The organism is Candidatus Hydrogenedentota bacterium (assembly GCA_019637335.1).
GTDB lineage: Bacteria > Hydrogenedentota > Hydrogenedentia > Hydrogenedentales > JAEUWI01 > JAEUWI01.
Genome location: JAHBVV010000003.1, coordinates 1 through 57,671 on the forward strand (window position 1 = coordinate 1; position 57,671 = coordinate 57,671).

42 protein-coding genes and 1 pseudogene are annotated in these 57,671 nt (G+C 64.7%); 12 read left to right on the plus strand and 31 right to left on the minus strand.

Annotated features, from left to right (window positions below):
• Positions 1-231 (plus strand): hypothetical protein (locus tag KF886_05265; protein ID MBX3176747.1); only part of this gene is annotated, 231 nt, incomplete at its 5' end.
• Positions 232-331: 100 nt separating this feature from the next.
• On the opposite strand, the gene KF886_05270 is transcribed toward KF886_05265, so the two are convergent.
• Together KF886_05270 and KF886_05275 are read right to left on the minus strand one after the other, a co-directional pair.
• Positions 332-1,801, minus strand: coding sequence for an alkaline phosphatase D family protein (locus KF886_05270; protein MBX3176748.1), 1,470 nt, complete (start codon positions 1,799-1,801; stop codon positions 332-334).
• 397 nt (positions 1,802-2,198) lie between these two features.
• The gene (locus KF886_05275) at positions 2,199-3,680 is read right to left on the minus strand and encodes an alkaline phosphatase D family protein (protein ID MBX3176749.1); all 1,482 of its coding nucleotides are present in this window, start codon (positions 3,678-3,680) and stop codon (positions 2,199-2,201) included.
• A gap of 310 nt (positions 3,681-3,990) precedes the next feature.
• On the opposite strand from KF886_05275, the gene KF886_05280 reads away from it, so the two are divergent.
• Entirely contained in the window at positions 3,991-5,694 is a 1,704-nt protein-coding gene (locus tag KF886_05280) for a serine hydrolase (GenBank protein ID MBX3176750.1), read from the plus strand.
• A gap of 214 nt (positions 5,695-5,908) precedes the next feature.
• On the opposite strand, the gene KF886_05285 is transcribed toward KF886_05280, so the two are convergent.
• The 9 genes from KF886_05285 to KF886_05325 form a co-directional block, all read right to left on the minus strand.
• Positions 5,909-7,009: an alkene reductase gene (locus tag KF886_05285; protein MBX3176751.1), complete on the minus strand. Its 1,101-nt coding sequence runs from the start codon at positions 7,007-7,009 to the stop codon at positions 5,909-5,911.
• Positions 7,010-8,019: 1,010 nt separating this feature from the next.
• On the minus strand, positions 8,020-8,745 hold the full coding sequence (gene fabG / locus KF886_05290) for a 3-oxoacyl-[acyl-carrier-protein] reductase (protein ID MBX3176752.1): 726 nt from the start codon (positions 8,743-8,745) through the stop codon (positions 8,020-8,022).
• Between the two features lie 111 nt (positions 8,746-8,856).
• Positions 8,857-9,759: an ACP S-malonyltransferase gene (gene fabD, locus KF886_05295; GenBank protein MBX3176753.1), complete on the minus strand. Its 903-nt coding sequence runs from the start codon at positions 9,757-9,759 to the stop codon at positions 8,857-8,859.
• Complete coding sequence (gene plsX / locus KF886_05300) at positions 9,756-10,802, minus strand: phosphate acyltransferase PlsX (GenBank protein MBX3176754.1); 1,047 nt, start codon at positions 10,800-10,802, stop codon at positions 9,756-9,758. The genes fabD and plsX overlap by 4 nt, the downstream gene beginning before the upstream one ends.
• A gap of 28 nt (positions 10,803-10,830) precedes the next feature.
• Positions 10,831-11,013, minus strand: a complete 183-nt coding sequence (rpmF, locus tag KF886_05305; protein MBX3176755.1) for a 50S ribosomal protein L32 — start codon at positions 11,011-11,013, stop codon at positions 10,831-10,833.
• Positions 11,014-11,026: 13 nt separating this feature from the next.
• Entirely contained in the window at positions 11,027-11,593 is a 567-nt protein-coding gene (locus tag KF886_05310) for a DUF177 domain-containing protein (GenBank protein MBX3176756.1), read from the minus strand.
• A gap of 79 nt (positions 11,594-11,672) precedes the next feature.
• Positions 11,673-12,971: a nickel-dependent lactate racemase gene (gene larA / locus KF886_05315; protein ID MBX3176757.1), complete on the minus strand. Its 1,299-nt coding sequence runs from the start codon at positions 12,969-12,971 to the stop codon at positions 11,673-11,675.
• Between the two features lie 90 nt (positions 12,972-13,061).
• A complete protein-coding gene (locus KF886_05320; GenBank protein ID MBX3176758.1) occupies positions 13,062-14,435 on the minus strand; it encodes a sigma-54-dependent Fis family transcriptional regulator in 1,374 nt (457 codons plus the stop codon).
• Positions 14,436-14,508: 73 nt separating this feature from the next.
• Positions 14,509-14,886, minus strand: coding sequence for a hypothetical protein (locus KF886_05325; protein ID MBX3176759.1), 378 nt, complete (start codon positions 14,884-14,886; stop codon positions 14,509-14,511).
• Between the two features lie 154 nt (positions 14,887-15,040).
• On the opposite strand from KF886_05325, the gene KF886_05330 reads away from it, so the two are divergent.
• Complete coding sequence (locus KF886_05330) at positions 15,041-15,304, plus strand: hypothetical protein (GenBank protein ID MBX3176760.1); 264 nt, start codon at positions 15,041-15,043, stop codon at positions 15,302-15,304.
• A 50-nt stretch (positions 15,305-15,354) separates the two neighbouring features.
• Here KF886_05330 and KF886_05335 read toward each other — a convergent pair whose 3' ends face one another.
• The 5 genes from KF886_05335 to KF886_05355 form a co-directional block, all read right to left on the minus strand.
• The gene (locus KF886_05335) at positions 15,355-15,825 is read right to left on the minus strand and encodes a hypothetical protein (GenBank protein MBX3176761.1); all 471 of its coding nucleotides are present in this window, start codon (positions 15,823-15,825) and stop codon (positions 15,355-15,357) included.
• Positions 15,826-17,064: a glycosyltransferase family 4 protein gene (locus KF886_05340; GenBank protein ID MBX3176762.1), complete on the minus strand. Its 1,239-nt coding sequence runs from the start codon at positions 17,062-17,064 to the stop codon at positions 15,826-15,828.
• Between the two features lie 37 nt (positions 17,065-17,101).
• Positions 17,102-19,453 carry a glycosyltransferase family 2 protein gene (locus KF886_05345; protein ID MBX3176763.1) on the minus strand — a complete coding sequence of 784 codons (2,352 nt, stop codon included), beginning with the start codon at positions 19,451-19,453 and terminating at the stop codon, positions 17,102-17,104.
• Positions 19,454-19,652: 199 nt separating this feature from the next.
• Positions 19,653-24,245 (minus strand): S8 family serine peptidase, encoded by a 4,593-nt coding sequence (locus KF886_05350; GenBank protein MBX3176764.1) that lies wholly within the window; start codon positions 24,243-24,245, stop codon positions 19,653-19,655.
• 215 nt (positions 24,246-24,460) lie between these two features.
• On the minus strand, positions 24,461-24,895 hold the full coding sequence (locus tag KF886_05355) for a prepilin-type N-terminal cleavage/methylation domain-containing protein (GenBank protein MBX3176765.1): 435 nt from the start codon (positions 24,893-24,895) through the stop codon (positions 24,461-24,463).
• Between the two features lie 401 nt (positions 24,896-25,296).
• Here KF886_05355 and KF886_05360 point away from each other — a divergent pair, with 401 nt between their 5' ends.
• Positions 25,297-28,311 carry a PQQ-dependent sugar dehydrogenase gene (locus KF886_05360; GenBank protein MBX3176766.1) on the plus strand — a complete coding sequence of 1,005 codons (3,015 nt, stop codon included), beginning with the start codon at positions 25,297-25,299 and terminating at the stop codon, positions 28,309-28,311.
• A gap of 371 nt (positions 28,312-28,682) precedes the next feature.
• Here the strand turns inward: KF886_05360 and KF886_05365 are convergent, their stop codons facing one another.
• The gene (locus KF886_05365) at positions 28,683-28,955 is read right to left on the minus strand and encodes a HigA family addiction module antidote protein (protein MBX3176767.1); all 273 of its coding nucleotides are present in this window, start codon (positions 28,953-28,955) and stop codon (positions 28,683-28,685) included.
• Positions 28,956-28,973: 18 nt separating this feature from the next.
• Positions 28,974-30,773, minus strand: a complete 1,800-nt coding sequence (locus KF886_05370) for a DNA mismatch repair protein MutS (GenBank protein ID MBX3176768.1) — start codon at positions 30,771-30,773, stop codon at positions 28,974-28,976.
• Between the two features lie 211 nt (positions 30,774-30,984).
• Here KF886_05370 and mgtE point away from each other — a divergent pair, with 211 nt between their 5' ends.
• Positions 30,985-32,358, plus strand: coding sequence for a magnesium transporter (mgtE, locus tag KF886_05375; protein ID MBX3176769.1), 1,374 nt, complete (start codon positions 30,985-30,987; stop codon positions 32,356-32,358).
• A 10-nt stretch (positions 32,359-32,368) separates the two neighbouring features.
• Here mgtE and KF886_05380 read toward each other — a convergent pair whose 3' ends face one another.
• Together KF886_05380 and KF886_05385 are read right to left on the minus strand one after the other, a co-directional pair.
• Positions 32,369-33,547, minus strand: coding sequence for a PD40 domain-containing protein (locus KF886_05380; protein ID MBX3176770.1), 1,179 nt, complete (start codon positions 33,545-33,547; stop codon positions 32,369-32,371).
• Between the two features lie 64 nt (positions 33,548-33,611).
• Positions 33,612-35,543 (minus strand): hypothetical protein, encoded by a 1,932-nt coding sequence (locus tag KF886_05385; protein ID MBX3176771.1) that lies wholly within the window; start codon positions 35,541-35,543, stop codon positions 33,612-33,614.
• On the opposite strand from KF886_05385, the pseudogene KF886_05390 reads away from it, so the two are divergent.
• Positions 35,467-35,847, plus strand: a pseudogene (locus KF886_05390) (hypothetical protein). The gene KF886_05385 and the pseudogene KF886_05390 sit on opposite strands and share 77 nt — an antisense overlap.
• Positions 35,848-35,910: 63 nt before the next feature.
• Here the strand turns inward: KF886_05390 and KF886_05395 are convergent.
• The 7 genes from KF886_05395 to KF886_05425 all read right to left on the minus strand — a co-directional run bounded on the left by KF886_05395 (position 35,911) and on the right by KF886_05425 (position 45,433).
• Positions 35,911-38,409: a hypothetical protein gene (locus KF886_05395; protein MBX3176772.1), complete on the minus strand. Its 2,499-nt coding sequence runs from the start codon at positions 38,407-38,409 to the stop codon at positions 35,911-35,913.
• Between the two features lie 91 nt (positions 38,410-38,500).
• A complete protein-coding gene (locus KF886_05400; protein ID MBX3176773.1) occupies positions 38,501-39,913 on the minus strand; it encodes a VCBS repeat-containing protein in 1,413 nt (470 codons plus the stop codon).
• A 120-nt stretch (positions 39,914-40,033) separates the two neighbouring features.
• Positions 40,034-40,477, minus strand: coding sequence for a hypothetical protein (locus KF886_05405; GenBank protein MBX3176774.1), 444 nt, complete (start codon positions 40,475-40,477; stop codon positions 40,034-40,036).
• A gap of 87 nt (positions 40,478-40,564) precedes the next feature.
• Complete coding sequence (locus KF886_05410; protein MBX3176775.1) at positions 40,565-43,021, minus strand: alpha-mannosidase; 2,457 nt, start codon at positions 43,019-43,021, stop codon at positions 40,565-40,567.
• 97 nt (positions 43,022-43,118) lie between these two features.
• A complete protein-coding gene (locus KF886_05415; GenBank protein ID MBX3176776.1) occupies positions 43,119-43,952 on the minus strand; it encodes an HAD family hydrolase in 834 nt (277 codons plus the stop codon).
• 83 nt (positions 43,953-44,035) lie between these two features.
• Positions 44,036-44,557, minus strand: a complete 522-nt coding sequence (locus KF886_05420; protein MBX3176777.1) for an adenine phosphoribosyltransferase — start codon at positions 44,555-44,557, stop codon at positions 44,036-44,038.
• Between the two features lie 45 nt (positions 44,558-44,602).
• A complete protein-coding gene (locus KF886_05425) occupies positions 44,603-45,433 on the minus strand; it encodes an RNA polymerase sigma factor RpoD/SigA (protein MBX3176778.1) in 831 nt (276 codons plus the stop codon).
• Between the two features lie 292 nt (positions 45,434-45,725).
• Here KF886_05425 and tadA point away from each other — a divergent pair, with 292 nt between their 5' ends.
• The 3 genes from tadA (at position 45,726) to KF886_05440 (ending at position 50,002) form a co-directional block, all read left to right on the plus strand.
• Positions 45,726-46,178: a tRNA adenosine(34) deaminase TadA gene (tadA, locus tag KF886_05430; protein MBX3176779.1), complete on the plus strand. Its 453-nt coding sequence runs from the start codon at positions 45,726-45,728 to the stop codon at positions 46,176-46,178.
• 431 nt (positions 46,179-46,609) lie between these two features.
• Positions 46,610-47,872, plus strand: a complete 1,263-nt coding sequence (locus tag KF886_05435) for a hypothetical protein (protein ID MBX3176780.1) — start codon at positions 46,610-46,612, stop codon at positions 47,870-47,872.
• A 417-nt stretch (positions 47,873-48,289) separates the two neighbouring features.
• A complete protein-coding gene (locus tag KF886_05440; GenBank protein ID MBX3176781.1) occupies positions 48,290-50,002 on the plus strand; it encodes a hypothetical protein in 1,713 nt (570 codons plus the stop codon).
• A gap of 521 nt (positions 50,003-50,523) precedes the next feature.
• Here KF886_05440 and KF886_05445 read toward each other — a convergent pair.
• The 3 genes from KF886_05445 to KF886_05455 all read right to left on the minus strand — a co-directional run bounded on the left by KF886_05445 (position 50,524) and on the right by KF886_05455 (position 52,990).
• A complete protein-coding gene (locus tag KF886_05445) occupies positions 50,524-51,543 on the minus strand; it encodes a hypothetical protein (GenBank protein MBX3176782.1) in 1,020 nt (339 codons plus the stop codon).
• The gene (locus KF886_05450) at positions 51,540-52,556 is read right to left on the minus strand and encodes a hypothetical protein (GenBank protein MBX3176783.1); all 1,017 of its coding nucleotides are present in this window, start codon (positions 52,554-52,556) and stop codon (positions 51,540-51,542) included. Before KF886_05450 ends, KF886_05445 begins: the two co-directional genes overlap by 4 nt.
• A gap of 68 nt (positions 52,557-52,624) precedes the next feature.
• On the minus strand, positions 52,625-52,990 hold the full coding sequence (locus KF886_05455) for a peptide chain release factor-like protein (protein MBX3176784.1): 366 nt from the start codon (positions 52,988-52,990) through the stop codon (positions 52,625-52,627).
• A 653-nt stretch (positions 52,991-53,643) separates the two neighbouring features.
• Here KF886_05455 and KF886_05460 point away from each other — a divergent pair.
• Complete coding sequence (locus KF886_05460; protein ID MBX3176785.1) at positions 53,644-54,684, plus strand: flippase-like domain-containing protein; 1,041 nt, start codon at positions 53,644-53,646, stop codon at positions 54,682-54,684.
• Between the two features lie 5 nt (positions 54,685-54,689).
• Positions 54,690-56,039, plus strand: coding sequence for a galactokinase (gene galK / locus KF886_05465; protein MBX3176786.1), 1,350 nt, complete (start codon positions 54,690-54,692; stop codon positions 56,037-56,039).
• A 247-nt stretch (positions 56,040-56,286) separates the two neighbouring features.
• Here the strand turns inward: galK and KF886_05470 are convergent, their stop codons facing one another.
• Positions 56,287-56,520 (minus strand): hypothetical protein, encoded by a 234-nt coding sequence (locus KF886_05470; GenBank protein ID MBX3176787.1) that lies wholly within the window; start codon positions 56,518-56,520, stop codon positions 56,287-56,289.
• A gap of 133 nt (positions 56,521-56,653) precedes the next feature.
• Between KF886_05470 and KF886_05475 the strand changes: the two genes are divergently transcribed.
• Entirely contained in the window at positions 56,654-57,082 is a 429-nt protein-coding gene (locus tag KF886_05475) for a helix-turn-helix transcriptional regulator (protein MBX3176788.1), read from the plus strand.
• Positions 57,083-57,671 lie beyond the last annotated feature (589 nt).

Genomic DNA, 57,671 nt, shown 5'->3' on the forward strand with positions numbered 1-57,671 from the left:
GAGGGTGAAGGTGAAGGCGAGGGGGAGGGTGAAGGCGAAGGCGAAGGCGAAGGTGAAGGCGAAGGCGAAGGCGAAGGCGAAGGCGAGGGCGAAGGCGAAGGCGAAGGCGAAGGCGAAGGCGAGGGTGAAGGCGAGGGTGAAGGCGAAGGCGAGGGCGAGGGTGAAGGCGAGGGCGAAGGCGAAGGCGAAGGCGAGGGCGAAGGCGAGGGCGAGGGCGAGATCATCGAATAACGTTGTTCACCGCGGATTGCGCGGTTCGGATCGAAAAAAGAGCGCCGGGAGCCCATCGGACTCCCGGCGCTTCGTCATTCAGTTGGTGCGCGGCGTGGGGTTATCGCGCGCTCAGGACGGTCTCGGGGGAGAGGGTGTCTTCGTTCACGACCTCGCCCGACACGTTGTGGTGGCGCAGTATCAACACCGGCTTCCCATCGTGGCGGGTGGACGTGCAGCTCAGGAAGCCGCCGATGATGTTGAGGTACTGGTGCATGGGCTCGCGCCGGTCCTGGCTGAAGCCGCCGGCGTGGGCGTCGGAGGTGGGGCCGCAGCTGTACTCGCGGAGGCCCGTTTCCGGGTCGGCGCTGACGTATTGCCAGTGTCGATCACCGCATATGACGATCATGTTCTTTTGCGCCGCCATGAATTCGCGCAGTTCATCGCCCTCGTGCTGGAACACGGCGTTCGCGTGGTTGTCGCTCTTGCTCTCCCGGTCGGGACCGACAACGGGCGTGGGGCTGATGAGTACGCGGAAGGTGGCGTCGGAATCCCGCACGGTTTGCTTGAACCAGGCTTTTTGTTCGGCGCCCCAGATGGTCTTTTCGGGACCATCGGGCATGTCGTTCGGGCTGCGGAAATCGCGCCCCTCGACGAGCCATATCTGGAGATCGCGTCCCCAGCGGACGGTGCGCCAGGGCCGGTCGCGGTCGGGGCCGGGGAATTGCTCGTAGAAGACATCCACGCCTTCGGCGTAGGTGAATTCGCCCATCTTCTTGTTTTGCATTGTGGGCCAGCAATCGTTCTGCCACGTGTCGTGGTCGTCGCGGAGGAAATAGGCCGCTACCTCGTTGTGGAAGGCGCGCTGGTAGGGCATGGCGAAGAGGCGGTTCCACTTGAAGCGCGCGATCGCCTTGTTGACCGCCCAGGGGCCGGGCTTGTCGTAGTATTCGATATCGCCCGTATGCGCGAAGAAGTCGGGCGCGAGGTTCAGCATGTGCTGGTAGATCTTGTGGCCGTTGAGCGGGTCGTCGCGCCGGGGGAAGTCCTGCCCCGTGACGACGGTGAAGGTGATGGGGGGGGAATCAGCGGGCGCGGGCGCGGTCTGAAAGTGGCCCTGAACGCGGTCGCTCGCTTCGGCGGCGCCGGGCGCGCGCGCCTCCACGATGCAGGCGTATCGCGTGCCGGGTTGCAGGCCGGTGAGGGTGAAATGATGGGTGAAGTCGCGCGCGGGGTCTACCGGCGCCCACTCCGTCGTCTGGGACATGTTGCTTGTGGACTCCGGCCAGTAGTTCAGGCGGACCTCTCCGGGCGCGCCGGGCATCGCCCAGGCCATCTCTTCCAGGGTATGCCCATCGGGCATCACCGGAGCGGGAAACACCCAGTCATCGCCCTCCCGTTGCGCGGCGACATCGGGCCAGGGAACGCCGTCCGCCGAGACGTCGGGGCGGCTCGTCAGGCGCGTCCAGACGACGGCGGAGCTCTGGTCGGGCTCGCCGGACTTGATGCCATTGCCGAGCCAGGGGCCCGCGGCCAGGGCGGCGGGTGGGATGAGGGCCGCAAACGCGGCCAGGGCGAGTCTTTGTATCATGGCGGATGATCTCCAGCGGGTTGGGCCGCCTTCCGGTTCCCGGAAAGGCTGGCGATTTGTTTCGGCGGACGTAGGACCTTAGCGGAATGAAGTTGGGCTGGTTCCCCTACGGCGAAATTTCGTGCTTTAATGAAATTGTGGACCAATGGGAGCGCGGGCGGCCCGCCCGCATCGCGCCGAAGGCGCGAATTCAGTTCGTGGCGCCAGCCTGGGCCCGATCTTCTTCCCGATCAAATGTGCCGAAATTGCAATCACTCCATGCACCTCCGGTGCATTGCAGGCGGGGACGCCTGCGCTCCCAGCCTTGCGCGCTCTCGCCGTAGTATTGCGGCAAGCTAACAGAAAGACTGGTTCAACTTCATACGGTTAGTGAATTACCAGCGGACAATAAATCGTATTACGGACGCCGCAGTATGGAGTCCGGCGTCAGCGCTTCTTCGTACACGATCTGGCCATTTACATCGAAGTGGCGCAGGACCAGCGCCGGCGCGCCGTCGCGGCGCTCAGCGGTGCACGAAAGAAATCCGCCGATGACCTTGAGGTACTGGTGCATGTCCGTGCGCTGGTCTTCGCTGAAGCCGCCGGCGTGCGCGTCGGAGCTGGGCCCGGAGCAGAACTCGCGGAGGCCGGTAACGGGATCGGTGCTGGCGTATTGCCAGTGGCGATCGCCGCAGATCACGAGCATATTCTCCTGCTCCGCCATGAACTGGCGCAATTCGGCGCCCTCGTGCGCAAAGGCCTTGTTGGCGTGGTTGTCGGCCTTCGTTTCGCGGTCGGGGCCGACCACGGGTGTGGGGCTGACGAGCACGCGGAAGGTGGCGTCGGATTCCGTCACGGTCTTCTTAAACCAGGCCTTTTGCTCGGTGCCCCAGATCGTCTTTTCCGGGCCGTCCGGGTCCGTGTTGGCGCTGCGGAAATCGCGCCCCTCGACGAGCCAGATCTGGAGGTCTTGCCCCCAGCGGACCGTGCGCCAGGGCTTCTCGCGATCGGGCCCGGGAACCTGCTCGAAGAAGATCTCCACGCCGTCGGCGTAGGTCAGGTCGCCCATCTTATTGTTTTGCAGCGTGGGCCAGGCGTCGTCCTGCCAGGTTTCGTGGTCGTCGCGCAGAAAGTAGCTGCTGGTGTGGTTGTGGAAATTGCGCTGGTAGGGGAGCGCGAACATGCGATGCCATTTGTGGCGCGCCTGCTCCGCGTTTACGGCCCAGGGGCGCTCGCGGTCGAAATAGACGATGTCGCCCGTGTGCACGAAGAAGTCCGGGGCCAGTCTCAGCATCTCCGCATAGATCTTGTGGCCATTTTTGTCGTCGTCGCGCAGCCAGAAGTCCTGGCCGGTGACGACGGTGAACGTGACCGGTACGTCGGCGTCTGGCGCGGGCGCGGTGCGGAATGTTCCCTGGACGGTCTGGGTGGTTTCGGCGCCGCCGGTGGCGCGGGCCTCCATGACGGCGCGGTATTGCGCGCCGGGTTGCAGGCCGGTCAGCGGAAAGTGGCGGGTGTAGTCCGCTTCCGGCGCGACGGGGACCCAGCCCGTGTCCGTCGCTTGATCCGGCGCCGATTCGGGCCAGTAACGCAGCCGCACGTCGCCCGGCGCACCCGGGAGGGTATAGGCCATGTCATTCAGGGTGTGGCCTTCGGGGATCTGTGGCCCGGGGAAGTGAAACGAGCCGCCTTCCTGTCTCTCTGGACGGACCATGGGCCATTCGACGCCCTCGGAAGAGATGTCGGGGCGTTCGGTCAGGCGCGTCCATAGGATGATACTGGTTTGCGTGGGCTCGCCGGACTTGATGCCGTTGCCGAGCCAGGGGCCGTTGGCGGATGCGGGTTGTCCAATCAACGTGGCGGCGACGAAGAGCGCCAGGTGCGTGGTGTTTCTCATCATGTGAATTGCCTCTCGCTTGGTTGTCCTTGCATCGGGGATGAGTCTACCACGTGCTCGAAGAGACTGCACACTGACCGGGTTCGAAGCGGAAAACAGTGACCCGCCCATCTATCCCGTTGGAACGCGCCGCGCCCGAACTGCGAGCCGCGGTCGATGAAGGCGTTTCCGGGCGCCGTACGAAGTTGTTGGGCGGCTTCAATCATGAATCGGGCGCGTTGCATGTCACCGCAGGCACAACGTACCATCGCTGATGGAGATGATTCTTTCAAGTCGATATAGGCCGCCGATGCGAATGACGAGGATTGGCATTATGCGATTGGCCGCATGTTGTGTTCTTGCCGCCGGGCTGGCTGCCGCCGCGCCCTTCGCAGGGGCGAATGCATTGCCCGAGGGCTATCCGGATAGGCAGACGCTGCTGGAATGGTTTCAGGACAGCGGGGTTGAGCCGGAAGACGGCAACTATATCCGACTTCCAAACGCTTTTCCGGTGATCGTCTGGAAGCGCCCCCTGGTTGTGCATGCGCTTTGGGGGCACGTGCCGATTGCGGCGCGCTGGTTTGATCGGGATCTGGAGGAAGTGGCCCGCCCCGACGGCCCCGGCCGCTATGATGCCTACATCGAGGCGCGGGCCGAGGATGGCCGCATTATCCGGAGGGGCCTCGTGATCTACTGTCTCGATCCCGATGACATCAGCCCCCTGGGACAGGATGGCGGGTTATCCGTGGCGTTGCCCGGTGTCGCGCCGGGCGTGCAGGATGCCTACAGGGACGTCGTGCAGGGCTATCTGAACCGCGTCGTGTTCCAGGGCCTGGGCAAGAATCAGGAAGGCGCAATGCTGCTTGCCGGCCTCACCGCGCTACGGCCGGAGGACCTGCCGCCGGGGCCGTTGGATGCGCCGCATGTCCGGCACATCGAACACCAGCTTGCCCTCAAGCGATCTGTCCAGGGCCCGAAGGATAGCTTTCCCCCGCTGGACCGGCCCAAACCGGACGCCGACGCCCCCGAACTCCGGCCTGGCCCGCCCGAAGCCGCAGGCATGAAAGCCGGGGTCGTGGAGGCACTGGACCAAATCTGTCGGGACTGGGTTGCATCTTCGGGCGGGGAACCGTTCACCGCTGTAGTCGCGCGCAAGGGCGTTGTGGTTTTCCATCGGGCCTACGGCGAGGAACGCGGTGATCCCGTAACACAGGACACTACGTACCCGCTGCATTCCATCACGAAGTCCGTCACCGGCGTTCTCCTGGCGTTGTTCCTCGATCAGGGGCTGCTAACATTGGACACGCCCCTCGGCGAGATTTTGCCCAGTCTGCCCAAGTCCGGGCCTCACGCCCTGACGATCCGCCACTGCATGACCCATACATCCGGCCTGGACGGCCACGGCGTCTGGGGCGGGTTGAACAATGTGTGGCTCGATAGCGTGGTGGCGGATGGTATTGAACGGCTGGAACCGGGCCGCGCGGTTCGGTACAACGGCGTGAGTTTCGACCTTGTGGGGCGCGTTCTCGAAGCGGTTACGGGCAAGTCCGCGCCGCGGATATTCCACGAATATCTCTTCGAGCCCCTGGGCGCGAAGGGCGCCCGCATTACCGACATGGGCTTGGGCGCCGATCTCCGCGCTATCGACCTGGCCCGCATCGGCCAGCTATTGCTTAACGAGGGCGCCTATGGCGAGCACCGCTTCTTCTCGGAGGACACCTTTGCGGCGCTCTTGCCGCGGCCCTATGCGGAAATGTTCCCCGCGCTGGACGAGGACGAAGGCAGCTACGGCATCGGTATTCGATGGGCGTCTCGCAAGCATCCCCAGGCCGGGGAAAACGGAATTCGCGAGGACGCCTTAACCCTGAGCGAGAGCACCATAGGCCACGGCGCGTTTTCCAGCACGGTATTTCGCGTCGATCTGGAGCGGGATCTGGTGATCGCCATCGGCCGCATGCGCAAGGGCGACAATCTCGATGAAAACCTGGACCGCTTCCTTGCCTCGCTCCATGCGCATCTTGACAACACCGGCCGTTAAGCCGCTGGCGAATTGATGCCGAATACGTGTGCGGAGGGGCGGCAGAACGCAATATTCATGAAATAGCCTCCACAGCTTTTCCATTTAAAGGAAGAGTGCAGCAAGTTCGAAAACTTGCTGCACGAACTACAGGGACGGCAGCGATCTCCGTGTTGCTGCCGTCGCTGTAGTCCCTGCCGTCCCTGAAGTCCCTGACCCCGTATTGCCTGGCCGTCTATGCGGCGCCGTAGCTCGGGTAGTCGGTGTAGCCCTCGGGGCCCGGGGCCGACCAGACCTTCGGGTCCGCATCCGGGGCCAGGGGCCAGCCGTTTGCGAAGCGATCCACCAGGTCGGGGTTGGTGATATAGGGCCGGCCATAGGCGACGAGGTCGGCATGGCCATCGCGGATGGCGGCTTCGCCCTGCTCTTGCGTGTATCCGCAGTTGCCCATAAGCGTACCGCTGAAGCAGGCGCGGAATTCCCGCAGCGTCATCGGCTCGCCGAGATCGTGGAACCCAAAAGCGAGGCCGTCCATGATGTGGAGGTAGGCGAGGCCATAGCTATCCAGTTGCGATGCGGCATAGGTGAAGGTCTCGCGGAAGTCCGGCGAGCCCATGTCGTTGAAGACGCCGTTGGGCGAGAGGCGAAGGCCCACGCGGTTGGCCGGAAAAACGGTGATCACCGCGTCCGTCGCTTCCTTGAGAAAGCGGTAGCGATTCTCCAGGCTGCCGCCGTAGGCATCCGTACGGTGGTTGGTTTTCGACTGGAGAAACTGGTCGATGAGGTAGCCGTTGGCGGCGTGGATCTCCACACCGTCAAAGCCCGCCGCTTGGGCCCGCTCCGCCGCGCGCCGGTAGTCTTCCACGATACCGGGGATTTCCGCAAGTTCGAGCGCGCGCGGTGTTTCATAAGGCAGTTTGCCTTGTGGCGTATGGATGTAGTCGCCGTTGATCTTGATGGCCGAAGGCGCCACCGCCGGGGCGCCTTCGTGGAAGGCGCTGTGCGAGGCGCGGCCCATGTGCCAGAGCTGCAAGAATACGCGGCTGCCGGCCTTGTGGATCGCCTCCACCACCGGCGCCCAGCCCGCCTGTTGTTCGCCGGTGTAGATGCCGGGGGAGTCCACCCAGCCATTGGCCTGGGGTGAAATGGTGGTCGCTTCGGTGATGATAAGGCCGGCGTTGCTCCGCTGGCGGTAGTATTGGGCCATGAGCGCATTGGGCACGCGCGTTTTTCCGGCGCGGGCGCGGGTCATGGGCGCCATGACGACGCGGTTGCGCAGGGGCATTCCGGCGAGGTCATAGGGGGCGAGCAGGGGGTGATCGGTGTTTTCGGGCATCGGAGTCTCCTTATCGGTGAATTGTTTACATGTAATGTACACGGCTATTGGAATTTTGTCAAGCGGCGGGGCGCGGGCCTGGAGGCGACCGTGGGGAGCGAAGTGTGCGGGGCAGCCTCTGGCCGAAACGAGAGAGCGTTGAACCGCGAAGGGCCCAGGGCAGCCATTGGCCGCTACCAGGAATTGAGACCACGGATTACGCAGGGCCGCCTCGGGCCGCAACCAAGGAAATGATCACCACGAAGGGCGCGAAGAGAAAGAGAGACGAAGCTTTGACCGCAGAGAACGCAGAGAGCGCATAGGGTGATTTCTGGTATGCAGATGGATTGGGTGGATGAATGAGGGTGCGTTTTTGACCACGGATTACACGGATGACACGGATAGAAAAGCGTTCCGGTTGTTGAGGCCAGGCGGTGGCGGCGCGGATCTTTGGAAAACTCCTTCGTTGCGGCGAAAGGCTAGTCTATGTACTCCGCGGCCAATCAGGTTTCTCGTTGCTTGGATGCCTGGCTTCGGGCCTGGGTAAAGGCCGGCTTCATGAACTGAATCTCGGTTTCTTATTCGTGTCGTAATTCTTTAGCGGAATGAAGCAGGCTTGATTCCTCGACGAAAAAATCCCGCGCCGCAACGGAAGTGCGGACGAATGGGAGCGCGGGCGGCCCGCCCGCAACGCGCCGGAGGCGCGAGTCTGCTAATCAGCGGTAGTCCGGCTCCAATTGTCTCGCCGATCAAGTGTGCCGATATTGCAAATACGCCATGCACCTCCGGTGCATTGCAGGCGGGGACGCCTGCGCTCCCAGCCTTGCGCGCTCTCGTCGTAGTATCGCGGCATGACAAGAATGGGCTGGCGCTACTTCATACGGCTAAAGTATTACTTCGTGTCTATTCGTGTCCATTCGTGGTTAAACTGCCATTCAACTTCAGACCGCCAAAGTGTTACCCATAAAGAAAACGGCCCACGGGCGTCGGGTGCGCCCGTGAGCCGTTGCGGTTTCGATTGGGGCCGGGGTTTACATCCCTATGCCGCCGTCGACGCTGAGGGTGGTTCCGGTGATGTAACCGGCCTCGGGGGCGGCGAGGAAGGCGACGGCGAAGGCGATGTCTTCGGGGGTTCCGACGCGCTTCATGGGGATCTGTTCGGTGATGGCGGCGGTGGCCTTCTCGCCGAGCTCGGCGGTCATATCGGTGGCGATGTAGCCGGGCGCGACGACGTTGACCGTGATGTTGCGGCTGGCGACTTCCTGGGCGTAGGCCTTGGTGAAGCCGATCATGCCGGCCTTGGCGGCGGCGTAGTTGGTCTGGCCGGCCTGGCCGCGCAGGCCGACGACGGAGCTGATATTGATGATGCGGCCGTAGCGGGCCTTAAGCATGGACTTCGCGGCGGCGCGGCAGGCGTAGAAGGCGCCGTTCAGGTTGGTCTGGATGACCTCGTTCCACTGGTCGTCCTTCATGCGCATGAGGAGGCCGTCGCGGGTGATGCCCGCGTTGTTCACGAGGACCTGGATCGTGCCGAGGTCCTCGGTGACGCGATCGACGAGGGCGTCGACGGATGCCGCCGAGGCAATGTCGCATGCGTAGCCCTTCACGTTCGGGCCAAGCTCCGCGGCGGCCTTGTCGGCGGCTTCCTGGCTGCGCCCGCAGATGGCGACGCGCGCGCCCAGCTCGGCGAATCGGGCGGCGCAGGCGCGGCCGATCCCGCGGGTGCCCCCGGTTACCAGTACAACAGCATCCTTCAGGTTGCTCATGCTTTTTGTGCTCCTCGCGCCGCCGCCGCATGCCGCGGGCGTGTCGATTTCGGGTTGGTTGACGATCGATTGTGTAAACTTGCCCCGAATGCGCGGCCGCCGCTATTCGCCGCCGGATTCGGCCAGCTTGTCGACGTCCGAGACCATGCCGGCGCAACGGACGGAGGGGGCGCCTTCCATGCGGCGCGCAAGCCCGCGGAGCACATTGCCCGGGCCGACCTCGATCGCGGGCCTCGGGCCGATTTCCGCCATGACTTCGGTCCAGCGCACGGGGGAGTAGAGCTGTTCGGCGAGCAGTGTGCGGATGGTTTCCGCTTCGGTCACCTGGCTGGCCGTTACGGACGAAATGAACGGAATTCGGGGGTTCTGGAACGGCGCATAGGCCAGGGCTTCGGCAAATTTATTGGCCGCGCTCTCCATCAGGTCCGAGTGGAACGGGCCGGAGACGGGCAGCGGGACCACCCGCTTGGCCCCGGCGTCGATCAGGGCGGGGCCCGCCGCTTCGACGCCGGCCTTTGTGCCGCTGATAATGGTCTGCCCGGGCCCGTTGAAATTGGCCACCTGAACGCCCTTGGGAAGGAATTCCTCGATCCGGTCGGCGTCCATGCCCATCACCGCGGCCATGGCTCCCTCGGGGACGTTCTCGCTCATCAGGCGCGCCCGCACGAGGGTAAGGCGGAAGGCCTCTTCGAAGTCCAGCGCCCCGGCGATGACCAGCGCGGGAATCTCGCCGAGCGAGTGGCCGGCGCAGCCTTCGGGCGCGTATCCCTTTTCCATGAGGTGGCGCGCAATGGCCACTTCCACGGCCAGCAGGCCCGGCTGGGCGATACGGGTGTGATTGATTTCTTCGGGCGCGCCGGTGAAGAGGATATGCAGCAGGTCGCCATCGGGGAAGAGCGCGTTCGCCTCGTCGAGCACCGATTTGGCCGTGGCGGATCGCTCGTAAAAATCCTGGCCCATGGCCTGCTTCTGGCTGCCCTGCCCCGGAAAAAGGAAAAAGCTCATGGGTTCGGAGTCTCCGCGAAGTCCATTTCGTCCTTCATTTCGCGCTCGACGCTCCGGAGTTCCTCGATGCCTTCGGCAATGTGGAAGTTCAGCTTGTTCTCGAAGGCGACCTGGGCCCCCCGGATCGCATTGGCCACACCCGTCGAATTGGAGGAGCCGTGAATGATGATGGCGATGCCGTTCACGCCGAGCAGCGGGGCGCCGGGCGATTCATTCGGGTCGACTTTCGCCTTGATGGCGAGCAACGACTTGCGGGCGATCATCGCGGCAATCTTGTTCATGGAGGAGCCTTCAAACTCCTCCCTGAGCAGGTTTCCGGTGAGGCGCGCGACCGCTTCGGCGGTTTTCAGCAGGAGGTTGCCGTTGAAGCCGTCGCAAACCACGACATCGGCGTCGCCGTTAAACATGGCCTTGGGCTCGATGTTCCCGATGAAGTTGATATGGGGCGCGGCGGTGAGATTGCGGTGCACCACCTTGGCGACATGGCTGCCCTTCGCGCTTTCCTCGCCGATATTCAGGAGGCCGACGCGGGGTTTCTCCACGCCGAGCGCGTATCGCGAATAGGCATAGCCCATTTCCGCGAACTCGCAGAGGTGCCGCTCGTTGCAGTCGACATTGGCCCCGATATCCAGCAGCAGCACGCGCCCGGTGGTCGTGGGGAAGGTGCCGCAAATCGCGGAACGCGAGACTCCGCGCATCGGTCCGAGGACCATGCGCGCGGCGACGTGCACCGCCCCGGTGTTGCCGGCGCTCACGATCGCGTCGGCGTCTCCGTTCTTGACCAGACGCATGCCGACCAGCAGGGAAGAGTCCCTTTTCTGGCGGATCGCCTGGCCCGGCGAATCGTGCATGGTGATCGCTTCGGATGCATGGACAATCGAGATGCTGCCGTGCTTGCCGTGTTCGGCGAGCTTCTCCCGGAGGATATTTTCGTCTCCCACGAGCACGATCTCGACATCGCTGTCCAGGCTTGCGGCTACGGCCCCCTCGATTTCGACATCGGGGGCGTTGTCGGAACCCATGGCATCTACAGCGATTCGCATGAAGCAGTCTCCGCGTGGATGCGTGCGATTAGTCTTCTTCGACGTTGACGACGAGGCGGTCCTTGTAATGCCCGCACTTCGGGCAGACCCGGTGCGTGGGAATGCGCTCGCCGCAGCTCGGGCACTCCACCAGGTTTACGGGTGTGAGCGCATGGTGGGAACGGCGCATGTTCTTCTTGGCTTTACCCGTTCGTCTCTTTGGTACTGGCACGGTCTCTACTCCTCTAGGCCCGATCCGGAAGGTCGGGGAAGATATCCTTCAATCCCGCGAAGCCGCTGTTGTTCGCGGGGCGTTCCTCGTCTGACTCCACTATACAGGCGCAGCGCTCCGCGTTACGGTTTACGCCGCACACCGGGCACAGGCCCAGGCAGTCCTCCCGGCAGAGGAACTTCACCGGAAGGGCCAGGGCGACCTCGTCCCACACGGGGCGGGCGAGATCGATGGTGAGCCCGTCAAATGTAAATACGCCATACGCCTCCTCCTCCGCCATTTCCGCGCCCTCCACGGCCGACTCCCGGGCGGGGCCTTCTTCAAAGGTCCAGACCACCGGCAGCGAAACGGGGAATTCGGCCATTTCGAGGCAGCGGTCGCAGGGATGGAAGAAAACGGCCTCGACCACGCCCTGAAACAGGTACTGCCCGACCATGGGGGTGAGGTCGCCGCGCACCACCACCGGGCCCAGCGGAATTGGGGCGATATCGGCGGGTTGCACGGCTTCCGCGGGGACTGTCACATCGACGTGAAGGCCCGACCCGGCTATCGCGGTTACTGGGATCTCAAGGGTTGCCACGAGCCGACCACCTTCCCTAAGGCGCAGAAAGGCCAAAGTTTAGCAAACGCCGCGCGGGACAGTCAATTCTTTGCGGCATTCATTTTTCGGGCGTCGCGCCGGCCTCGATTGGGACGGTGTAGCCCGCCGATGGCATCAGGATACAGGCGGGCGCCGTGACCCCGTTTGCGGCAAGCCTGCGCCGCGCTTCCGCCAGGGCGTCCTCCAGGCTTGCCGACTTACGCCCGCCGAGCATGTGGACGTCGGCGTCCGTCATCTCTGTGAGAAAAAGGGTGTTTTTCGCCTTTTCCACAGTCGAGAGGGCGGTCTGGCCGTTGATTTCAGCGCGCGCGCGGAGGGCCGCAATGATCCGGTCGCGGGTTCCCAGGGCGAGCCACTCGGCGAATCGGTTGCCGCCGAGCCCTTCCGGCGCCGGCGCCGCCAGGATGATCACGCCGCCGGGGTTGAGCGCCTGCCAGGCGTTGTAGAGGGCCTTGTGGCTCTGTACGAAGTTTTTTGCGCCGCCCGCCGACGCAATCACCAGGTCGGCCCGTTCCCGCAGCGGCGCGCCATACAGGCTGCGGGCAAGATCGCAGGCCGCCCCGTGCGCCGCCGCCAGATCGCCGGCGAAGAGTCCCGCAATCTGCCCGTTCCGGTTCAACACGGTATTGATCAGGAAAAGATCCCGCCGGAATTGCGATCCCTCCAGCATATCCTCCGCGACGGGATTTCCACGTGTGCGCCCAATCGCGACGTCCGGGTTCAGGCGATCGGCGATGGGGTCCAGGTTCAACGCGTGGTTGGCCGCGATCGTGGCTTTGCCCGCGATGCCGGGCAGGATCGACTTGCGCCCGCCGCCGAAGCCGCCGAAATAATGGAAGACCACCGTGCCCGTTACGATGACGGCGGCGGCCTCGCAGGCGCGCCGGTTGAGATAGACCGGGGTCCCGCGCGACGTCGTTCCCGTGTTTACGAGGCCCGCCGGATTTTGCGGATCATGGTCGTACACGCGATCCCGGAACCGGGCGTAGACGGATTCGCCCAGGATCGCGCGGCGCTCGCCGTCCGTCGGGGGGCGGTGTGTGCCGGTGGCGAATAGAAACGCGATCCGGTCACCGGTAACGCCGTGTTCCTCCAGGTAGCGGATCAGGGGGGGCAAAAAGCGATCCGCCCGCGTCTGCCGGAAGCTGTCCGAGACGAGAATGAGCACCTCGCCGCGATCGGGCAGGGTTTCGCGCAGGGGCGCATTCAGGCCCAGCGGGGCTTCGAGCGCGGCGTACAGCGCGGCGTCCACATCTTTCAGGGGCGGCGCCTCCGATATGTCGAGCGGCGGGAGGGGGCGACCCCACGAAAGGTCCGCTTCGAGCACGCGATCGAGATAGGGAAGGGCGATTCGCACAGGGGTTCCGGGCGATCCATCGGGATCGGTTGCAATGGGGCGCGAAGAGTAAATTGACAGTCCAGTAGTGCGGCGAACCCGGCCCGCGGGCTATTCCAGCCCGTATTTCTTGATCTTGTACTGGAGCGTGGTCCGCTTAAGGCCCAGGTGTTCGGCCGCCTTCGTCTTGTTCCAGCGGAACCGTTCCAGCGCGCCCTGGATCAGGTCGCTTTCCAGGCGGTCCGTCCGCTCGATGAGGGAACCTTCGTTGCGGGACGGCAGCGCGATCGGTATATCCGCGGGAACCGTCTCCAGGAGGTGCGGCGGCAACTCGTCGCGCGTGATGCTGTCGGACTCCGCCAGGACGACGGCGCGCTCGATCGTGTTCTCCAGCTCGCGGACGTTGCCGGGCCAGTCGTAATTCAACAGGATCCCCATGACTTCGTCGTCGACCTCCACCACTTCCTTGCCAAGCTCCAGCGAGAACTTCCGCAGAAAGTGATCCACCAGCAGCGGGATATCGTCGCGGCGGTCCTTCAGCGCGCTCACCTCAAGCGAGAAGACATTCAAGCGGTAGTAGAAATCCTCGCGGAATTTCCCTTCAGCAATCGCCTCGCGCAAATCCCGGTTCGTCGCCGCCACGATACGCACATCTATTTTCAGTGGTTCCGCGCCGCCCACGCGCTCCAGCTCGCCCTCCTGCAACACACGCAGGAGCTTCGTCTGGATTGCCGGGTCGATCTCCCCCACCTCGTCCAGAAAGAGCGTGCCCGTGTGCGCTTTCTCGAAGCGGCCCTCGCGCCGCTGCTCCGCGCCGGTGAAAGCGCCCTTCTCGTGGCCGAACAATTCGCTTTCGAGCACCCCCGGGGCGAGCGCCGCGCAGTTGAGGGCCACAAACGGGTTGTCCCGCCGCGAACTCGCCTCGTGAATCGCCCGCGCGACCAGTTCCTTGCCCACGCCGCTCGGTCCTGTGATTAAGACCGAACTGTTGCTGGGCGCGATCTTGATGATCAGCTTCATCAGCCGGCGGATCTGCGCGCTCGCGCCGATCATGTGCTGCACCGACGGATGAATCCAGGTCTGCGCGGAGGAAGCTGCCGAATTCGCCCGCCCGCGGATCAGCTTCTGCACCTTGCGCTCGATATCCGCCAGGCGGAACGGCTTGGTCACAAAGTCGTAGGCGCCCAGGCGCATCGCTTCCACCGCCGTGTCGATCGTCCCGTAGGCCGTCACGATGATTACGCCCGTATCCGGTGACACCGCCTTCGCCGCCCGCAGAACATCCAGCCCCGTGCCCTCGGGCATGTTCAAGTCGGAGATGATCACGTCGAAATGGGACGCGCCGAGGCGCGCGATCGCCTCATTCCCGTTGGAAGCCGTCTCCACCGTGAATCCGCTGTCCGCGAATGCGGCGTGGAGCATCTGGCGCATGTTGGGCTTGTCGTCGACGACAAGCAGCCGGTGTTTCGATAGATCACTATTCACAAATTTCTCGCTTTATCGCCACAGATTACCCCACACGAAGGGTACCACGTACCGGTCCGATTCGCAACACACATCAGTCGGAAAACAGGTCGTCAAACTTGCGCGACGGCTTCTCGGACGAAGACAGCCACGAATCCAGCGACTCGGCCTCGGGCGTGCCCTCCGGCGTCGTTTCGCCCAGCAGCCCGTCCAGCGCGGACCGATCGCCCGGGCGCGCGCCCAACTGCTCGCCATCGTCTCGAAATTCGAACTCGTCGCAGAAGTTGGCCCGCGACTTGTCGGCCACTTTCTCCGTGTCCGGGATGTAGCACTCGTTCGGATACCCCTTGCGGTGAAAGCGGCAGTTCCTGCAAGAATGGAGGTAGGCGTCGCAGCGCGCGCAGGTTTCCTTGACGGCGGGCTGCCGGAGCGAGCTCTCCCATGGCTGCTGGCAATTGAAACAGCGGTGCATGACGGCCTCCAGACCGCTATAGCGTACGGCCCGCATATGGGAAGAATCAACCATTTGTGAATGCGGCCCCGCCGGGTTGGGCAATACGGGCGCCCGTGGGGTACAATGCCGCCGGGCCGCGCGGGATGCGCGCAAAAACGGAGCCAAGGGATACATGGTCGACGAAGAATTGCTCAAGATACTGGTATGTCCGGAAAACAAGACTCCGGTGCATCTGGCGGATGCGGAACTGGTGGCCCGGGTGAACGCGGCGATCGAGGCCGGGACGTTGAAAAACCGCGCGGGCGAGAACGTGGACACGGCCATTGAGGGCGGCCTCGTGCGCGAGGACCGGGCCTACCTGTACCCCATCCGGGAAGACATCCCCGTCATGCTGATCGACGAGGGCATCCCACTCGCACAGATCAACGAAGCCTAATGAGGCGGGGCCGTGAATCCGCGCTCCGCCTCGGGTTCTGAGCCGCGCCGTTACCCTTCGGGCTTGCCGCGCCGGGCGGTTCCCAGGCGCGCGCGGAGATAGTCCCACTCGCCCCGGATCCGCTGCCCGAGGGGCGTCAAGAGGACCTGGGCCAGCGATCGCGACAGTCCGTAGAAGCGCCCGTCGACCGTGAAGCACCAGGCGCGGCCCGCGCCGCTGAGCCGCGCGAGCAGATTGAGCCGCGGGCTATCGAACATCACGACGATATGGCCGCAACGGGCCCGCCGCAGACGCCGGACCGTCACCAGCGCGCGCTTCATGGCGCCAAGGCCGGTTGCGGGCGGCAGGCGCAGGAACTCATCCGCGACGCCGGCAATGGCGCCGGGCGGAAAGCCGGCCGGGATGGCGGCGATGATCGTTTCGGAGGGATAGACCGCCCGGATGCGGCGCAGCATGCGCACGTAGTGCGGGCCGCTGCTGTAGAACGCGCAGATGCGCTCTGGATTGCGCCGCTTCGCCATCTACCCGCGCCTCCGCACCTGTTCGAACACCGGGTAGTACTTCCGCAGAATGATCTGCGACCACGTGTATTCCTCGTCGACCCGGTCCTGCGCGGCGATCCCCATCCGCAGGCGCAGCTCGGGATTGTCCAGCAGGATTTCCAGCTGCTTGGCGAGTTCGCCGGCATCGCCGGGTTCGAAGAGGAAGCCCGTCTGCATGTGGGACACGATCTCCCGCAGGCCGCCTGTCCGGCTCGCGCAGACGGGCCGGCCCGTGGCCATGGCCTCAATCGCCACCATGCCGAACGGCTCTTCCCAGACGCTGGGCACGGCGCAGATGTCCGCCTGCCGGTAGAGCGCCGGGAGCGCGCCGTGGGCATGCCACCCGACCGCGGAGACAAAGGCGGGAACAGGCGTTTCTTCGGGCAGCGTGACCTGAATCTGGAAATCCCGGCGGTGGGCCCAGAGGCGCTCCCCGGCCTCGGCGAGCACGGCGTAGCCCTTGACCGGATCCTCGGCCCGGCCCGTCATCAGGATGTGCTTCTTGTCCCGGGGGCTCTTGCGCGCGGGCGGCTCGAAGCGAAACTGCGACACGTCCACGCCCCCGGGGATGATATGGATGGTTTCGCAATACCAGCTCAGGAGGTCCCGCATGGTCTCGTTGTAGACAATGGCGGCGCGCAGTTTCTTGAGGTAATCGCGGCAGGCGGAGACGTAGTCCGGCGCGTAGGCCCGCGCCGCCAGATACTCCTGCGCCCAGGCGTGGGGGCGGCCCGAACGGATGTCCGGCTTCAGGTGGTCAAGCGCGCAGGCGCGGCAGGCGTCCCGGTCCTTCAGGAAATGCAGCGGGCAGGGGGCGCCGTCCTTGTAGTGCAGAATATCGCGCAGGCAGGCCATTTCGTAGGCGTAGTAGCGCGCCACCAGCGGGTAGTCCGCCAGCGCGAGGCCCACGTAGGGCTTCATGAGAAAGCCGTCGCCCAGGAACACCACGTCGGGGCGCCACAGGTCGACCGCCTCCCGGATCAGGCGCGGCAGCGTCTTGCGGGTAAAATCCCGGCGCGCCCCGGAGACGCCCAGCACGGGAAAGGGCAGGGCGCCGGTCTGGATGGACCCGCGTTCCCAGGAATGGGGATCGTTGACGAAGACCACCTGCACGTCGTGGCCGAGCCGGTGGAGGCCCGACGCCAGGTTGTAGAGGTCCACGTCGGCGCCGCCGTGCGGGGGCCAGGAAAAAAGCAGGTCTACGAGGGCGATACGCATGCCGCCATCCCGTATCCCGAGCACATTTCACAAGAATTCAACGCTGTTTCCCCGTGCCGTACCACTGGCTGCCGCCGTGGTCCAGGTGCAGCACGCCCAGACCCTCCAGGCGCGTCTCCGGCCCGTAGCGATCGACGATGGACTTGCTGAACAGCCAGTCGGATCCCTCGAAATGATCCAGTTCCGCGTAGCGGATCTCGTCAAAGACGCGCCGGCGGAAACTCTGGCAAAAACCCGGCGGGTAGCCTTCCGATTCGCGGCGCCGGTACTCGGGCGCCGCTTCCTGGAGCGTAGTATAGCGATCCTGGGGCGCAATGTCGCCCAGCAGCACGCCCGCGGTCGTCTCCGCGTCCAGCATGTAGCGGCCCTCGGGCGCGGCGAATACGGTGGCCCCGGGCAGCGCGTCCAGGCGCGTGAAGCAGTCCGGCGGCAGCAGAATGTCGGCGTCGAGCAGCGTGATCCATTCGCCGGTGGCGAGCGCGGCGCATTCGTTGATCATGAAGCCCTTCGCCCGGTCGCGATCGGCTGTAAAGGGAATGCGCCGGATGGCCAGCGCCGGGTAGCGCGCCTCCAGGCTGTCCAGCACGTCGTCCGTTGCGTCGATCCCCGGAACGTAGCCCACGATAACCTCCAGCGCGCCCGGCGCCAGGCCTTCCTGATGCGCCAGACAAAGCAGGGCGGCCTGAAGACGCCGCGCAAAACGGGTGCAGACGATCACCACCGAATGCCGGGCGGGCGGCGTTTCCGCCGCGGTCGCGCCTTCCCAGAGTTGCACGGTCTGCGTCACGATCTGCCCGTCCAGATTTACTATCGCCAGACGCGGCTCGGCCACGCTTCCAATGCGCTCGGGAACGCGATCCGTATCCCGAAATCCCGACGGCGCCACGGGGATGTCGTCCCGCAGCAGCACGTAGCGCCCCGCGCGGTCCACATGCAGCGCCAGGGTGTGGCCCGGCGCAATCATCGGGCACACGATCCGCGCGTGGCGTCCAAACGCGAAGCCAATGCGCGCGGCGATGCCGCCGCCGAAGGTCGCCGAGAGCGTAAACGGCGGCGAAACGCGCGCCAGCGGCGTGCTCACCAACTCCCCGGTGGAAAAGGAGAACCAGCGGACGGACGCCGGCATCCGGTCCGTGAAATGGTCTTCGATGGCGTAGCTTTCGGCCGGAATTTCGCGGTCGGGCGGCGTTTGGCGCAGGGTGCGCCGCGCGTCCTCCACAAGCGCCCGCCGGTGCGCCGGCAGCACGCGCCGCGCCGCATCCACGGCGTCGTACCACGCGGGAGCCTTCGCGCGAAACGCAAGCGGGCCGGTAATCGCGTCGCCCGGTATCGCCGATATCGCGGCGCCGGGAAAGGCCTGCTTGAAGACTTCCGACGGCCCGTCGCAAATGAGCCGCATGCGGCATGCGGCGCAGGCCGGCCCCAGCATGCGCGCCTGGGCCGCCCGGTATTCCGCCAGCCGCGCCTCGAGCGCGCTGGTGTCTTCCGGCAGGGGTTCGGGCCGCGGGCGCCGGATCCCGATCCAGCGCGTAAGCTTGTGCAGGAACCACACCCGGAACAGCGCGGCGTTCCGCTCCAGGATCCACGGCAGCACCGCGCGATCAATGGCGTTGTGAAACGACGCGCCTTCGGAAATCGCGATCTCGACCGTCTGGCCGGCGCGCCGGGGGGAAAGCGAAATCAGACGGCGCGCGAATTCCAGCGCGCCCGCGTGGTAGTGCTGGTGATGGGCGAGGCGCTGCGGCGTGTTCGATATGTACGGCCAGAGGTCCTCGGGGACACGGCAAAAGGGCACATCCGCCAGGTGCAGCTCCGGGCCACCGTGGGCAAGCGCACGCAAGAGCGCGATGGCGGCGTCAAGCACCTGAGACGCGACCGGCGGCCCCGCCGAAAGGCCCGGGGCGAAGCCACCGCCGAAGTATACGGTCAGCACGGACGCGTCTTGGAGAACGGACGGGAGTTCCGCGGCCCACGGCGCATCCAGCAGGCGTCCGGGAAGGTGCGCGCGAAAGGCGATCCCGTTCGCGGCGCACGCGTCGCGCCATCGCAACAACCCCGCCAGGTCCGGCGATTGCGGACACAACACGACGTCGAGCAGCCCCGCCGCCGCGAAGTCGCCGAGCGGGCCGGGATCGGCGGATGGATCGACGATGAGCGACAACTTGAGTCCCGCCAGCTTGGCCTCCTCCAGCAGCGGCAGGATCCGATCGGAAGCGGCGTCCGGCTCCCAGAGATCGGCCTTTTCCACGTGAAAGCGATCCGCGCTGTGACGCAGCCAGCGCCGCAGCGTGGTGAGGCCGATTACTGCGTCCCGGGCGCAGCGGGCGGAGACCAGGCCGCGAACCGGCGGCATGGCGGAGTAGGTAAGCTCGTCTTCAAGATCAGGCACGGCAGGTCTTGCGTTGCGATATTGGCCCTGGGGAACGCGGCCGCGGAATACCCCCGCGGCCCGGCGGGGGCATGATGCGTGGCGCGCGCGCCGGATTGCAACCCGGCAACCGGGCGCGCCACTTCGCGGGCGGCCTTACAAGCGCCCACACAAGTTAACCCCCGCGATTCCGGGACATCGTCAATCGCACGGAATGCAATCAGTTCCTCCGCCAGCCAAAGATCACCATAAGCGCCAGCCCGAGCAGGAACGCATCGCCCAGGAAACGCTTCCACGATTCGGCTTGTTTCCCGAACGCGCAACCCGAGGGCGCCGGTGGGTTCACCACCGCATCCAACTCCGCCGCGGTAAGCAGACCATCGCGATTGGTATCCCAACGCTGGAAAATCTGCTGTGTAAGCAACGGCTGCAACGCGCGGGCTTCTTCCAGACTCAGGAACCCGTCGCCATTCGTATCGGCGGCGGCAAACCCGGCCAACAACGCGCGGGCCATGTCCTCGGGATTCGTTTCACCTTCACCCTCACCCTCGCCTTCGCCTTCGCCTTCGCCTTCGCCTTCGCCTTCGCCTTCGCCTTCACCCTCACCCTCACCCTCGCCCTCGCCCTCGCCCTCGCCCTCGCCCTCGCCCTCGCCCTCGCCCTCGCCCTCGCCCTCGCCCTCGCCCTCGCCCTCGCCCTCGCCCTCACCCTCACCCTCACCCTCACCTTCACCTTCACCTTCACCTTCACCTTCACCTTCACCTTCGCCTTCGCCCTCGCCCTCGCCCTCACCCTCGCCTTCACCCTCGCCCTCGCCTTCACCTTCACCCTCGCCTTCACCCTCGCCCTCGCCCTCGCCCTCGCCCTCGCCCTCACCCTCGCCCTCGCCCTCGCCCTCGCCTTCGCCTTCGCCTTCGCCTTCGCCCTCGCCCTCGCCCTCGCCCTCGCCTTCACCTTCACCTTCACCTTCACCTTCACCTTCGCCTTCACCTTCACCTTCACCTTCACCTTCACCTTCACCTTCACCTTCACCTTCACCTTCACCTTCACCTTCACCTTCACCTTCGCCTTCACCTTCACCTTCACCTTCACCTTCACCTTCGCCCTCGCCTTCGGCGGCGGTATTTACGACCAACACGGCATCGCCGGGACCGGCGGCCGGCGCCGGGTTGCCCACGGCATCCACCGCCGTACCCGCGGCCACCGAAACCTGAAGCGTTCCGTTGCCGGATAACATCGAAAGGGTGATAACCGCGCCCGTTGTATCCAGCACGTCCACCTCGACCAATCCCGCCACGGCTGTGTCGGTCGCGTGTACGGTTACGCCGCCCGGGTCAAGCGTCACGAGGGCCGCATCGAAGTACGACACCGCGAAGTGGACGGGGCCCAGGTCGGTCTCCGCGACATCGGGCGCGCCGATTTCAACGCCCGGCCCGGTCAAATCGATGGTCAATTCTCCGGTAGTGGCGTCTACGGCGGAGTTCCCGAGGGGGTCCGTGGCCGTCGCCACAACGTCATATACGCCCTCGCCCAGCGGGTCCAGAAGCGAGCCGTCCAAGGTCCAGACGCCGGTCCCGCCATTCACGGCGGCCAATCCAGCCTGGCCGCCCACCGCGATTTCCACCACGGCGAGGGGATCGTCCACGGCGCCGCTCAGATCGGGCGTCGTGGCGTTGGTGAGCAAGGTGTCCACGGTGACGATCGGCGCGGCCGTGTCGATCTCAAGTTCGGCGACGCCCGTGTCGGTTCCCATGTTGCCGGCGGAATCCGTGGCGACCGCCACCACATCATAAACGCCGTCGGCGAGCGCGGTCAGCACATTGTCGGCCAGGGTCCACGTTCCATCGCCGCCGTTGGTCGCGGAAAGCCCGTTCTGGGCCCCCACGCTGATCGCCACGGTCGCGTCCGGATCGTCAATCGTTCCGGTGAGTGGCGGCGTGTTGTCACGCGTACTCAGGGCGTGTACCGACACGGCGGGCGGCGTGTTGTCAATTATCACGGCGGCGCTCGTCACGCTGGCCGCAAGCGGATTTCCCGCAGTGTCGGCGATATCGGAAAGCAGGCTCGCGGAAACCCGCGCCTCGCCATCGCCGCTGACGCCCGTAATCTCGAGGGTGTAGGTCTGCGGGCCGCCGCCGATAAGTACGCCGGTGCTGGCGGCGGTTCCCGACATCGTCAACGTGATGTCGCCGGCACTTTCAAAATTCGTAACGGGTTCGCTGAACACCACGGTGAACGCCAGAAGGGACGCATTCGTCGGGCTCGTGGTCACAGGCGTTATTTCCGTTACCTCGGGGGCGCTCCGGTCCACGGTGTAGCTCTCGTCGCCCGCTCGGCCCATCGCCAGCGCGTTCCCCGCCGCGTCAATGATCGTTGCCAGGTTCGCGTCCAGATCCACCGTCAGCGAGCCCGCGCCCGCCGCCGTGTTCACGGTCACCGTCCAGTTCTCGCCCGAACCGCCCACCGACGCGACCGTGGCTCCGGCTTGATCGTCCGTACCCGCGACGCTGAAGTTACTCGTCGCCACGCCGGTCACCGATTCCTCGAACGACACCGCAAACGTCACTTGCGTGGCATTCGTCAGTTCGCCCGCCGGGGTCAGCCGCGCGATCTCCGCCACTTCGGGCGCGATCCGATCCACCGTGTAGCTCTCGTCGCCCGCCCGGCCCATCGCCAGCGCGTTCCCCGCCGCGTCTTCGATCGACGACAGGTTCGCGTCCAGATCCACCGTCAGCGCGCCGGCGCCCGCCGCCGTGTTCAATGTCACGGTCCAATTCGCTCCCGAACCGCCCACCGACGCGACGGTCGCCCCCGATTGATCGTCGCTCCCGTCCACACTGAAGTTGTTCGTCGCCACCCCCGTCACCGACTCGTCGAATGCCACCGCAAACGTCACCTGTGTGGCGTTTGTCAGTTCGTCCGCCGGCGTCAGGCGCGTTATGCCCGTCACCGACGGCGCAACGACATCCACCTGCAGCGCCGCAACGGCGTCGAGCAGGCCGAACCCCGCGTTGCTGTCCGGGCTGCCGAATTGCGATGCCGTGCCGGTCAAAGCGGCATAAACATCGGCTGGTGTAAAGGACGGGTTCGCCTCCAGCACGAGCGCGCCGATGCCCGCCGCATAGGGACACGCCATGCTGGTGCCCGTTTTGATGTAATAATTCGCGGGCCCGCTCCCGTTCAGATTCAAACCGTCGTTGTCGATGATGAAGGCGTCCACGGCGGACAGTGATCCGACGGAATCCCGCGCGGAGATGGTGGCCGCGCCGGGCGCGACGATATCGGGTTTTATCACGCCGTCTACCCGCGGCCCGAGGCTGCTGAAGGGCGCCAGGGTATCCACCGTAAAGGTGCTGAACTGGAAGCCGCTGCCCTGGTAATTCGTCCAGGTCTTCCGCTGCGTCCACGCCCCCACGGCGATGGCGCTGTCGGCCAGGGCGGGGGTGGCGATGGTGTAGGCGGGGTCCGGGCTGTCAAAGGTCGCCTGGTTCAAGCCGGAGACCTGGAACAGGTGTACGAGCGGGACCGTTCCGCTGGCCGCGCTGTTTGTCAGGGCAAACGCGTAGGACTTGGAAGCCCCCGCCGCGACATTCGGCGTCAAAACGTAGCGCTGGCCCTCCGTGCCGCGCGCGCTGAAGCTGCTGAAGGCCAGCGTCAGGCTTTCGCCCGCGCCCAGGTTGGTGCAGCTCAGGGCGATGTTGCTGTCGCCGGGCGCGCCGTCGATCCAGATAACCCGCACGGAAATGGGGCTGTTCAAGGTCGACACCCCGGCGGTGTTGTCGACGGTAAAACCGAAGCTGCTGGTCGTGCTGCTGAGCGGCGCGGTCACCGAATCGTGCCAGCCCTTAGTCTGGTCGTTGCCCGCGGCGACAAAACAGGTCATCCCGGCGGCCACGGCCGCGTCGATCGCCTGGCTGGCCGCGTCGGAACCGTCCTGGAAGACGCCCACGCCGCCGTAGCTCATCGTGAAGATGTCGCAGCCCACCGCCAGCGCCCGGTCGATGGCCTCGATTTCGTCCGCTTCCGACGCGCCCGCCGTGGTGTCGTTGCCGATCTTGTAGAAATAGAGCTCCGCCGCGGGCGCGGATCCGACATACCGTCCCCCCGAAAGCGTCCCGCGCCCCAGCGCCGAACCGGTCACGTGCGTGCCATGATCCGAAACCGTATTGGAGACGTTTGTGCCCCAGTTCGATATCCCGACGCCGTCCGTGACATCGAACTGCTCCACCGGCGTTGGAAAGTCGGCGTGGGTCAGATCAATTCCGGAATCGGCGACGGCGATCTTGATGCCGGACCCCGTTCGCGCCGTCACGCCGGCGCCCGCGTGCACGTCGCCGACCCGCGTGAAGTCTCCCGCCAGATCGTTGAGCGGGTAGTGTTGGAATTCCACGCTTTCAAGCCGGACGATGCGCGTGCTCGAATCCACCCGCGGCAGACTGGCATACGGCACGGTTGCGAGGTAGTAACCGTGCGGGTGCTTGCCCGGCACGGGCGGCACATACACATCGTGCACCACGATCCCCGCCGCCGCAAGATCGGCTTTGGCGGCATCATCAAGCGGCGCATCCACGTAGAGCGCGCACTCTTCCGCGTCCAGCGCCTGCCCTTCCAGTCCCATCGCCCGGAGTATCCCGGCCTGGGCCGGCCCCGACATGGCCGCGGCTTCGGCCTTTTCGATTTGCCGCGCGCGGATTTCCCCGGAAATCTTCGGCATCCCGGGCGGCAATTCCTGCGCATGGAGATAACCGCTGGGCGGGATGGCTCCACACGATACGATCAGGACGGACAACAGAAACGCATGGAAACGGTTCATGGGCGCCTCGGAAATGGAATGCGGTGCTAATCGACCCAACGGCCTCCCCAATGCAGGCCGTGTACCGGATCAGAATAATTCAACGCCGCGAAAAAGGCAATGCCCCCGATTCCATGCCCCCGATACCATCCACCCTGGCCCGAAAAGAAAGGGCGCGCGCCGGACCCTGGGGCCCGGCGCGCGCCGCACGTAATCAGTTGGCTGGGTAGGTGGGGTTATTCGCCGATCGGGGCGTCCGCCGACGTGGCGTCCGCGCCGTTCGCGAAGCGGATTACGCCGCTCGCGTCGGTGAAGAAGCCTTTGCTGCCGGTCGTTCCGTAGGCCGCCGCGTTGGCGTTGGCGGTGAAGTTGTTGCCGTCTCCGCCGAGCACGAAGTTGTAGCCGCTCTTGGTGGTGCCGTCCCAGGTGCCGTCCAGGAACGGGGGGGTGGCGCCCGTCAGGTCGGCGAACTGGGCGGTATATACGTAGTTGGCGGCGTGATAGGCCACTTCCGAGCCGACGATGGTGCGCAGGTTGCCAATGGCGCTGGACTCATTCGACTGCATCCGGGAACGGAGCAGGTTGGGAATGGCGATGGCCGCGATAATCGCGATAATGGCGACCACGATCATCAATTCAATCAACGTAAACCCTTTGTTCGACTTTTTCATGTGCACGTCCTCCAGTTGGTGGTGATTGTTAAGATCTGTTTGCACGGGGGCGGCGCCGACGCCGCCCGCACGCTGTTTTCAACTGTTGAGTAGCGTAGGGCAAGGGCCGTGCCAACTCAGCTTTCGGCGGCGAACAATGCCCGCAACCATCTATGTATTAATTACTTACGAATATGCACTGTCGCGACGAATGCACCCCAACCTCTCGCAATTGTGTACATTTTGCGAAGGATTGTGACAAAAATTGTCGTGAGCAGAGGGCGCGCCTGTGACAGCGAGCCGAACCGGCTTGACACCGCGCGCTTCGGTGGGCCCATTGACTGCCGGGATGCATTGCCCATCGCGATGGGGTACACTACCGCCTTCGTGAGTCAACGGTGATCCAAGCAGGGGATACTTCGATGCGAATTCATGCTCTTTTTGGCGCGGCGGTTCTCGCGGCGGCGCTTTTGGCGGTTTCGGAGGCGCACGCGCAACGGGACCCCGACGCGGCGCTCGGCGCGCTCAAGCCGGGGGAGGGGCTGGCGGTTTCGCTGTTTGCCGCGGAAGACGACCTGGTCAACCCGACGGCTATCGATATCGACGCGCAGGGGCGGGTGTGGGTGACGGAGGCGGCGAACTACCGGCTTTTCAAGCATCCGGCCGTGCGCGCGCAGGGCGATCGCGTCCGCGTGCTTGAGGACACCGATGGGGACGGCCGGTGCGACAAGGCCACGACGTTCTACGAGGATCCCTCGGTGCAGGCCCCGCTGGGCATTGCGGTGATCGGGGAGCGCGTGTACATCTGCCAGAGCCCGGAGCTCTACTACCTCGAAGATACCGACGGGGACCTGAAGGCGGACAAGAAAACGGTCGTGCTGACGGGTTTCGGCGGCGTGGATCACGATCACGCGATTCACGGGGCCATGATCGGGCCGGATGGGTTGATTTACATGACCGTGGGCGACGGCGGGTTCGACGTAACGGACGGTTCGGGCAACCGGATAGTCGCGGGCAAGGGGGGCGAGCAGCCGGAATACGACGCGGCGACGGTCCTGCGCGTGGACCTGGAGGGGAACCGGCTGGAAGTGCTGGCCGAGGGAATGCGCAATCCCTACGAGCCGGCGGTGAGTTCGTTCGGGACGGTTTTCGCCTCCGACAACGACGACGACGGCAACGAGCAGGTCCAGATCAACTACGTGATGGAGGGGGGGCACTACGGTTACTGGCCGCGCCGCCAGGGCGATCGCCGGCTGGATGAGGTGCACTGGAACAAGGACCGTCCCGGGGTGATGCCGAACATGATCCGCACGGGCTTCGGTTCGCCGACGGGCCTGTTGTTTTACGAGGGTGAATCCTTGCCCGAACGCCTGCGCAACACGCTGATCCACGCCGACGCCGGGCCGGGCGAGATCCGGTCCTACCGGCCCATGGCGGCGGGCGCGGGTTATCGCGGGGAGACGGAGGTCATCCTGTCCGCCCCCGAGGACAAATGGTTCCGCCCCAGTGATGTGTGCGCGGCGCCGGACGGGTCAATATTTGTCGCGGACTGGTACGACCCCGGCGTGGGCGGCCATAATATGGGGGACACGTCGCGCGGGCGCATTTACCGTCTGGCGGCGAAGGACACGGTCTACACGGCGCCGCCGCTGGACCTGCGCACCGAAGAGGGGCTTGTGGAGGCCTTCCGCTCGCCCAACCTTGCGCGTCGCTACCTTGCCTGGCGCGTGCTTCAGGGGGAACTGAAAGGGCCCGAGGTTCCGCTGCTGCACCGGCTCTACCAGGATTCACGCCCCGAGATCCGCGCCCGCGCGCTCTGGCTGCTGGCTCGGGAGGAGAACCACGGCCGGGAAACGCTGCTTGAAGCGGCGCGGAATGAATCGGTGGCCTTTCGCGTGCTTGCGGTGCGGCTGCTGGCCGATCGTGGCGGCGACGCGCTTTTTGAAGCGGATTGGCTATTGCGCGATCCGGAGCCGCCTGTGCGCCGCCAGATTCTGGTGGAATTGCGCGAATTTGAGGCGTCCGAAACGCGGGACGAGTGGTTGCTGGCGCTCGCGCTCCAATACGACGGGCGGGACCGGTTCTACCGCGAGGCGATCGGGCTGGCCTTTGCGGGCCGCGAGGCCTGGGGATTCGAACGCCTGGCGGAGGCGCTCGGCGAACGGTGGGACGAGCGCCTGGCGGGGCTGGCGCTGCAATTGCACCCGCCGGAAGCGCTTCCCCTCGCCGAGGCGGCGCTCCGGAATGAAATGCTGGGAAGCACCCCGCGAAAGGCCGCGCTCGACGTCATCGACGCGATCGGCACGGAAGAGGCCGGCGCCCTGCTGGCCGCGCAGGTGCTGGAGCCGGCGGATCCGGAGCTCTGGAACCACGCCCTGCGCCATCTGGGCCGGAACGCGGGCCTCGACTGGGCGGCTGCGGCGGAAGGGGCCGCGTTTGACCGGGCGCTGGTGGACGCGCTGGCCGACCCGGAGCGATCCAGGGCGGTTTGGGCCTACGTTTCCGATACGGGCCGCCAGAGCCTTGCGCCGATGCTCGTCGCGCGGGCGCTCGACGTGGATGAGACCAACCCGGATCGCCTGAAGGCGCTGGAGGGGCTTGCGGTTGTCGCGCCGAAGGTCGCGCCGGAGAACGCCGCCGCGCTTGCCGAGCAGGTGGCGCTGTTGCTGCGGGGCGAAGACGAATCGTTTCACGGGCCGGCGGTGGAGGCCATGCAGGCGTTTCGCGGCGCCGCGAGCCAGGCCCTGCTGCTGGCGCACCTGAAGGACGCCGAGCAACCCAAGCCGATCCGGGCCACGATTGCGCGGCGGCTCGCCAACACGCAATCCGGCGCGCTGGGTCTGCTCGGGCTGGTTGAGGCGGGGGAATTGCCCGGCGATCTCGAGCGCGACGTGCGCGAAGCGGTCCACGCCAGCCCGTATGACGACGTGCGGATGATGGCGCAGCAGTTGCTCCCGGCCGAGCGCGCGGCGGACGGGGCCGCGTTGCCGCCCCTGGCCGAACTCGCCGCCATGGGGGGCGATCCCCGGCGCGGGCGCACCATTTTCTTCAGCGAGGACGCCGCCCAGTGCCACCGTTGCCACGAAGTCGGCGAGGAGGGCCGCGAAGTGGGGCCGGACCTGACCGTGATAGGCCAGAAGCTGGGCCGGGAGGGCCTGCTGGAGTCGATCCTCTACCCGAACGCGGCCATATCGCACGAGTACGAGGTGTGGATCCTGGAGACCGAATGGGAGGGGCTGCTCAGCGGCTTCATCGTCGGCGAGGACGACAACGCGGTGCAGCTGATGGACGCGAGCGGCGCTGTCAAGCCGATCAAGAAGGAAGAAATCCTGGACCGGCGCAAGAGCAAGACGTCCCTGATGCCCACGGGGCTTGCGGCGGCGATGTCCGCGCAGGATCTCAGCGATCTGGTTTCGTACCTGGAGACGTTGAAGTAGGGAGCGACCATTCAGCCGTCTGTAGCATCAATGTGCCGGAAGACCAGTACGTGATCCGGTAAGCTGCGGGGAAGCACAAGACTTCATAGGATCGTTGCGTTTGTGAAATGACCCCGCTCCCCATTCCATTCCGGTTTTGGGGACGCGGGAATTCTATTCCATGCCAGCCATGCTCGCCGAATGCCGAAGCGGGCGTTGCCGCAGGCAAGGAATGCCTAACGTCCTGAGGCGGCGGAATTATGGAGGCGGGCGGTGGGTGCTGGTGGTTTTTGGTGGCGGCGGGTCAGGCAGGGATGCCTAACCTCCTGAGACGGCGGGACGTCGGAGACTATTCCTGCTCGCTAATTCAGGCGGTCAAAATGTTACGTCTCTTAGCATTTCGGCAGCCGATTGCGCCGGGCGAGGCGGAGCTCGTAGTCCTTTTGAAGGTTCATCCAGAAATCCGCGCTCATGCCGAAATAGAGTGCAAAACGCAGCGCCATTTCGGCCGTGATCGCCCGCTTTCCATCAATAATATTCTTAATTGCCGTGCGATCCACGCCGATGGCGCGCGCGAACGCACCGGGCGTGACGCCGAGCCCATCGAGAAAATCTTCCTTGAGCAAAATGCCGGGGTGCTCAATCTCAAGCTGGTTGTTTGTCATGTGCGGTCTCCGCTGCTCCTATTTCGCTTCGGGCAGGAGGCCCAGGTTGGCCATGAGCTGGAGGGCGTTGCTGTGCTCGACCACGCCGGGGCGCATGGTGTAGTCGAAGATGAGCTCGCTCCCTTCCAGGTGGTCGGAGAAGTGGACATTGGCGGCGGCCTCGCCCATTGCGTCGGCGGCTTTCGTGAGGGCGAGATCGTGCGTGGTGACAAATCCGATCGCGCCGCGCTCGACGAAGGAGCGCACCAGCGCCTCCGCGCCCACCTGCCGGTCGTGCGAGTTGGTGCCGTGCAGGATCTCGTCGAGCAGGAACAACACGGGAATGTCGCGCGAGATGAGGTCCGATACGGCCTTGAGGCGCTGGAGCTCGGCGTAGAAACGGGAAACGCCGCTCTGGATGGAGTCCTGCACGCGCAGCGTCGCGCCGATCTGGAAGGGCGTGAGGCGCATGGATCCGGCGGCGACCGGCGCGCCCAATTGCGCGAGCACCACGTTGATCCCCACCACGCGCAGGTAGGTGCTCTTGCCGGACATGTTCGAGCCGCTGACGATGGTGATGCGGTGAGCCCCGCCGAGCGTCACGCCGTTGGGCACGCAGACGCCGGGTTTCAGCAGGGGATGCCGGAGCGCCTTTCCTTCCAGCAGGGGCTCGCCCTCCACGATCTCCGGATACGGGTAGTCCGGGTGCTCCCAGGCGAAGGCGGCCAGGGACAGCAGGGCCTCGAATTCGCCGACCGCCGCGAGCCAGTCGGGGAGGTGGCGGCCCCAGCGGAGGCGCCAGGACTCGATTGCGAACGCGAAATGCACGCTCCACATGAGCAGCAGGGAGACGGGGAAGAACAGCTGGTTCATCTGCAGGTTGAAGAGGTAGACCAGCCGCTCCAGCTGGCGTATGCGCGCGGCGGCGTCCTTGCCATCCTCGGTGAGCCGCTCGCGGATGGAGCGCAGCACGGGGGCCTCAAACTGTTCGGCGCCGAGTCGGTCCAGCAGGTGGATCAGGACGCGCAGCTCCCGTTCGGGCTCCTCGACGGCCATGAGCACGCGCACGGCCCGTTTGGCGGTGGTGCCGAGCAGCAGCAGCTGAATCGTGAACAGGATGAGGAACGGGAAACCGATGTTCCACTGGATGAAGACGAGCAGGGCCAGAACGGTTGCCACGGTGAGCGCGAGATAGCCGCGCGGGGCCCAGCCGCCGGTAAGCTCGGCGGGGCGGACCGACCAGCGGGCCAGCGTGCTTCCCCGTACGGCGCCGCGCACATCGAGCCCGAGGCGGGCGAGGTCCTCCCGCAGGTCCAGCCGGGGCGCCAACTCGCGAACGGCCTCCTGGCGCGCGCGGATGTCCGCCGCCGCCTGCGGGCGTTGCATCCAGCCGGCCAGCCGCGTGCGGCCCGATGCGGTTTGGGCCTGGCACAGCAATTCGAAAAGGGAGGCGGGGCCGAAGAGGTCGAGATCGGGCGCGTACGGGTGGTCCCGCTCCTGTGCGGCGACATCCTGTACGCCGTCGCCCGGCCAGTCGCCCGCGATGCGGCGGAGTCCCTTCTCGTAGTAACCGACCGCGGCATCCGCGCGGGCGCGCCCCCGGGCGACGGATTCGTGCCGGACCGCCAGGGCGACAAATCCGGCGATAGGCAGGAGCAACCACGCGGGGTGCATGCTTCCCCAGAAAGCGAGGCCGGCCATCAGCGCGGCCAGCAGAAAGACGGCGAGGCGCAGGTTGGCGATGCGATCGAAGCGGGCGTCAAAGGCGTCGCGGGCGGCTTTCCGGGCGGCCAGGCGCTCGGAATACGCCGCGGCGGGATCGTGGGGTATGTTTGGCATAGGACCTTTCAACGGGGCGCGCCGGAAGGGAATCCCCCAGCGTTCGGGCGGGCCCGGGCGCCCATAGTGGCGCAGTGTGGGCCATATTCGCAACTCCCCGGCGACTTTTTCGTTTTTTTTATGCGCCTGTTGTATGCTGTGTGGCCCCGTCCCGGCGCCCTTCCGGGATTGCAGCATTTTCCGTATCCCAAACCCCGCTGGAAACCGAATCATGGATGATCGCACGTCGACCGATATCGATGAAACCCGCGAGCAACTGGCCACCATCATGGAAGGCGGCAATGTCGAGGCGCTGGAACAGTTGCTGGAGACCATGCCCTCGAACGATCTGGCGTTTGCGCTCTCCCGGCTCTCCGAGGAAGACCAGTCCAGGGTCCTGACGACCATTTCGCCCGAGGACGCCGCCGATATCCTCGAACAACTGCCGAGCGCGCAGGCCGTCGATTTGATCGAGCAACTCGCGCCGGACCAGGCCGCCGACATCATCGACGAGCTCCCGAGCGACTCGCAGGCGGACCTTATCGCCGACCTGGCGGATCACCGCGCCGAGGCGATTCTGGCGCACATGGACCCCGAGGAGGCCGCGAACGCGCGCCAGCTCCTGCAATACGACGATGATGTGGCCGGCGGGCTGATGGTGACGGAGTACCTGGCCTATCCGCTGGAGGCCACCGTGAAGGACGTCATTGATGACTTCGCGGATCGCGGCGACGAGTACCGGGACTACGATATTCAGTACTCGTACATCGTCGACCCTCGCGGGCGGGTCAAGGGGGTCTTGCGCATCCGCGATCTGCTGATGGCGCGGAGATCGACGCCCGTCAAAGAGATCATGATCAAGGATCCCGTCTATGTCCACGACGACATGGAGCTCGACGATCTGGAGGATTTCTTCGACCAACACCGGTTCCTCGGCGTGCCGGTGGTCGATGAGAACGAGCGCCTGATCGGCATCGTGCAGCGTTCCGCGGTCCAGGAAGCGCTTGCGGAGCGCCGCGACGACGACTACCTGAAGGCGCAGGGTATCGTGGGCGGCGAGGAGTTCCGGACGATGCCGCTGCGGGTTCGCTCGACGCGCCGGCTCTCCTGGCTGAGCATCAATATCCTGCTTAACGTGCTCGCCGCGAGCGTAATCGCGATATTTGAAGAAACGCTGACCGAGGTAATCGCCCTGGCGGTGTTTCTGCCCATTATCAGCGACATGGGCGGCGGAAGCGGCATGCAGGCCGCGGCGGTGAGCGTACGGGAGCTCTCGCTGGGCCTCGTGCGACCCACCGAATTGATCCGGGTCTGGCTGAAAGAGGTTTCTGTTGGCATCGTCACCGGAATCGCTCTGGGATTGCAGATTGGGATCGTCGCCTGGTTGTGGAAAGGGAACGCGTACCTTGGACTTGTCGTGTGCGTCGCACTCTGCCTTAATACCGTTATTTCCGTATCCTGCGGCGGTCTCCTGCCGCTTGTCATGAAGCGCCTGGACATCGACCCGGCCATTGCGGCTGGGCCCATCCTGACCACGATCACCGATATGTGCGGGTTCTTCCTTGTACTCGGCCTGGCGACGCTGATGCTGGACAAGCTGGTGTAGGTGTAGGGCGTCAGGCGATGGGCGGGCGCCAGTGGGCCCACATCGCGCCGTGGCCTTGGGGGACCTGGGTGATTTGGGTGGCTTCGCCGCCGGGTGCCGGCATGACGTAGAGCTGCCGGGTTCCGGTTTGGGTGGATCCAAAGGCGAGCATCTTGCCGTCGGGCGAAGGTTTCGGGTGGTAGTGGGTGAAGCCGGGCGCGGATTCCGTGAGGCGCGTGACTTCGCCGCCGAGGGTGACGTGCATGAGTTCGATGGCCTCGCCGAACCGGCGCGTATAGTAGACGCCTTTGCCGTCCGGCGCCCACACGGGCACGTCGCTGCTGCCGCCGTGGAAATCGTAGACGTCGTAGACCGTGGTGACGCCGGAATAGCCGCCGCGATCCGCGAGTTTGCGGAAATCCGATCCGTCGGGGCGGACGATGCAGGGGTGGCAGTTGTAGTGTTCGCCGGAGACGAACATCAACCATTGGCCATCGGGCGACCACTGGGGGACGAAGTTGAAGGGGTTGCCGGTCTCGATTTTCCTGGCGTCTCCACCGCCCGCGTCCGCCACGTAGACCTGGTAGTCCTTGTGGTAGGCCACGTAACGGCCATCCGGCGAGGCGCTGAGCCCGTAGGTAAAGGCCGCGTCGCCATCGGTCATGTCCTTCTTGTTGCGCCCGTCGCGGTCCATCTGAAAGGGGTGGGAGACGCCATTGATCAGCGCGGTGAACGCGAGCTTGTCGGACCCGGGCAAGAAAACGATGCCGGTGTTGTATTCGCTGACGCGCTCGACGGCGGTGAGGTTTACCAATGCGCTCGTGGCGAGGTCCAGGGTATACATGTCGAAGCGCCACCCTTCGGTCATGCGGAAGGTCTTGTGCTCCTCCTCCCAGGTGGCGTTTTCGGGGTCCTCCCAGCCCTGCCCGAGGAGGGCGAGCGCGCCATCGGGCGACCAGCCCGCAAACTGGGTCCAGGTGTTCTCCTCGGCGGCCAGTTCGGGCGCCAGCTCGCGGCGGACTGTTCCATCCGCCCGCACGATGCACGCGCGGGAGGTGACCTGGTTTGCGTGGCGGGCCGGCAGGTTGGCGCGGTATTCGGTATAGCCGATCAGGGGCGCCGGGGATTCCGCGGCGTATGCGCGGGCAGCGCCGAGAGCCAGCGCGGAAGCGCCCAGAAACACGCGGCGGGAAATAGGGATAGGCGGCATGATGGGCGGGCTCCGTGGCGGTTGATGGGTTTGGCGCCTATCGTCCGCTGTCAATTGTCAACTGTCAATTGCTTTCCGGCCGCAGCGTGGCTTTTGCGGGATCGAGGTAAAGCATACCGTTCGCCCGAATCACGCCAAGTTTCTCGTCCAGGATGGCGGCGAGCGGGTCGGGTCCGGTCATGCCGAGGCGGTCGCGCACGTGCTTCCTGAGCCACCAGAAGCCCGAGTTCCAGGAGTAGAGGTGGTGGCCGTGGGGATGGCCGTCGAGGGTGCTGATGGATTCGTGGAAGGCCGGCATGGTGGCGAGTTCCTTCTCCAGGCGCCAGAGCAAATGCCGGTCGATTTCTTCGGCGGGTGCGCCGTGAATCAGCGCGGCCAGATACACGCCGGCGTCGGTGAGGAACCAGGAGCCGCCGAAGGTGTATACGCCCGAGTGGCCGTCGATGAGCGTGCCGTCGGCTTTTGAGATGACCGGCATGCCCCAGGGGGACTGCGTCTTGAGGCTGGTTTCCAGGTGGCGCAGCACGATGTCGTCCGGCAGCAGTTTTTCGCCGAAGACCGCGTAGGTGAGGGCGGCGCCGTAGAGCGCGTCCTGGCCGATGTGCTCCTGCTGCATGAGGCTCGTGGCCATGTAGCCGCCGTCTTCGTTGAACATCTTACGGTAGCCGGCCTTCGCGGCCTCGATTTCGGCGTCCGATACTTCGTAGCCCAGTTCGCGCGCGGCGTAGAGGGCGCCGCAGTGGAAGCCCTGGTTCGAGGAGGGCGCGTCGCCGTCTTCGTAGGGCAGCACGTCCATGTAGGTGCGGTGGGTTTTCGCATTCGGCATGAGGCGCGGCGGCAGGAAGAGCCCGTCCTTTTCGTGCGCGCGGATGAAGTTGTAGGCGCGTTCGACGGTGCGCATATCCAGTTCGCCGCCGGCGCGTTTGGAGAGCACGGCCCAGATGAGGTAGTACTGGGCGTTGTCCTCGTAGTTGATGCGTTCGAAGAACACCGCCGCCTGCGCCGCCACGTCATACTTCGGGATATCAAGGCCACGCGCCATGTAGAAGCCGTCGGTGACCCATTGTTTCCAGCCGTAGCCGACGCCGGAGATGAAGATGTAGTCGCTCTCCGGGCGGAGGAGGTTGCGGCGGAGCAGGAGGTAGGAGGTGTTGCGCAGGATGGCTTCGAGCGCGGAGGAATTGAAGCCCTTCGCGTTGGCGAGCGCCAGGTGCGCGGCGAGCTGGATGTCGTAGTGCGACTGCACGGGCGCGGAGAAGATCCACGTTGTGAAGGTCTGGGTCTCGCCCGCTTCGATGTGCTGCCAGCCGTCGAATTCCGCGCGGTAGACGCTGGTGGCGTCCAGATTGGTGGGGATGGAAATGACGCGTTTGGCCGAGCCGTCGCCATTGGTCAGCGAGAGCCGGCGATCCCCCGGGTCGAAAGCCATGAAGGAACGGTTTTCCCAATGGCCGGGGGTGTCGCCGATGAGGCCGTAGAGCGTGTCGCCGTGGCGCACGCCGAGGAAGGGGAAGGTCTGGAGGGAGGCGCCGCCGAATTCGGGCCCGCCGCAACCCGGGGTGTACGAAGCGGCTTCCGTCTCTTCGCCGGTGAAGGAATGGAACGTACCGTCCACGGCGACCTTCCAGCCGAAATCGAGGAAGTAGCGGGCGTCGGTCTCGGCGGTGACGGTGACGGTGCGCTCGATCAGGTTGGGGGCGAGGGTGCGATAGGCGTCCTCGACGGTCAGGCCGGCATCCGTTTGGGCGCGCAGGAGCGGTGGTGTGTCGTTGCCGGATGCCAGCGAAAATCCCAGGGGCACGGCCACCGGGCCGTTGGCGGTGGCGTGGATCAGGGCGAGGGCCGGGGCTTCGCCTCCCGTGAGCACAGGGGAATCCCCCTTGAGAATCGTGGCCGATAACTTGCCGGGATCGCCGGTAATGGCGATGTTGAGGTCGGCGGCGGCGCGGGTGACAGGGGCCAGGAGCAGAAGGAAGATAAGGGTGGTGCGGGTCATGGATGATGCCTTGTATGGGTCCTGTGGGTTGGTTGGTGGTGGTTTGCACGGGCAAGCCCTGGTGGGCTTGACCGTGGCACACCCGGGACGGAGTGGACAGAGTGGACGGAGTGGACGGAGTGGACAGAGTGGACAGAGTGGACAGAGTGGACAGAGTGGACGGAGTGGACGGAGTGGACGGAGTGGACGGAGTGGACGGAGTGGACAGAGTGGACGGAGTGGACGGAGTGGACAGAGTGGACAGAGTGGACAGAGTGGACAGAGTGGACAGAGTGGACAGAGTGGATTCGCCGCGGCGAATGGACGGGGCACACAATTCCTGGTGAGGGACTGTGGTTTTTGGGTCTGGTTCCCGGGTCGTGGCGTCTCATTGCTTCAGCAGCCAGACTTCGGCGATCTGGATGCCGCGGCCGGTGTCGCGGTCCCAGCGGAGTTCGAGTTTGCCGTCGGCGGTGGCTTCGGTGGGGATTACGAATTCCAGGGGGGTGACGGGCGGCATGGCGGCATCGTCGTCTTCACCTTCCTCCACCACGGGCGTTGGCAGCACCGCGGCGCCGTCGCGCCCGATGGTGTAGCGCACGCCCTGGCGGGTGTGGCCGTACGATCCGTGGATCAGGTACTCGTCGTCCGCCGTCAGGCGGATGGTGGCGTTGTAGCGGCCGAGGTAGGTGACCTTTACGCGGTAGCGCGCATTGGGGTCGAGGTTCTCGTAGCGCAGGATAATCGGCGTGCCGCAGAGGGCTTCGCCCTGGTCCAGCCAGGAGAGGCGATCGGGCCCGCCGGTGCTCAAGGTATGCCCTTCGCGTGGGCTCTGTATGCTGCCCGGGTCTTCCCATTGGCTCATGGGCCTCACCAGCCGCGGCGACTTCCATTTGTAGCCGAGGTCATCGTAGAAGCTGCCCGGGCCGGGATTTTCCCAATTGGCCACGCGGTCGAGGCGCGCCAGGCGGATGTCGCCCTCCACGTCGCCTTCGGGCGTGCTGGCCGTGAAGCGCCCTTTCAGGATGGCGTCGAACTCCGCTTCGAGCCATTCGCGGTTGTTGAGGGGGATGTCGAGGAATTCCAGGATGGCGCCGCGCTCGGGATTGCGGGCTTTGTAGCGTTTCACGTCCAGTTGGGCGCCGATGCTTTCAAAGAGCGCCGCGCCCAGTTCTTCCAGACGCGCGCGCAGGGCGACGGCTTCGGCGTCCTGGTCGGATTCGGCGAGGATGGCGCGCGCTTCGGCGATGGCCTTTTCCACACCGAGCGCCGGGGCCTTGCGCAGGGCCGCGAGGGCGCGCTCTTCCGTGTCGAGGGCCTTCCGGAGGCGCTGCTGCTGGTAGTAATCGAAGGTGGCGCGCATCACGCAGGACTGGAAGCGCCAGTTGTTCTTCAGCTTTTCGTCCGCCTTCGCATCGAGCGCCATCCAGCGTTTGTAGTTCTCTTCCACGCCCGCGCACGAATGCAGGGGCTCATCGAAGTTCTTCTCAAACTGGTAAAGGCCCGCGCGGACCTCCTCGGCGATGTCCGGACCGAAGAAAAAACGCGCATAGTCGAGGAGGATATCGTCCAGCGCGCGGTCCGGATCCCAGCCCAGCGCGGTCCAGACGAATTTGTTCACGTCGTCGCCGATGCCGTCCGAGTAGGTGACAAAGCCGTCACAGTATTCGTCGTAGAGGTTGTGGATGTTCGCCTGGCCGCGGGGGCGGGGCGCAAAGGGCTCGCGGCCGAGGGTGCGGGCGTAGGCGCGATCCCACTCGGGCACGGTGTACTGCGCGCGGACGCAGTGGCCGATGTCGGGATAGCGCCGGATCGGGTAGCGCATCGGGGTGCGTGCGCGCTGTTCACTCGCGAGGATACGGTTCCAGGCGCCGTGGATGATCCCGGTGAGCCATTCGGGCTCTTCGCGCTGGAGGTAATCGAAAAACCAGTTGTTCTGTTCGTCGTCCGCGCCCTGGTTGGAGGTCCAGATGCCGAGGTTGGGATGGATCTTGCGCGCTTCCGGGGCGAACCGCGCCAGCGCGTCGAACATGAGGTCGGGACGCCGGTGCGAACTCTGGCCGTCGCCGCCGGTGAGGTAGATGTGGTCCACATGCGGGACTTCGCGCAGCATTTCGAGATTGCGCTCTATCGCCTCCCGCTCCTCTTCCGCGGAGTGCCCTTCGCCACCCATCGCGCTGGTAAAGATCCAGAAGTCGAAGCCATAGTCCCGGCAGATGCGCGACCAGGCGGCGGCCATTTCCCTGCCGCTAAACTTCGCGTGGGGGCCATCCAGGCCGCTTGCGCCCCAGCGCGTCGTTTCGAAGGCGTTTGCGCCGAAGACGCCCAGTTCGCGCATGTATTGCTCGAAGGTTTCCGGCGTCCAGGCATCGTAGCAGTGGGACAGGTTGCGGTAGCCGATCTGGTGGCCGCGATGGGGGTAGCGCGGCGCGCTGGCGGCCTCGAAATCGCCGGGGAGGGAAATCTTGCCGTCGCGCAGGTCCATGGCGAGCAGCAGTCGGCCCACGGCGTAGAGGGCGCCGGCGCCATCGCGTCCCGCCAGCACGATGGCGTGCCGGTCCCCGTCGCGATGAATGCCGATGGCGAATCCCTCGGGCTGGTCTGGAACGGGAAGGGCGCCCGCGAGTTTGCCCAGGTCCGCGGCCGTTCCCACGTGAATAACCGGGTTGGCGCGGGCTGGCCATGCGGCGCCCGCGGCCCAGGTGATGCCGGTGCGCGCGGCGGTCTCTTCGACCAACACGCGCGACGCGGTCTTCACCACGGCGTCCGCGCCGTGCACGGCCACGGCGGCGTCGTTCAGGGTCAATGTTTCCGCGGCGGTAACGGAGGTTGCGGCTAGCGCGAAGGCGGCAAGCAGCAGGGTCGAGCGGGCAGGCGGGTACTTCATGGGGTGAGACTCCAGGTGTTCTCCCAAATCAATAATACCTGGACAGTCTACCCCGCTCGGCGCGGCAATGCCAAGCCCATTCTCCGCGCGATCAGTCAATCATAATCACATCCACCCGTTTGCTGTGTTTTCCCCCGGGATGGAACAGGACAATATCCTGCCGCGCTTCGCCGCGGAGGTGGGCCGCGCGGGCCTGGCCGAAACTGGGGATGTTAACCACGTGGGCCGGACTGTTTGTCAGCAGGTCCTTTTCCGTGCCGAAGAAGATGGAGAATTTGTCGGCCGTCTGGCTGAACGCCACGTCGATGTGCCCGTCTCCGTTGAAGTCGCCCATGGTGTAGGCGGTCTGCTCCCGCCCCTCCGGCGCATCCATCGTTACGGATGTGCCGAACGCCGGCTTGGCGGGGTACGTCTCCTCCGCGAACGGATAGAAATCCACGTTGACCGCCACCTTGCCGCGCACGAAGAAGTTGACGATGTTCTTCACGCCGAACGGGATATTGATGATGATGATGTCCTTTTTCCCGTCGCCGTTAATATCGAGGATGACCGGGCTCACGAGCGAGCCTTTGACCAGGAAGGTCGCGGTCGGCTCGCTCGGGTAATCGTAGGGCCCGTTGGCCACGTAGATTTGCGTCTGCGCCTCCAGCTTGGCCGTGCCGCGCGTCTGCGTCACGATCAGGTCCGGGAACCCGTCGTTGTTGATGTCCTCCATCCGCGAGCTTGCTTCCCATTTCTCCTCCAGGTTCACCGGGATCTTGAAGCGCCAGTGCTCCTTCCAGCCCTCGCCGTGCGCAAAATCCGCGAACTCGTCGCTGAGCATGGCCAGGCCTTTCGTCGTGCTGCCGGGGATGTCGTAGGGGAGGAGGGCGGGGAAGCGATGGTAGACGTACACGCTGCTGGAGCGCCGCAGCTCGCTGTACATGTCGCAGTTTACCCGGGCGATGACCTTCTCGCCGTGGCGCAGCTCATAGCCCTCGGGAACGGGCACGAGCCACTCGTCGATGCCGTCGCCGTTCATGTCCGCCGCGCCATTGGGCAGGAAGATGGGATTCTTCGAGCCCGTGGGGTAGAGGGAGACGAATTCCGGCTCGCTCTCCAGGCGGAAGCCCCCGTTTTCGAACCGGAACACCGCCGCGCCCCGGGCATGCACCGCGATCAGCTCGCGCGGGGCCTGGCCGTCGGTCTCTGCGAAGAACGCGGTGGCGAATTTCGGGTCCAGCGGGAGCACGTGCGAAGGCTCGGCGGGATACTGCCCATCACCCGACGCCAGAAACACCGCCACCTCCTTCTGCAGCGGGTGGCTCGTTTCGTCGCAGGCGAAGAGCAGCAGATCCTTGAGGCCGTCGCCGTTCAGGTCCTCCGCCGCTACATCCCACACCGGCAGGCCATTGCCGAGGGTGTAGACGGTGGGATTTGCGTAGACGGCCGCCGAGGCGGTGAGAAGGAGTGCGGCGGACACGATGGGACGAAGTGGGAAATGGCCGAGACGGGCATACTGCATGGACTTCTCCCGGGGCCCCCACACAGGGGGATATGGCGTGATATGAGGAACCGCAATGGCGCGGACGTACCGGCCACCAGATCGCTCTTTTTCAGAACATACGTGCAGGAAGACGCAACGTTACTGCAATTTATTCATTTTCTGGCGGAGGGCCTCGCTTTTCTGGAGGGCGGTCTCGAGTTCGCCGATGCGCGCGGCGTCCTTGTTCTTTTTTGCCGTATTCAGCGCTTCCACCAGGATGTCCGTCATGTCCTTGAGCTGCTCGGCGAGCATTTCGAACATTTCCTCGCGGGCCGGCACTCTTGTATTCAGAATTGCCCGCTGCCCCATGTTGATGCCGGCGGCCCGGAAGGTCTCCGGATCGATGGCGTGGCCCATGTCGGGGCCTTCCATCACCTGTATCTCGGCGTGGTGGCGGAGGAAGTCGAGCAATTCCTGCCGGCTCAGCTTGCCGCATTCGGGATCGCGCTGGCAGAAGTCCAGCAGGGTGTCGACGGGGACGAGGGGATTGGCGGCCTGCTTCAGGTAGTGCAGGCACTTCTCTTCGATCTTTTCCAGATTCATGCCGGTTCTCCCGGGAAACGGTATGATATTGTCCGGTTCAGGGGGCGTCATGGCGTCCTCCTCGGGGTTTGGACGAGGTCGCGGGGGCTACGCGGGCTCCTCCAGCAGGTTGACTTCCCGCAGGCTGCCGGCCGCGGGGTCGATCAGCCAGGTTTTCACCGTGTATGGTCCGAAACCGGCGGGGTAGGCGCGATCGAGCATCGGGAACCGCAGGGTGGTTTCCGTGGCCAGGCCCTGGGTTTCGTAGCCGCGCACCAGCAGGCCCGCGCCCTCTTCGGGCAGCTTCACCACCGACAGGATAACATTCGGGGCGTCGCAATGCAGCAAACCGCCGCGCGCGGGCAGGCGGCCGGGGTGCGCCGATTCCACGTGGACGATACAGGGCGCGTTGTGTTCCCAGGCGAGCCGGGGCGCGTTCACGTCGCGCCAGCCACCCGCGTGGGGGCAGAGTTGCAGGTGGAAGTCATGCCAGCCCTGGTCCATGATCGGCTGCCGGGCGTCCGCCGTGTAGCGCACTGGATCGTGGTGCGCGTAGGCCGGGCTGCGCAGCAGCGTCACCCGCATGGCGTCGTTCTTGATATCGAAGCCATACTGGCCGCTGTTCAGTATGCTGAGCCCGTAGGGGGTTTCGCCGATCGAACCGCTCAGGTCGAACCATTGCTGTCCCGGCTCCTCGTAGCCTGTAGCGGGCCGGACGGTGGCCGCATAGGGGGTTTCGTAGGTGGCCTCGCCGCCGGTGATGCGCGTTTCGAAGCCCAGCTTCAGCGCGTGGTACGACTCCTGCCAGTTCACGCGCATCTGAACGGCGATGCGGGGATTGTCGCGGAACAGGGAAATCTCGGCGATGGCCTCCGACTTACCGAAGCGCGAGGTGACCTCGATCATCGCCAGGACGTCGCCGTGTTCCACCAGCCGGAGCCGGGCCTCGCCGAAGCGCCCGGCCTCCACGAAGAACTCCTTCACGCCGTGGCTCCAGGTATCGGAGTTGTCCAGCAGCGCGGCGAGCACGAGGCCCTCCCGCAGCACCTCGACGCCCGCCGCCTTGTCGTAGAGCCGGGCGATGTGGCCGCCGTAGGGGTCCAGTTCGAGGCGCCACCAGTCGTTCTCGAGGCATTCCCGGGTCGCTTCCAGGATGCGGCCGGATCGTGCGCTCGATTTGCCGCCGCGGGCGTGGTAGCACCGGTAACCCAGACCGGGGACTTCCGCGATAAACGCGGACTGGTCGCCGGCGAAGGGCATTTCCGCGAGTATATCGCCGCGAACCTTCTGAACGGGAACCGGCTGGCCCGCGTCGTCGACCAGGTGCAAGGGGTCGTCCAGGGCGCGGCGGACGATGCCGGAGACGCGCACGGGCTGGGAGACGGGCCACGGGAGCGGATTGAACACCACGATGGTGTTGCCGGCGGCGGTCGTGTCAATTTCGCGGGCGATGGTCTGGATGGCGGTATTGATTACGGCGCGCGCGCGGCCCCGGGCGGCGCCGATCTGATCGCGCGCGTCTTCGTAGGAGGATTCCACGCTCGTGCCGGCGATAATGTCGTGGAAGTGGTTGTACAACAGGTCGCGCCACGCCTCGGAGAGGGTCTCCGCGGGGTAGGCGTGCGACTCCAGCACGTGCGCCATCATCGCGAGGCGCTCGGCGTTCATCAGGGCGTGTTCCGCGCTCCGGTTCCAGCGTTTGATTCCCGCGTGGACGCTGTAGCAGCCGCGCGCGTGGTACTGTAGCTCCGAATCCGCCACGTGCAGCGTCGCGGGGTCCAGTTCCCGGGCGATGGCCTCGAAAAAGCGTTCGAGCGTGGAGAACTCCGGCTTCAGCGGGCCTTCTTCGTCGCGCAGGGCCTCGATATCCGCTATGGCGGCCTTCGTGGGGCCGCCGCCGTGGTTGCCGACCCCATAGAACCCCAGAATATGCGTCTGGCCCGGGTTGAGCTGCGGGTTGTCGGGCAGGGAGCGCATGCGTTCGCGCGTGCTGTGCCAGCAGTTGTAATCCGGCCCCAGGTTGCTGGTCAAGACGCGGCTGCCGTCGGGCGCCCGCCACCAGAAGGTCGTGCCGCCTGGATAGTCGCGCTCGGCCACCGCCATGGGGCGCATGAACACGTAGTGGTTCAGGCCGAGCCCGCGCAGGATTTGCGGCAGGTTGCCCGGGTGCCCGAAGGTGTCGGGGTTAAAGCCGATCACGGCCTTCTTACCGAACGCCCGCTGGAAGAAGCGCTGCCCGTAGAGGCCGTGGCGCACGAGGGACTCGCCGCACGGGATGTTACAGTCCGGCTCGATCCACATGCCGCCCGCGATTTCCCAGCGGCCTTCCGCCACGCGCGCGCGGATCTCCTCGAACATGGCCGGTTCGGATTCCTGGATCCACGCGTAGAAGCACGGGCTGCTGGCCGTGAAGGTGAAGTCGGGCGTTTCGCGCATGCGATCGAGCGCGCTGCGAAAGGTGGCGCGCACCTCTTCGTAGCCTTCGGTCCAGCGCCAGAGCCACGTGGGGTCAATGTGGCCGTGGCCGATCATGTGCAGCGTGCGTTCGGGTGGCGTGGTGCTCATGTTGTGGGCGCTCCGGGCCGGGGGATTGCAGGGACAACAGGGACAACAGGGACAACAGGGACAACAGGGACAACAGGGACAGCGGGGTCAACAGGGTTTAGGGAAACAGATAGTTGGCCAGCGCCTGGGCTTCGCCGAAATCGGGGACGATGATGTCCGCGCCGGCTTTGATGAGGCGCGTCCGCTTTTCCTCGTCCAGACCGAAACCGCGTTTCTCGTCCGAGGCGACGCCCACGGCGATGCCGCCGACCGCCTTGACGTTGCGCAGCTCCACCGGGCCATCGCCCACGGCCATGACCTCGGGGCCGTGCAGGTTGTGCTTCGCCACGAGGTCGTTGATGATTTTTTCCTTGGAGTACTCGGCGAAGGTGCGCAGTGCGCCCCAGATTTCCAGGAAGTAGTGATCCACGCCAAGCTTGTTGGCCTCATTGCGGACATCGTCGCGGTCGGTGCCGCTGAAGACGTACAGCTCGATGCCGTCGTGTTGGGAAATGATCTTGAGGAAATCCTCGGCGCCTTTCACCATCGCGTTTTCGCGGGAGAGCTCGCCGTTCGCGAGGCGCGCGAGGCGCTCGCGCACCGGCACCATCAGGCGGTCGAGGTAGATCTTCTTGTAGCCTTGCGCGTCCTGGATCTCGGATTCGGGCACGAGCCCCTTCTCGCGGACCATCTCCACGAGGCGCTCCATCTGGAGGATGGTCTGGATGCCCGTGGTTTCGTCGATCATTTCGCGGACTTCGTGTTCGATCTCCGGCGTGGGCGTGGTGGCGCCGCAAATCATCTCCACACACACGGGGTGCATGATGTCCTGCCAGCCTTCGCGCAGGATGCTGATGGTGCCGTCGAAATCGAATAGGCCGTATTTGATCCTGCCGCGTTCGAATTCGTTGATGATCTCGATCTGGGTGCCGGGCAGATACGTTCTGCTCATGGGTGGGACTCCTGGGGGATGGTGCGTGGTACAGATGGACAGACAGCCCCCTTTGAGCAGACGCTACACTCGGGGGAAGGCCCCTAGTCTACCATAAACTCGATCAGGCTGTGTACCGGAACCGGATTGAGGCTATTGCGCCCGCCGAGCGGCGGCAACTCGACCACGAAGCACGCCTCGGTCACCTCGCCGCCCAGCCGCTCCACGAGGCGAACGACCGCGCCGACGGTGCCGCCGGTCGCCAGGAGATCATCGACAATCACGATGCGCTGGCCCGGCTGGATCGCGTCCCGGTGAATTTCGAGGACCGCCTTGCCGTACTCGAGGTCATACTCCTCGGACAGGGTTTCCCCCGGGAGCTTGCCTTTTTTCCGTGCGGATACGAAGGGCAGCCCCATGACATGCGCCAGGGTGGCCCCGAAGATGAAACCGCGCGCGTCTATGCCGACAATCGCGTCGATGCCCTGATCCCGGTAGCGTTCCTCGAAGCGATCGATCACGTAGCGGAAGGCTTCGGGCGCGAGCAGGAGCGTTGTAATGTCCTTGAACTGGATGCCCGGCTTGGGGAAGTCGGGTATATTGCGGATGTAGGGCGCGAGATCCATGGCGTGGTGGGAACTCCTGGGGCGGGGTGGCGTGGTGCGCGGCGATCAGGGGCGAAAATCATCCTCGTGCGCCGTGGCGTACGCGCGGAGGCGCTTCATCACATCCTTTTCAATCTGGCGGATGCGCTCCCGCGTGAGCTTGTACTTCTTGCCGGTCTCTTCGAGGGTGTGCGCCTTGCCGTCGTACAGCCCGTAGCGGTAGCGGATGATGTTCGCCTCCCGCTCGGTAAGCTGCTGCATCAGCTCTTCCATCTGCTGGTCAAGCTCGATCTGCTCGATGGCCTTGTCGCTGCGCTGTGGCTCGATCTGTTCGGGGATCCCGCGATCGCCCTCGGAATCCGTCGTCTGGATCTTTTCGAGCGGGGTAATTACATCGGCGAATTCCTGCAGGCGCTTGGCTTCCGCCACCTTCACGCCGAGGCTCTTCGCCACCGCTTCGATATCCGGGTAGCGGCCCGTCTTGATGTATTCCGACTCCACATACTTCTTGTATCGCGCGACATTGTCCGTGATGTACACCGGGATGCGGACCGTCCGCCCGTGGTTGGACAACGAACGGGTGACCGCCTGGCGGATCCACCAGGTCGCGTAGGTGGAGAACTTGCAGCCCCGATCCGGGTCGTAGCGTTCCACCGCCTTCATCAGGCCCAGGTTGCCCTCTTCGATCAGGTCCATCAGGGGCAGCCCGTAATAGAGGTACTTCTTGGCAATGCTCACCACCAGCCGCAGATTGGACACAATCAACTTCTTGCGCGCGCTCGCCTCGCCCAGGCGCGCGGCCTTGGCCAGACGGATCTCCTCCGACGGAGAAAGCAGCGGAATCTTCGAGATTTCCGCCAGGTAGGTGCTGAGCCCATTTTCGCGCGTGTCGGACATGGTGCTGTTTGGTAGATCCTGGAGTGTTGAGAAGGCCGGCCACCAGGGGCCTTTGTCCCCTCTCAATATATTCAAATTGCTGATTTTTTCAGCTCATGGGAGAATTGTTTACAAAAGCTATGAAAATCAATTCTCCCATGACTCCATAATACAGATGAATCGGCGCCTGATCAAGCTCTTTACGCTCCCGTACCGCGAGATATTCACATATTTGTCATTCCGTGGCCGGATTGACTTTGGGCCGGCCCGAAACGCACAATGCTGCCCCATGCTGGACCCCAATGAACGTTATATGGGCTATGCGATTCGCGAAGCCACCCGCGCGATGGAACAGGGCGAAGTCCCGGTCGGCTGCGTGATCGTTCACGACGGCGAAATCATCGCCAAGGCGCACAACCAGCGCGAGACCCTGCAGGACCCGACGGCGCACGCCGAGGTCATCGCCATAACGGCGGCGGCGGCGCGGCTGGGGAGCTGGCGGCTCGAAAACACGCAGATGTACGTCACGCTGGAGCCGTGCCCGATGTGCGCCGGGGCCATCATCCTGTCCCGTATTCCGGAGGTTTACTTCGGAGCTACCGATCCGAAGGCGGGCGCCTGCGGCAGTCTCTTGAACCTGCTGTCGGACGAGCGATTCAACCACCAGCCGGCCTTGCACCCGGGCCTCCTGGCCGACCAGTGCGGGAGCCTGCTGACCGATTTCTTCCGCGCCATCCGCGACGGCAGCCGCGCGCGCCGGAACTGACCGCGGACCGCGCCCGGGGGAAAACCCGCCGGCCAGTTCCACGGGTCTAAGCGACGTTTCCATGATCGTGACACTTGAACGGACTGAAGCACCCCGGCGTGAACACATGTCTGGGTCAAGAGAGCGTGAATCGAAGGATCGCGGACATTCTTGTCTGCGGCAGGAGGAGCGCAAGACTTCATGTGATCGTTGCGCTTGTGAAATGGCCCCTGGTCCCCATCGCATTCCGGTTTTGGGGACGCGGGGATACCATTCCAGGCCAGCCATGCCCGTCGAATGCGGAAGCGGGCGTTACCGCCGGCAGGAATGCCCGCGATCCTTTTGCCGTGCTTTCTCGCAGATTACCGGAGCACATGAAACTGCACCCGCTCGCTGCTTCGTTCGCCTGAAGTTTTGTCCATGTTCCACATCACCCCGGAGGATGCATACCCATGAGATCCCAGACCTTTGTTTTCCTGCTGCTGGCGCTGATTGCGGGCGCGATGTCCGCGCACGGGCTGGAGGCGGGCGCCGCCGTTCGCACCATCACCCCGGAGAAGCTGATGCCCATTTCCGGGGGTACGGGCGCGCCCGTCATGCCCGAAAAGAAGCAGGGCGACCTGTTTGTTCGCGCGCTGGTGCTGGCCGACGGGGATGTGCGCGTGGCGATCGTAAGCATTGATTGCCTGGGCTTCCCCGGCGTCCTGGCGGATCGGGTGCGGTCGCTGGTGGAGGGCGTGCCGGCTGAAAACATTCTGATCGGGGCGACGCACACGCACAGCGCGCCCGATTTCTATGCCTTTCCCGACGGGCAGGGCGGCCACGGGGGGGATCTGGCGTATATCGACTGGGTCATCGGTGAAATGGCCGCCGCGATCAATGAGGCGGCGAACAACCTGGTCTCCGCGCACGTGAAAATCAACGTGGGCGAGGCGAAGGGCAAGATCGCGTACAACTACTATGCGCCGGACCTGTACGACCCGCGCTGCGGCGTGATCCAGGCCGTGGAATCGGATTCGGGCAAGATTATCGCGACCCTGGTCAACTATGCGAGCCATCCCGAGGTTTTGGGTACCGGACGGAAGATGCTGAGCCCCGATTTCTGCGGGCCGCTCTATGATCGCATCGAGGAAGCGACCGGCGGGGTGGCCATCTACATGAACGGCGCCCAGGGCGGCATGGTCACGGCGGATTGCCGCGGCGAGGACGGAAAAGACGTCCAGACCTGGGAAGAATGTATCCGGATTGGAACGCTCCTGGCCGACGAGGCGTTGCGGATCGTGCAGGACGCGCCGGTGCAGCGGGATCCCGCCCTGTATTGCGCGGCGGAGACGTTGCGCCTGCCGGTATCGAACCCGATGATGACGCAGATACTGGAAGGGTCCGGCCTCGACTACAGCAGCGTGACGGACGGGAAGTCGGTTGCGACCCAGATGAACCTGGTGAACCTGGGCACGGCGCAGCTGGTGACCATTCCGGGCGAGGCCCTGCCGAATATCGGCTACTATCTCAAGCGCAAGATGCCGGCGGAACACGATTTCCTGCTGGGCCTGACGAACGACGCGTTCGGCTACATTCTCAGCCGGGAGGACTTCGACAGCTTCCGGCGCTACGACTACATCACGCGGACGAGCCTGGGCGAGGAAACGGGCCCGGTGCTGGTGGACTTCATTCTCGACCTGGTGTCGCGCCACCCGCAGCCCGCGCGGCCGTGACGGAGCCCCGCTAAAGTCCCGCCGCTTTTCTGCCGAAAAATGGGCTGTACTAAGAGAAGCAGGCCCAATGCAGAAAGGAGGCTGACATGACTGGAGTATCTGGTATCGTCAGCAGCGTTGGGGCCGGTGTAAGTCAGGGCCGTTACACAAGGTCTGTAGAACCGACCCAACTGAAGGATCAGGAACGGTCGGAGGCGGGTGTTCGGGGCGCTGCGTTGCAGTTGATCCTGAGTGCCGTTACAGCCCCCAAAGTTTCGTCCGGACACGACCTCAACGTGCTGGCTTAGCACACACCACTCCTTATGGAGGGGGCGCCGCACGGATGCGGCGCCCCCTTCGACTTTTTGGGGAGGGCGCGGAAAGATCCGGGACCCCCGGTGTGACCGGTGCGGCAGTGGTTTATGGGAAGGAAGAGGAATGGATGCAGTAGCGGGCGCGCTGGGGCGCGCTCTTCGTCTGGAAGGGTTGGACGCGCCCGAAAACCGTGGCGTCGTCCGCGCGGGGCTCATTATTGCCGGCCTGGCGATGCTGCTGCGAATTGTCTTCTGGGCCTACACGGGCCGCTACTGGGAAGACGCGCTGATCACCTGCCTCCACGCGGAGAACATGGCCAGCGGTCTGGGCCTCACCCACGTGCGCCCGGGCGAGCCGCCGCTTCACGGCTTTACCAGCCCCTTGAGCGTCCTGGTCCCGCTGGTCGGCGACCTTATGCACGTGGGTTTCGGAGTGGAATTCCTCAAGCTGGTGTCCATTCCCGCGAGCGCCTTGACCGTGTTTTACGTCCTGGCGATCTGCATCCATCCCGCCGTTCGGCTGTCCGCGCCGCTGGCGGTCGCGGCGATGGGGTTCGCCGGCCTGGAGCACAACCAGATTCTCTGGGGCATGGCGGGCATGGAAACCCAGCTGGCGGTGCTGATCCTGATCATGTCCGTGTACTACACGATCGCCCTGCGGGCCGTCCCGCTGGGCATTTCGCTCGGCCTCTGCATGCTGGTCCGCCCGGATTACGCCTTCTGGACGGTCATCGTGGGCGTCTACGTGCTGTGCCGAAGCCCCCGGGACTTCCTGAAGGTGGCGGGCATCGCGCTCGCCGTCTATTTGCCGTGGGTCGTGTTCACGGTCGCGTATTACGGGTTGCCGATACCGAATACCGTTTTCGCGAAAGGCCTCGGCTACGCCAAGTGGTACGAGAAGGCGGGCGAACTCAGTTTCTTCGCGATCAAGCGGCATGTCTGGATGATGTTGGCCGAGCAGTTGCACATCCACCTCGGCCCGGTGTTCGCGGGGCACGGCGCGGGCCTGCACCTCTTCTTCACGCGCGGCCCGGAGAGCCCGATCGCGAACACGATGTTCGGTTTCGCGGTGATCGGCACGCTGGCCATCGCGATCCGGCGGCAGTGGGCCCTGTGGCCGCTGGCGGCGCTCGTGGTGGTCTACAGCCTCTACTACATCTTCCTCGTGCCGGTGGTTTTCGGGTGGTACAAGATGCCGTACATTGTCGCCATGCTGCTGCTGAGCCTGCGCGGGGTGCACGGGGCGGCCGGCCTGATCCGGAATACGGCGTGGCGGGGGCGGGCCGCGTGGGCCTTTGCCGCCGTCTATCTCGGCCTATTCATCAGCGTGCTCCCGATTTCCTTCCACACCGAGCGGATGATCCAAGAGCACGTCGAAAATGCGATCCGGAAGCCGGCGGGGCTGTATCTCCGGGAGCACATGCGGGCGGACGAGGCTGTCGGCTGCGAGCCCCTCGGTTACATCGGGTATTACTCGCGCGGCAACGTGTATGACTGGCCGGGGCTCGCCAGCAGGACCGTGGTCGCCTGGAGCCGCGAGCAGCCGCCGGAGCGCCGGTCGCTGGAGAACATGTGCCGCGACCTGAAGCCCGAATACCTTTTCCTGCGCGACCTGGAGGTGCTCTACTGGTTCAAGGACACGGACTGGCTCCGGCGCGACTATCACGTGGTCCGGGTCTTCCAGATTGATCCCGCCATCGCGCCGAAGATTCCCTGGATCGACCGCAACATCGACACGAGCTTCCGCATCTACAAGCGCAAGCGTCCCGGAGACCCGCTGCCCTACGACGAATCCCTGTTTCCGGTCAGGCCCGGGGCGGCGGCGCATAAGCGCTAACTTGCTTATTCTGGCGTTGGGAACGCTGTGAAATGTCGCCGTCCCGCATGCTTCAGGAATCCAAAGGGGTGCGGCTCTCGTGTTGCCGGCCGAAAATGCTCGCAGCGCTGTACCGCGGATCGAGTGATTGTTCGCAGAAGTGTTCAAGACTTCATCCCAATGTGCCGCGCATGCGACAATCGGTGCTATCAGAGCCGCATCCATTCAAAGGGCGGGCCCGCCGCGCTAAAGCGAGCTTTGAATCTCGAACGCGGGCCAACGTGGGATAGCCTTCCAGGCTGTCACAAAGTGAGCCCGAGCCCTTGCGAGAGCGTCCGCCTTGTGCGGTTCGCCCGGGGCCGGGAACTCGGGGAAAGGGGCGCTTCAAAACAATCGCCGGCGCCCGGTAAATCACGCTCGCCAGACCGGGTGATGGCTTACATCGGCGTTTCAGGTCCCGCAATGACAGCCTGGAAGGCTATCCCACGTTGGCGCACATACGAACTCGGGGCGCTTATTGAAGGATGCCCGGTCAACACGAGTTAGCGCTTATGGGATTTCGGCGCCGGATCCCGAAGTTGTCCCAGCGCCCGCAACCCCAACAGGGCGCCCGGAATAAAGATCAATACCTGCGGGACCAGGAAGAGACGGGTTTCCGGCGCGTGCGCCAGCGCGAAATGCGCGGGAAACCACACGGGCACGACGGCCCAGAAAAAGCGCCGGAGCGTTTCGGGCCAATGGCGCCAGGCGATGAGCGCCATGATCGGCATGAGCCCCAGCGTCGCAAACAGGAAGACCCACGTGCGCCACCAGGTCAGGTTGAAGATCAGCAGTGGCAGGATCGGCTCCTTGCCCGCCGTGGGGACGATGTAGGGCCGCATGCCGTAGACCAGGCGAAGCCCTCCGACGATGGCGAACCAGAGCAGCAGCCCGCCCGCGGCTATCCACAGGATGCGGCGCGGCGGAATCTGAAGGCGCGGGCGCAGCGCCACCGCGCTGAAGAGCAGCATGACGGGGATGCAGCCGCTGGTCTCGCGGTTGAACGGCGCGATGCACATCAACGGCAGCAGCCACATCGGGCGGTGGTGCAGGATGAGCAGGCCCGCCGCCAGGAAGAGGCTCATGTCGGTGTAGGTGTTGAAGGTCATATCCGTGTCGTAAAGCCCGTGGCACATCCCCCATACGAGCAGGGATACGCCCAGCATCCCTTCGAGCGCGGACAATCCAAGCCTCCGGTAATACCAGACCGCCAGGGAAAAGGTCAGCATGCACTGGACCAGCCGGAAGAGGATGAAGGCGGCGCCGATCGGGCGGGGGACGCCCCCCAGGTCGAAGAGCCGCACCAGCCCGTAGACCAGGCCCTCTGTGAACAGCCGGTACTGCCACGGGGTGCCGCTTTCCCCGTGGATGACGCGCAGCGTGCGCTCCCACTGCACCGTCTCGTACCAGTCCAGCCCCATAAACGTGATCTGGTAGTGCACGAAGTAGAGGCTGAGCAGCCCCAGCAGCCCCGCGATGCAAAGTTTCTCGTTTCGCGACAGCGGCGCGCCCGACGTGATCATGTTGCTGCCTCCCCGTGGCGCTGGGGGAGGGGAGCGCGGGCCTCTTGTATGGCGTACAGCAACGCGGGCAGGAACACGAGCGCCTGGGGCAGCAGCAGCACCCGGGCCTGGTCCAGGGGCGCGAGAAACAGGTGGAGCAGGCACCACGCGGGAACCACGGACCACACGATCGGGCGAAGAAAATCGGGCCACGCGCGCCAGACCCAGAGCGCGAGCAGCGGGACGATGCCCAGCACGCCAACGCTGTGACCCCAGGCGGCGTCGCTGGCGAGGTTATGGAAGAGGAATCCCGTGTACGGCGATGCGCCGGTCTCCAGGCCCTCCCAGGGGCGGATCCCGAAGTCCGCAAGCATCGCGGCGGCGGCGAGCCCGTACACCGCGAGCGCGGTCGCGCCATAGCGGGCCATCTGGCGGTCCAGCCCAAATTGCGGCGTCAGGGTGACGGCGCTGGCCAGGAGCATGACCGGAATCAGGCCCGCCGTTTCGCGATTGACCGCGGCGAGCAGCGTAATCGCCGGAATCCATGCGTAGCGGCGCGCGCGTATGGCGAGGGCCGCCGCCAGGTAGAAGGCGAGATCCGCGCTGGCGTCCAGCGCGAGGTCGGACCCGTAGTTGGCCTGGGTCATGCCCCACGCGAGTGCGCTCAGGCCGAGTAGCGCGACCCAGGGCGCGATTCCGAGGCTTCGGTAGAACGCGTAGGCCAGGCCCAGCACGGCGAAGTTCAACGCGAGCCGCCACGCAATGAACGCAAGCCCGGCGGGGCGGGGCGCGCCCAGATCTTCCGCAACGCGGACCGTAAGCAAGACCGCGCGGTTGGTCAGGAGGCGGTATTGGGCGGGCGCTGGCGCGGTTCCCGCCGCGATGGCTTCGAGGCGCGGCAGGTAATGCGCCTCCTGCCACGAAAGGCCTTCGGTCTTGATCTGGCTGAAACCGGCAAGCAGGCCCAGCAGCGTGATGGCGGCGAGCACGGCGGCAAGGGCGGCGGCGCGGTTCCGGCGCGGGCGATCAGGCACGTCTACAGGTCCTCCCGGGGTCCACGGCATCCTAGCACGCGGCTTGCGGGCGGGGAAACCCGCCGCGATCACGATTCCGGGGATTCACCCGATGTGCCGCGGCGTTTGCGGCGTTTCTTCTGCTTCCGGATCTTCTCCTGGCGCCGCGCCTCGGGGCTCTTTTTCCCGAGCGTTTGTTCCTCGATCAACTCGCAGAGGCGGCGGCGCGCGAAGAAGCGGTTCAGCGCCTGGGAGCGCGCCTCCTGCACTTTTACTTCCAGGCCCGTGGGGCGGTGGCGCAGCTGCACGCACGACGATGTCTTGTTGATCTTCTGTCCGCCCGACCCACTTCCCCGGATAAACGATTCCTCGAGATCGGCTTCGTTCACGCCGCAGGCCGCCATCCGGCGCAGCAATTCCGCTTCTTTCTGGGGGGTGACGCCAAATGCCGGCATGGGGCGGGTTCCTTCCTGCTTCGCCGGCGGCATTGTAGCACGTGCAATCGCATTTAAACTCGAGCTCGGTATATGAGCGTAAACTTGAGCCGATTTGGAACCTTGAATCAACGATAGTGAGCGTTTTGGAGCGCCGGCATCTGTGCCGGCAAGGTCAGGGATTCGCCGCAGGCGAAATGCCAGCGCTCCAACCCGCACCCTTTTTAACATTGGTAAGACTTTAGCGGAATGAAGTTGGGTTGATTCCCTTACGGCGCGATTCCGTGCTTCAACGAAAGTGCGGACCAATGGGAGCGCGGGCGGCCCGCCCGCATCGCGCCGAAGGCGCGAATTTGATTCGTGGCGCCAGCCCGGGCCGGTCTTCTTCCCGATCAAATTTGTCGATTCTTCAAACACTCCATGCACCTCCGGTGCATTGCAGGCGGGGACGCCTGCGCTCCCAGCCTTGCGCACTCTCGTCGTAGTGTCGCGGCAAGCTGATAAAAAGACTGGCTCAACTTCATACGGCTAAAGACGTACTAAAATTACAGGTGGTTCATGTGGCGCGCGGCTCGAGTTGGAAGTTTAAATGCGATTGCCCTGGGCATTGTAGCACGTGCGCGGGCATGGGATGCGTTCCTGTGGTATACTCCGGCCTTTGTTTTGAGGACGCCATGAAGAAGAAGATCCAGATTGCCGCCGGTTTCGCGCTTGCCGCCTACCTGATTTGGGCGCTGTTCAAGAATACCGACTGGCGTGCCGTCGGCGAGGCGCTGCGCGATGCGCGCCCGGGCTGGCTGGCGCTGGCCTTCGCGCTGGTCTTCGTCACCTTCGTGACGCGCGTTTTCCGCTGGGGCTACATTGTCCGCACCGCGCAGCCGGTGAGCTTCCGCGCCATGTTCGGCGCCACCCAGATCGGGTTTCTCGCCAACTTCACCCTGCCCGGGCGCGTGGGGGAGGTGATCCGCGCGCTTGCCCTGGCCCGGCTCACGCGCCTGACCTTCAGCCGCTGCTTCGCCTTTGTCGCGCTCGACCGCGTGACCGATCTGGTGGGCCTGATCGCCACGCTCCTCATCACCATCGTCTTCTTCAATCCCGCGGAACCGATCCCGCTTGAGGACTTCGGCATCACGATTCAGCCCGCCTTTATCCGGTGGGGCGCGATTTCGACCGGCGGCGCGTTGCTCGGGATCATTGCCTGCTTCGTGTTGCTCTACGTAAACAAAGACCTCGCAATGCGTATCGTAGACGCCACTCTGGGGCGCGCCGCGCCGGGTATCGGCGCACGGCTGCGCGGCATGGTTGAGCAGTTCGCCGACGGCATGCATATCTTCAAGTCCGCGGGCGACATGGCCCGCGCGGTGGGCTGGTCGCTGGTTACCTGGGCCATCGGCACGGCCTGTTATTTCAGCGTGCTGCAGGCTTTTTCCATCGACGCGCCGTGGTACACCGCGGTCGTGGTGATGGCCTTTCTCGCGCTGGCCATCAGCATCCCGAGCACCCCCGGATTCGTGGGGCCCTTCCACCTGGCCATTGTGGCCGCGCTCATGGTGGTGGCCCCCGAGACGAACCTCGACGTGGCCAAGGCCGCCGCGCTCATGGCGCACCTGGTCAACGTCATCCCCGTCTGGATTGCCGGGGGCGTATGCCTGTACACGGAGAACCTGGGCCTGTTTGAACTGCGCCGCGAGAGCGCGCATATGGCGGAGGAATAACTAGCGTGGAGTTCGCGGTCTTACGCGAGGAATTTCGGGCGCGCTTTCCCGAGGCGGGCGAACCCTTCGTCTGCCGCGCGCCCGGCCGGATCAACCTGCTCGGCGAACACCTCGACTATAATGGCCTGCCCGTATTGCCCATGGCTATCGACCGGGAGGTCGTTCTCGCCTTTACCGGATCACCGGAGCCCCGGGTGCGCCTCCGGAACACCGACCCCCGGTTTCCGGACGCCGACTTCGATGTCGTTCCGGATCTCCAGCCTTCGCCGCCCGGCGCCTGGGACAACTACGCCAAGGCCGCTATCGCGGGGCTGAACGCGCACTTCGGCATCACCGAACCGCCGGGCCTCGATGTACTGGTCGACGGCACCCTGCCTTCCGCCGCCGGGCTGAGCTCCTCGTCCGCGCTGGTGGTTGCTTCCGCGCTGGCCTACCTGGCCGCGGCGGGCTATACGCTGGAGCGTGACATCTCCCGCCGGGATTTGGCCCGGATTCTCGCGAATGCCGAGCATTTTGTGGGCACCGCCGGCGGTGGTATGGACCAGGCCATCCTGCTCAACGCCGAAGCGGGCCACGCCACGAAAATCAACTTTATCCCGTTCCAGTTCGAAAGTCTGCCGATTCCCGATGAGGCCGTTTTCCTCGTGTGCGACTCGATGGTGCGCGCGGAGAAATCCGGAGACGCGCTCCTGCGCTACAACGCCGGACCCGCCGTGTGCAGCCTCATTACGAATATGATCAACGTTCACCTGGCGCGCGCGTTCGGCCCGGAATTCGCCATCGACTGCCTCGGCGATCTCTGGTTTGGCCCCCTGTGTTACACCCGAAACGAGGTCAACCAGCTGCTCGGCGAGGTCATTCGCGCGCCGCGCCTCGATGGCCCGTCGATCATACGCTTCCTCGGTATGCCGGCGGATCTCGTGCGGGAATATTGGCTCGACAGCATTCCGGCCGAGCCGGAGGGGATACCGCTCCAGGCGCGCGCCCGCCATGTGGTGACGGAGTATTACCGCGTGGAAGAGGCCCGCGACGCGTTGCTTGCGGGCGACCTGAAGCTCTTTGGCCGCTTGATGGACGGATCGCACCAGAGCTGCCGGGACGATTACGCCATCAGCACACCCGAGGTGGACGCGCTGGCTGATGCGCTTCGGGAGGCCGGGTGTCTCGGCGCACGCCTGACCGGGGCGGGGTTCGGCGGTGCGGTGATCGGGCTGGCCCCCGCGAAGCGCGCGGAGGCGATTCTGGAGGCGGTTCGCGAGCGGTATTACGCCACGCGCCTGAGGAGTGGTGAAGCGGCGCCGGCTTTCGTCGCGCGGGCGAGCGGGGCGGCGGGGTATTGGAAGGGTGAAGGGTGAAGGTGCGGCACGTCCGCCGCAGGCGGAAAGGGTGCGGCACGTCCGCCGCAGGCGGAAAGGGTGCGGCACGTCCGCCGCAGGCGGAAAGGGTGAAGGGGTTGTTCCGCTGAGCGGAACGGTAGGCATTCTCACGGAGGACCGTGGGAACGAGATCCGGGCGGTGGGTGATGGGTGGAGGGAGAGCCGCGCGGGGGTCGGGTATTTCGCAAATTTTTCCAATTTGCCATTGCGCGTGCATCTTTTCGAATTACGACTCGGAGATTCGCGCATCGCCTAGCATCTTCTGGAGCAATTTCTTATCCAGTATGGATCGGCTATATATGCGGCGCGACTTAGGGTGAGCTGTGGTCGCATAGTAGGGCACGTCGAACTTTTTGCAGAAGTCTCGAAACGCGGCGGACGACATGTGCAAATAGGTTTGCGCTTGTTCCCGGGTCAGCCAGGTCAGCTGTTCTATCTCGGCGGGATTGAGGTTTTTCACTACAAACTCCTGACATGAAGTTATGTTTTTAAAACATTATAAGACATGAGGCTGACCGGTGTCAATACGTGGGTTTGGTCTGAGACAGGATATTGTGTACAATTGACAGGTCTTGACAGAGGGATTTGGTGCGATGCTTGATTACACGGATGAGAAGAAATACTGGAGAGAAGCGCGCCGGGCGCGAGGGTTGTCCGTGAATCGCCTGGCGCAGCAGCTCTCAAAGCGGATGGGCTACACCATTACCTTGGATCAGTTGGCCAACTGGGAGTACAGGATGGAGCGGCGGCCCAAGGTGGATGTCTGGAGGGCAATTGAGTGGCAGATCCGCGAGTGGCGGCGAGAGGATTCGATGGCCAATGAGACCAATGATGTGTATGCCCGCGACTTTGTCTGTCCCGGGTGCGGGGCCTTGGTTCCCGGACCGACTGTAAACGCGGAGTACTGCATGTTCTGCGGTATCAGGTTTGGCGGGCGTTGCTGCGCGATGTGTGGCCGTATTGAGGCTCAAGAGTCGGCCAAGTTCTGCATGAAATGCGGCTCCCAATTCCCTGAGGAGTAATTTCGGCGATGCTGGGCGTATTGTTGTATCAGGGTGATACGGAAACTCCACAAAATCTATGGCCGCACACCGTGTGAACTCGATTCGCCCAACGAGGAAGAGAATCTGCGCGCTGAATAGTTGATTTGTGCGCATTCTGTGCAAATTCGATGGCGTAGGAAGCGAGATTCGCGGGATGAGAAGCTTTAATGGGCGTCTTGACCCTGAAGGTCTTGATCTGCTTTCAGTGTCGAAGCTTTGCCGAGCTGGTGCCTACAGTCAACAGCGGGTTGATCGTCTGGATGGGTTATTTGGGCTATGGAATGGGGATTGATGCGGGTATGGTCCCCTCTGCACCCTGGATAAGTACCCGATGCGTCACTGGCTGCCAATTTATATCATTTAGACGGCGCCATGTTGATCCTGTGGGCGATATCGCGATGGGATGAGTCGCGCGATACGACGCGCCAGACCGGTAACAGTAGCCGCTCTTGTCACAAATCTTGGCATAACCTGGTATGCTGCGGCATGCATCGGTGTTTAATTTCCCGCAGTATTATGATTTATCGTAGACAAACTTGATTAGATATGCTACGATACCCCCCGAAAT

Bases quoted from the DNA above. Each gene is read 5' to 3' on its own strand.
- KF886_05425 (MBX3176778.1), bottom strand. From the start codon at position 45,433: ATGTCCGACACGCGCGAAAATGGGCTCAGCACCTACCTGGCGGAAATC.
- KF886_05350 (MBX3176764.1), bottom strand. From the start codon at position 24,245: ATGAACCGTTTCCATGCGTTTCTGTTGTCCGTCCTGATCGTATCGTGT.
- mgtE (MBX3176769.1), top strand. From the start codon at position 30,985: ATGGATGATCGCACGTCGACCGATATCGATGAAACCCGCGAGCAACTG.
- KF886_05395 (MBX3176772.1), bottom strand. From the start codon at position 38,409: ATGAAGTACCCGCCTGCCCGCTCGACCCTGCTGCTTGCCGCCTTCGCG.
- KF886_05410 (MBX3176775.1), bottom strand. From the start codon at position 43,021: ATGAGCACCACGCCACCCGAACGCACGCTGCACATGATCGGCCACGGC.
- plsX (MBX3176754.1), bottom strand. From the start codon at position 10,802: ATGCGAATCGCTGTAGATGCCATGGGTTCCGACAACGCCCCCGATGTC.
- KF886_05285 (MBX3176751.1), bottom strand. From the start codon at position 7,009: ATGCCCGAAAACACCGATCACCCCCTGCTCGCCCCCTATGACCTCGCC.
- KF886_05400 (MBX3176773.1), bottom strand. From the start codon at position 39,913: ATGCAGTATGCCCGTCTCGGCCATTTCCCACTTCGTCCCATCGTGTCC.
- KF886_05365 (MBX3176767.1), bottom strand. From the start codon at position 28,955: ATGACAAACAACCAGCTTGAGATTGAGCACCCCGGCATTTTGCTCAAG.
- KF886_05275 (MBX3176749.1), bottom strand. From the start codon at position 3,680: ATGATGAGAAACACCACGCACCTGGCGCTCTTCGTCGCCGCCACGTTG.
- KF886_05280 (MBX3176750.1), top strand. From the start codon at position 3,991: ATGCGATTGGCCGCATGTTGTGTTCTTGCCGCCGGGCTGGCTGCCGCC.
- KF886_05460 (MBX3176785.1), top strand. From the start codon at position 53,644: ATGAAGAAGAAGATCCAGATTGCCGCCGGTTTCGCGCTTGCCGCCTAC.
- KF886_05340 (MBX3176762.1), bottom strand. From the start codon at position 17,064: ATGCGTATCGCCCTCGTAGACCTGCTTTTTTCCTGGCCCCCGCACGGC.
- KF886_05370 (MBX3176768.1), bottom strand. From the start codon at position 30,773: ATGCCAAACATACCCCACGATCCCGCCGCGGCGTATTCCGAGCGCCTG.
- KF886_05355 (MBX3176765.1), bottom strand. From the start codon at position 24,895: ATGAAAAAGTCGAACAAAGGGTTTACGTTGATTGAATTGATGATCGTG.
- KF886_05335 (MBX3176761.1), bottom strand. From the start codon at position 15,825: ATGGCGAAGCGGCGCAATCCAGAGCGCATCTGCGCGTTCTACAGCAGC.
- KF886_05385 (MBX3176771.1), bottom strand. From the start codon at position 35,543: ATGACCCGCACCACCCTTATCTTCCTTCTGCTCCTGGCCCCTGTCACC.
- KF886_05330 (MBX3176760.1), top strand. From the start codon at position 15,041: ATGGTCGACGAAGAATTGCTCAAGATACTGGTATGTCCGGAAAACAAG.
- KF886_05455 (MBX3176784.1), bottom strand. From the start codon at position 52,990: ATGCCGGCATTTGGCGTCACCCCCCAGAAAGAAGCGGAATTGCTGCGC.
- KF886_05440 (MBX3176781.1), top strand. From the start codon at position 48,290: ATGGATGCAGTAGCGGGCGCGCTGGGGCGCGCTCTTCGTCTGGAAGGG.
- KF886_05415 (MBX3176776.1), bottom strand. From the start codon at position 43,952: ATGAGCAGAACGTATCTGCCCGGCACCCAGATCGAGATCATCAACGAA.
- KF886_05405 (MBX3176774.1), bottom strand. From the start codon at position 40,477: ATGAATCTGGAAAAGATCGAAGAGAAGTGCCTGCACTACCTGAAGCAG.
- KF886_05475 (MBX3176788.1), top strand. From the start codon at position 56,654: ATGCTTGATTACACGGATGAGAAGAAATACTGGAGAGAAGCGCGCCGG.
- KF886_05445 (MBX3176782.1), bottom strand. From the start codon at position 51,543: ATGATCACGTCGGGCGCGCCGCTGTCGCGAAACGAGAAACTTTGCATC.
- fabD (MBX3176753.1), bottom strand. From the start codon at position 9,759: ATGAGCTTTTTCCTTTTTCCGGGGCAGGGCAGCCAGAAGCAGGCCATG.
- KF886_05325 (MBX3176759.1), bottom strand. From the start codon at position 14,886: ATGCACCGCTGTTTCAATTGCCAGCAGCCATGGGAGAGCTCGCTCCGG.
- KF886_05380 (MBX3176770.1), bottom strand. From the start codon at position 33,547: ATGCCGCCTATCCCTATTTCCCGCCGCGTGTTTCTGGGCGCTTCCGCG.
- KF886_05270 (MBX3176748.1), bottom strand. From the start codon at position 1,801: ATGATACAAAGACTCGCCCTGGCCGCGTTTGCGGCCCTCATCCCACCC.
- KF886_05435 (MBX3176780.1), top strand. From the start codon at position 46,610: ATGAGATCCCAGACCTTTGTTTTCCTGCTGCTGGCGCTGATTGCGGGC.
- tadA (MBX3176779.1), top strand. From the start codon at position 45,726: ATGGGCTATGCGATTCGCGAAGCCACCCGCGCGATGGAACAGGGCGAA.
- KF886_05360 (MBX3176766.1), top strand. From the start codon at position 25,297: ATGCGAATTCATGCTCTTTTTGGCGCGGCGGTTCTCGCGGCGGCGCTT.
- KF886_05420 (MBX3176777.1), bottom strand. From the start codon at position 44,557: ATGGATCTCGCGCCCTACATCCGCAATATACCCGACTTCCCCAAGCCG.